General features: G+C 40.0%; 54 protein-coding genes, 1 tRNA gene and 2 pseudogenes (2 of these 57 cut by a window edge). 22 read left to right on the forward strand and 35 right to left on the reverse strand.

Translation table 11 applies throughout. The features are described 5' to 3' along the window. The 7 genes from L4F91_RS06050 to L4F91_RS06080 all read right to left on the reverse strand — a co-directional run. Positions 1-300, reverse strand: the 5' portion of a protein-coding gene (locus tag L4F91_RS06050) for an amino acid permease (protein ID WP_250350071.1). The gene continues 972 nt to the left of window position 1, outside the view; the window shows 300 of its 1272 coding nt (coding positions 1-300); its start codon is at positions 298-300; the stop codon falls past the left edge of the window. 28 nt (positions 301-328) lie between these two features. After that, positions 329-985: a transcriptional regulator gene (locus tag L4F91_RS06055; RefSeq protein ID WP_395895387.1), complete on the reverse strand. Its 657-nt coding sequence runs from the start codon at positions 983-985 to the stop codon at positions 329-331. 192 nt (positions 986-1177) lie between these two features. Continuing rightward, positions 1178-2824, reverse strand: coding sequence for a glucose-6-phosphate isomerase (pgi, locus tag L4F91_RS06060; RefSeq protein WP_250364419.1), 1647 nt, complete (start codon positions 2822-2824; stop codon positions 1178-1180). Between the two features lie 33 nt (positions 2825-2857). Then, the gene (gene alr / locus L4F91_RS06065; RefSeq protein WP_395895389.1) at positions 2858-3943 is read right to left on the reverse strand and encodes an alanine racemase; all 1086 of its coding nucleotides are present in this window, start codon (positions 3941-3943) and stop codon (positions 2858-2860) included. Between the two features lie 5 nt (positions 3944-3948). Then, on the reverse strand, positions 3949-5352 hold the full coding sequence (locus L4F91_RS06070) for a replicative DNA helicase (RefSeq protein ID WP_250350067.1): 1404 nt from the start codon (positions 5350-5352) through the stop codon (positions 3949-3951). 184 nt (positions 5353-5536) lie between these two features. Then, the gene (locus L4F91_RS06075; protein WP_250350066.1) at positions 5537-5998 is read right to left on the reverse strand and encodes a glycine zipper 2TM domain-containing protein; all 462 of its coding nucleotides are present in this window, start codon (positions 5996-5998) and stop codon (positions 5537-5539) included. 42 nt (positions 5999-6040) lie between these two features. Beyond that, a complete protein-coding gene (locus tag L4F91_RS06080) occupies positions 6041-6616 on the reverse strand; it encodes a VOC family protein (protein ID WP_395895392.1) in 576 nt (191 codons plus the stop codon). 89 nt (positions 6617-6705) lie between these two features. Between L4F91_RS06080 and argS the strand changes: the two genes are divergently transcribed. Beyond that, complete coding sequence (gene argS / locus L4F91_RS06085) at positions 6706-8439, forward strand: arginine--tRNA ligase (RefSeq protein ID WP_395895395.1); 1734 nt, start codon at positions 6706-6708, stop codon at positions 8437-8439. A gap of 192 nt (positions 8440-8631) precedes the next feature. Here argS and L4F91_RS06090 read toward each other — a convergent pair whose 3' ends face one another. From L4F91_RS06090 to L4F91_RS06110, 5 genes and pseudogenes are all read right to left on the reverse strand, one after another. Then, positions 8632-8901: a DnaB-like helicase C-terminal domain-containing protein gene (locus L4F91_RS06090; RefSeq protein WP_395895397.1), complete on the reverse strand. Its 270-nt coding sequence runs from the start codon at positions 8899-8901 to the stop codon at positions 8632-8634. A 283-nt stretch (positions 8902-9184) separates the two neighbouring features. Beyond that, a complete protein-coding gene (locus tag L4F91_RS06095) occupies positions 9185-9436 on the reverse strand; it encodes a DnaB helicase C-terminal domain-containing protein (RefSeq protein ID WP_254714685.1) in 252 nt (83 codons plus the stop codon). Between the two features lie 54 nt (positions 9437-9490). After that, complete coding sequence (locus L4F91_RS06100) at positions 9491-9895, reverse strand: DnaB-like helicase N-terminal domain-containing protein (RefSeq protein WP_395895399.1); 405 nt, start codon at positions 9893-9895, stop codon at positions 9491-9493. A gap of 61 nt (positions 9896-9956) precedes the next feature. Then, positions 9957-10631: pseudogene (locus tag L4F91_RS06105) on the reverse strand (ParA family protein). Positions 10632-10696: 65 nt separating this feature from the next. Beyond that, positions 10697-10783, reverse strand: a tRNA-Leu gene (locus L4F91_RS06110). A gap of 477 nt (positions 10784-11260) precedes the next feature. On the opposite strand from L4F91_RS06110, the gene L4F91_RS06115 reads away from it, so the two are divergent. Beyond that, positions 11261-11365, forward strand: coding sequence for an IS3 family transposase (locus tag L4F91_RS06115; RefSeq protein WP_395895401.1), 105 nt, complete (start codon positions 11261-11263; stop codon positions 11363-11365). A 118-nt stretch (positions 11366-11483) separates the two neighbouring features. On the opposite strand, the gene L4F91_RS06120 is transcribed toward L4F91_RS06115, so the two are convergent. The 3 genes from L4F91_RS06120 to lptF form a co-directional block, all read right to left on the reverse strand. Then, entirely contained in the window at positions 11484-12401 is a 918-nt protein-coding gene (locus L4F91_RS06120; RefSeq protein ID WP_395895403.1) for a mechanosensitive ion channel family protein, read from the reverse strand. A 69-nt stretch (positions 12402-12470) separates the two neighbouring features. Further along, a complete protein-coding gene (gene lptG, locus L4F91_RS06125; RefSeq protein ID WP_265778295.1) occupies positions 12471-13538 on the reverse strand; it encodes an LPS export ABC transporter permease LptG in 1068 nt (355 codons plus the stop codon). A 12-nt stretch (positions 13539-13550) separates the two neighbouring features. Continuing rightward, a complete protein-coding gene (gene lptF / locus L4F91_RS06130; protein WP_395895405.1) occupies positions 13551-14648 on the reverse strand; it encodes an LPS export ABC transporter permease LptF in 1098 nt (365 codons plus the stop codon). 108 nt (positions 14649-14756) lie between these two features. On the opposite strand from lptF, the gene L4F91_RS06135 reads away from it, so the two are divergent. Further along, on the forward strand, positions 14757-16241 hold the full coding sequence (locus L4F91_RS06135; RefSeq protein WP_395895407.1) for a leucyl aminopeptidase: 1485 nt from the start codon (positions 14757-14759) through the stop codon (positions 16239-16241). Between the two features lie 47 nt (positions 16242-16288). Here the strand turns inward: L4F91_RS06135 and selD are convergent, their stop codons facing one another. Continuing rightward, positions 16289-17326, reverse strand: a complete 1038-nt coding sequence (selD, locus tag L4F91_RS06140; protein WP_395897839.1) for a selenide, water dikinase SelD — start codon at positions 17324-17326, stop codon at positions 16289-16291. A gap of 204 nt (positions 17327-17530) precedes the next feature. On the opposite strand from selD, the gene gntR reads away from it, so the two are divergent. Then, on the forward strand, positions 17531-18532 hold the full coding sequence (gntR, locus tag L4F91_RS06145; RefSeq protein ID WP_395895409.1) for a gluconate operon transcriptional repressor GntR: 1002 nt from the start codon (positions 17531-17533) through the stop codon (positions 18530-18532). A gap of 65 nt (positions 18533-18597) precedes the next feature. Here the strand turns inward: gntR and mdh are convergent, their stop codons facing one another. Continuing rightward, positions 18598-19533 carry a malate dehydrogenase gene (gene mdh / locus L4F91_RS06150; RefSeq protein ID WP_395895411.1) on the reverse strand — a complete coding sequence of 312 codons (936 nt, stop codon included), beginning with the start codon at positions 19531-19533 and terminating at the stop codon, positions 18598-18600. A 233-nt stretch (positions 19534-19766) separates the two neighbouring features. Here mdh and argR point away from each other — a divergent pair, with 233 nt between their 5' ends. The 10 genes from argR to L4F91_RS06200 all read left to right on the forward strand — a co-directional run bounded on the left by argR (position 19767) and on the right by L4F91_RS06200 (position 29622). Further along, entirely contained in the window at positions 19767-20234 is a 468-nt protein-coding gene (gene argR, locus L4F91_RS06155; protein WP_395895413.1) for a transcriptional regulator ArgR, read from the forward strand. After that, a complete protein-coding gene (locus tag L4F91_RS06160) occupies positions 20235-21113 on the forward strand; it encodes a TIGR01777 family oxidoreductase (protein ID WP_395895415.1) in 879 nt (292 codons plus the stop codon). It begins immediately after the preceding gene. Positions 21114-21408: 295 nt separating this feature from the next. After that, positions 21409-21990 carry an electron transport complex subunit RsxA gene (gene rsxA / locus L4F91_RS06165; protein ID WP_250350054.1) on the forward strand — a complete coding sequence of 194 codons (582 nt, stop codon included), beginning with the start codon at positions 21409-21411 and terminating at the stop codon, positions 21988-21990. Position 21991: 1 nt separating this feature from the next. After that, positions 21992-22591 (forward strand): electron transport complex subunit RsxB, encoded by a 600-nt coding sequence (rsxB, locus tag L4F91_RS06170; protein ID WP_395895417.1) that lies wholly within the window; start codon positions 21992-21994, stop codon positions 22589-22591. Further along, positions 22591-25161 carry an electron transport complex subunit RsxC gene (rsxC, locus tag L4F91_RS06175; protein ID WP_395895419.1) on the forward strand — a complete coding sequence of 857 codons (2571 nt, stop codon included), beginning with the start codon at positions 22591-22593 and terminating at the stop codon, positions 25159-25161. The genes rsxB and rsxC overlap by 1 nt, the downstream gene beginning before the upstream one ends. A gap of 66 nt (positions 25162-25227) precedes the next feature. Continuing rightward, on the forward strand, positions 25228-26244 hold the full coding sequence (gene rsxD, locus L4F91_RS06180; protein WP_395897840.1) for an electron transport complex subunit RsxD: 1017 nt from the start codon (positions 25228-25230) through the stop codon (positions 26242-26244). Positions 26245-26247: 3 nt separating this feature from the next. After that, positions 26248-26874, forward strand: a complete 627-nt coding sequence (rsxG, locus tag L4F91_RS06185) for an electron transport complex subunit RsxG (RefSeq protein ID WP_395895421.1) — start codon at positions 26248-26250, stop codon at positions 26872-26874. Positions 26875-26918: 44 nt separating this feature from the next. After that, entirely contained in the window at positions 26919-27605 is a 687-nt protein-coding gene (locus L4F91_RS06190; RefSeq protein ID WP_395897842.1) for an electron transport complex subunit E, read from the forward strand. Between the two features lie 5 nt (positions 27606-27610). Then, positions 27611-28246, forward strand: coding sequence for an endonuclease III (nth, locus tag L4F91_RS06195; protein ID WP_250350049.1), 636 nt, complete (start codon positions 27611-27613; stop codon positions 28244-28246). A gap of 8 nt (positions 28247-28254) precedes the next feature. After that, positions 28255-29622: a sodium-dependent transporter gene (locus tag L4F91_RS06200; RefSeq protein ID WP_250350048.1), complete on the forward strand. Its 1368-nt coding sequence runs from the start codon at positions 28255-28257 to the stop codon at positions 29620-29622. Between the two features lie 65 nt (positions 29623-29687). Here L4F91_RS06200 and L4F91_RS06205 read toward each other — a convergent pair whose 3' ends face one another. After that, positions 29688-30767: a homoserine O-acetyltransferase gene (locus L4F91_RS06205; RefSeq protein WP_250350047.1), complete on the reverse strand. Its 1080-nt coding sequence runs from the start codon at positions 30765-30767 to the stop codon at positions 29688-29690. Positions 30768-30953: 186 nt separating this feature from the next. On the opposite strand from L4F91_RS06205, the gene L4F91_RS06210 reads away from it, so the two are divergent. Continuing rightward, positions 30954-31652 (forward strand): vancomycin high temperature exclusion protein, encoded by a 699-nt coding sequence (locus L4F91_RS06210; protein WP_395895424.1) that lies wholly within the window; start codon positions 30954-30956, stop codon positions 31650-31652. On the opposite strand, the gene cra is transcribed toward L4F91_RS06210, so the two are convergent. The 10 genes from cra to rsmI all read right to left on the reverse strand — a co-directional run bounded on the left by cra (position 31649) and on the right by rsmI (position 41970). After that, positions 31649-32641, reverse strand: coding sequence for a catabolite repressor/activator (cra, locus tag L4F91_RS06215; RefSeq protein WP_250350045.1), 993 nt, complete (start codon positions 32639-32641; stop codon positions 31649-31651). The two genes, L4F91_RS06210 and cra, sit on opposite strands and share 4 nt — an antisense overlap. A gap of 182 nt (positions 32642-32823) precedes the next feature. Further along, a complete protein-coding gene (gene aroG, locus L4F91_RS06220) occupies positions 32824-33909 on the reverse strand; it encodes a 3-deoxy-7-phosphoheptulonate synthase AroG (RefSeq protein WP_268739388.1) in 1086 nt (361 codons plus the stop codon). 133 nt (positions 33910-34042) lie between these two features. After that, on the reverse strand, positions 34043-35296 hold the full coding sequence (lolE, locus tag L4F91_RS06225) for a lipoprotein-releasing ABC transporter permease subunit LolE (RefSeq protein WP_395895426.1): 1254 nt from the start codon (positions 35294-35296) through the stop codon (positions 34043-34045). Beyond that, positions 35297-35986, reverse strand: coding sequence for a lipoprotein-releasing ABC transporter ATP-binding protein LolD (gene lolD / locus L4F91_RS06230; protein WP_250363142.1), 690 nt, complete (start codon positions 35984-35986; stop codon positions 35297-35299). 67 nt (positions 35987-36053) lie between these two features. Beyond that, the gene (locus L4F91_RS06235) at positions 36054-37244 is read right to left on the reverse strand and encodes a lipoprotein-releasing ABC transporter permease subunit (protein WP_395897844.1); all 1191 of its coding nucleotides are present in this window, start codon (positions 37242-37244) and stop codon (positions 36054-36056) included. A 59-nt stretch (positions 37245-37303) separates the two neighbouring features. After that, positions 37304-38245, reverse strand: a complete 942-nt coding sequence (locus tag L4F91_RS06240) for a 2-hydroxyacid dehydrogenase (protein ID WP_395895428.1) — start codon at positions 38243-38245, stop codon at positions 37304-37306. Between the two features lie 84 nt (positions 38246-38329). Continuing rightward, positions 38330-39301, reverse strand: coding sequence for an HTH-type transcriptional regulator CysB (cysB, locus tag L4F91_RS06245; RefSeq protein ID WP_250351673.1), 972 nt, complete (start codon positions 39299-39301; stop codon positions 38330-38332). 42 nt (positions 39302-39343) lie between these two features. Next, the gene (gene rluB / locus L4F91_RS06250; RefSeq protein ID WP_395897846.1) at positions 39344-40324 is read right to left on the reverse strand and encodes a 23S rRNA pseudouridine(2605) synthase RluB; all 981 of its coding nucleotides are present in this window, start codon (positions 40322-40324) and stop codon (positions 39344-39346) included. 86 nt (positions 40325-40410) lie between these two features. Next, positions 40411-41034: an L-threonylcarbamoyladenylate synthase gene (locus L4F91_RS06255; RefSeq protein WP_395895431.1), complete on the reverse strand. Its 624-nt coding sequence runs from the start codon at positions 41032-41034 to the stop codon at positions 40411-40413. Between the two features lie 93 nt (positions 41035-41127). After that, positions 41128-41970, reverse strand: a complete 843-nt coding sequence (gene rsmI, locus L4F91_RS06260) for a 16S rRNA (cytidine(1402)-2'-O)-methyltransferase (protein ID WP_395895433.1) — start codon at positions 41968-41970, stop codon at positions 41128-41130. Positions 41971-42045: 75 nt separating this feature from the next. On the opposite strand from rsmI, the gene L4F91_RS06265 reads away from it, so the two are divergent. Genes L4F91_RS06265 through dolP form a run of 4 tightly spaced genes read left to right on the forward strand, consistent with a single transcriptional unit; the run spans position 42046 to position 45364 of the window. Then, on the forward strand, positions 42046-43770 hold the full coding sequence (locus tag L4F91_RS06265; RefSeq protein ID WP_395895435.1) for a penicillin-binding protein activator: 1725 nt from the start codon (positions 42046-42048) through the stop codon (positions 43768-43770). A 2-nt stretch (positions 43771-43772) separates the two neighbouring features. Further along, entirely contained in the window at positions 43773-44135 is a 363-nt protein-coding gene (locus L4F91_RS06270) for a YraN family protein (RefSeq protein ID WP_395895436.1), read from the forward strand. A 15-nt stretch (positions 44136-44150) separates the two neighbouring features. Next, positions 44151-44735: an SIS domain-containing protein gene (locus L4F91_RS06275; protein WP_250350037.1), complete on the forward strand. Its 585-nt coding sequence runs from the start codon at positions 44151-44153 to the stop codon at positions 44733-44735. Positions 44736-44770: 35 nt separating this feature from the next. After that, positions 44771-45364, forward strand: coding sequence for a division/outer membrane stress-associated lipid-binding lipoprotein (dolP, locus tag L4F91_RS06280; protein ID WP_395895438.1), 594 nt, complete (start codon positions 44771-44773; stop codon positions 45362-45364). Positions 45365-45453: 89 nt separating this feature from the next. Here dolP and oppF read toward each other — a convergent pair whose 3' ends face one another. The 6 genes from oppF to L4F91_RS06310 form a co-directional block, all read right to left on the reverse strand. Beyond that, a complete protein-coding gene (gene oppF / locus L4F91_RS06285) occupies positions 45454-46431 on the reverse strand; it encodes a murein tripeptide/oligopeptide ABC transporter ATP binding protein OppF (protein ID WP_265761828.1) in 978 nt (325 codons plus the stop codon). 1 nt (position 46432) lies between these two features. Next, positions 46433-47422, reverse strand: coding sequence for an ABC transporter ATP-binding protein (locus L4F91_RS06290; protein WP_250350034.1), 990 nt, complete (start codon positions 47420-47422; stop codon positions 46433-46435). A 9-nt stretch (positions 47423-47431) separates the two neighbouring features. Beyond that, complete coding sequence (oppC, locus tag L4F91_RS06295; RefSeq protein ID WP_250363149.1) at positions 47432-48343, reverse strand: oligopeptide ABC transporter permease OppC; 912 nt, start codon at positions 48341-48343, stop codon at positions 47432-47434. Between the two features lie 15 nt (positions 48344-48358). Next, positions 48359-49279 (reverse strand): oligopeptide ABC transporter permease OppB, encoded by a 921-nt coding sequence (oppB, locus tag L4F91_RS06300; RefSeq protein ID WP_250350032.1) that lies wholly within the window; start codon positions 49277-49279, stop codon positions 48359-48361. 78 nt (positions 49280-49357) lie between these two features. Continuing rightward, complete coding sequence (locus L4F91_RS06305) at positions 49358-50998, reverse strand: ABC transporter substrate-binding protein (protein WP_395895441.1); 1641 nt, start codon at positions 50996-50998, stop codon at positions 49358-49360. 274 nt (positions 50999-51272) lie between these two features. Continuing rightward, positions 51273-52910: an ABC transporter substrate-binding protein gene (locus L4F91_RS06310; protein ID WP_395895443.1), complete on the reverse strand. Its 1638-nt coding sequence runs from the start codon at positions 52908-52910 to the stop codon at positions 51273-51275. Between the two features lie 253 nt (positions 52911-53163). Between L4F91_RS06310 and L4F91_RS06315 the strand changes: the two genes are divergently transcribed. Together L4F91_RS06315 and L4F91_RS06320 are read left to right on the forward strand one after the other, a co-directional pair. Further along, positions 53164-53817, forward strand: a complete 654-nt coding sequence (locus L4F91_RS06315; protein ID WP_395895445.1) for an IS1595 family transposase — start codon at positions 53164-53166, stop codon at positions 53815-53817. Positions 53818-54012: 195 nt separating this feature from the next. Beyond that, positions 54013-54988, forward strand: a pseudogene (locus L4F91_RS06320) (IS30 family transposase). A 56-nt stretch (positions 54989-55044) separates the two neighbouring features. Here the strand turns inward: L4F91_RS06320 and metF are convergent. Next, a complete protein-coding gene (gene metF / locus L4F91_RS06325) occupies positions 55045-55926 on the reverse strand; it encodes a methylenetetrahydrofolate reductase (protein WP_250363204.1) in 882 nt (293 codons plus the stop codon). Between the two features lie 185 nt (positions 55927-56111). On the opposite strand from metF, the gene L4F91_RS06330 reads away from it, so the two are divergent. After that, positions 56112-57671, forward strand: the 5' portion of a protein-coding gene (locus L4F91_RS06330) for a hypothetical protein (RefSeq protein ID WP_395895448.1). 471 nt of this gene lie beyond the right edge of the window; the window shows 1560 of its 2031 coding nt (coding positions 1-1560); its start codon is at positions 56112-56114; its stop codon lies off the right edge, out of view.

Consider the following 57671-nt stretch of genomic DNA (forward strand, 5'->3'; position numbering starts at 1 on the left):
TAAGCCTAATAGAATCCCCCAATTTTTACCTAAATAGCCAGAAATAACACTGGGGTAGTCTTGGCATTTTGGTGATTCTGCCAATGTATTAATAAATAACCTTTGAAATAAATACATTGCCGGATAACCAATAATAGACGAAAGTAAAAATACCCACATTCCCATTAAGCCAACCTGTACAGGAAGAAACACGATTCCCGCACCAATTGCCATACCAATACTCATAATGACCCAACCAAAATCCGTAGAGTCAAATTTCATTGCTTGTTTTATTTCTTGTTTAGAGAGTTGAGTTTCCATAACGGACTCCTTTATGTAATAAGTATAATTAACAAGATTTCAACTCGCGCAAATGCTTATATACAGCGTGTTTCGTAATCCCCAATTTTTCAGCGACTAAATTAATCGCCTCTTTTAACTCAAAAATCCCACTATCATTCAATAATGAAATTAATAACTTCGTTTTATTCTTCGCAGTAACATTAGCCTGATTACTAATCTGTAGTGCTGCTTTTTGTAAAGCTAATTCAACTAAATGCCCCACATCAGCACCAAAAGCTTCATTATTTAAATGAGGCTCAGAAGGTATTTGAAAGGTTTGCAAGATAGAATGGAAAGAAGAAGATAAATTTAAGTTAATACAAAATAAACCAATTGGCTGACCTTTTTCACCTAAAATAATATGTGTAGTGGATTTCATCACTTTCCCATTTGCCATGGTAGAAAAATAACTTTTTTCTAGATATGAAAAATTATCTTGGTATTCCTTTAAAATTTTTAAAGCCTTATCCGTGATAGGAGATCCAACTTTTCTCTCCGTATGGAAGCCGTTAACAATTTTTACCACAGAGCAACTCAGTTCACTCAATTCATGAATAACAACTTCAGCAAAGTCCCCAAGTAAGCTCGCTAAAAGATCAGCTAGCGGGAAATAAGAAGATAAAATTTTTTTATCCGCCTCTGATAGCGCTTTTGCTAATTTCATTGATACACTCCCTTTATTGAATAAACATATTGTACGTTACAGAATTATAAAAGTTAAAATAATTTAACTAAATTTGTGATCTTGGTATCATTTTTTTGACTATAAAAATAGTTCAAAACCTTCATGCCATAAATCAATAAAAAAATAAGCGGGTATTCCCCCGCTTATTCATTCACTAGACTCGTTTGTATCTTAACGCCACGCTTTATATTGGTTGATTAAACCATTAGTTGAGCTGTCGTGGCTGGTGATTTCGCTGTTGTTTTCAAGCTCTGGTAAAATACGGTTAGCAAGCTGTTTGCCAAGTTCTACTCCCCATTGGTCAAAGCTGAAAATGTTGAAGATCACACCTTGAGTGAAGATTTTGTGTTCATACATTGCAATTAATGCCCCTAAGCTAAATGGCGTGATTTTTTGCAATAAAATTGAGTTGGTTGGTTTGTTACCAGTGAACACTTTAAATGGTACAATCTCTTTCACTTCATCAAGGGATTTACCCGCTTTCACAAATTCTGCTTCTACCTCTTCTTTTGTTTTACCAAATGCCAGTGCTTCCGTTTGTGCAAAGAAATTAGACAATAATTTCAGATGGTGATCTGAAAGTGGATTATGAGTTTGTGCAGGGGCAATAAAATCACAAGGAATTAAAATTTTACCTTGGTGAATTAATTGATAGAACGCGTGTTGTCCGTTTGTACCCGGTTCTCCCCAGATAATTGGACCTGTTTGGTAATCCACCACTTTACCATCACGCCCTACATATTTTCCGTTTGATTCCATATTACCTTGTTGGAAATAAGCGGCAAAGCGGTGTAAATATTGGTCATAAGGCAAAATAGCTTCTGTTTGCGCGCCAAGGAAATTGGTGTTCCATAAGCCCACTAAAGCTAATGTTGCAGGAATATTTTCTGCAAGCGGCGCATTGCGGAAATGTTTATCCATTTCGTGCGCCCCCGATAACAAGGCTTCAAAGTTTTCAAAGCCGATAGAAAGGGCGATAGATAAGCCAATCGCTGACCATAATGAATAGCGTCCGCCAACCCAATCCCAAAATTCAAACATATTTGCCGTATCAATGCCGAATTTTTCTACTTCTTTTGCGTTAGTTGAAAGTGCGGCGAAATGTTTTGCAATATGCGCTTCATCTTTCGCACTGGCTAAGAACCAATCACGTGCAGAATTTGCGTTGGTCATTGTTTCTTGCGTAGTGAAGGTTTTTGATGCGACTAGCACCAGCGTGGTTTCTGGATTCACTTTTTTCAATGTTTCAGCGATATGTGTGCCATCTACATTAGAGACAAAGTGCATTGTAAGATGATTTTTGTAAGGGCGTAAGGCTTCGGTAACCATATAAGGTCCTAAATCTGAACCGCCGATACCAATATTAATCACATCGGTAATGGCTTTGCCTGTATAGCCTTTCCATTCCCCTGAAATAACACGATCGCAGAACGATTTCATTTTAGCAAGTACCGCATTCACCTCTGGCATCACATCTTTACCATCCACCAAAACAGGGGTATTTGAGCGATTACGCAATGCGGTGTGTAGCACAGCACGGTTTTCAGTGCGGTTAATTTTTTCCCCGCTGAACATCGCTTCCGTTGCGGCTTGCAAGCCACATTCTTCCGCTAATTGACGCAATAGTCCTAAGGTTTCTTGAGTAAGATTATTTTTTGAATAATCCACTAAAATATCCTGATTAAAGGTTAAAGAATAATCTTTAAAACGGTTAGGCTCTTGCGCAAATAATTGTTGAATAGTGGTTTCGCCCAGATTGTTTTTATGTTGTTCTAAGGCTTTCCACGCTTGCGTGCTGGTTGGGTTGATGTTTTTCATTTGAGTTTCCTTTTATTAAGTTTAATTAAAAAATTAATCAATATATTCCGTCAAAACTCGTGGGGTGAGTTTTGTTATTAATTCATAACTTAAAATGCCACTTATTGCTGCGATTTCTTCAATAGGTAATTCCTTACCCCATAAGATTACTTCGTCCCCCACTTGATCTTGGCTGTCTTGACCAAGATCCACAGTGAGCATATCCATTGATACCCTGCCCACAATTGGCACACGACGTCCATTAAGATAAACCGGAGTTCCTTGTGGCATATCTCTTGGATAGCCATCTCCATAGCCAATGGCAACAACACCAATTTTGGTATCTTGTTCGCTCACCCATTTTCCACCATATCCTACGGGTTCGCCTTTTTTATGATTACGCACTGCAATCAGCGATGAAGTGAGTGTCATCACAGGCATTAAGCCGTATTCTTGACTTGGTACGTTATTCGGTGAAATGCCATATAAAATAATGCCGGGACGAATCCAATCCAAATGCGCTTCAGGCCAAAATAAAATGCCTCCAGAGGCGGCAATACTACGCTCCCCTACTCTATTTTTCGTCGCTTGAAGAAATGCGTTAAGTTGCTTTTGGGTGTAATCTGATTCTAATTCATCGGCACAGCTAAAATGACTCACAAAACCAAAGTGCGGTTCAATATTTGGACATTTTTCAAGCGCTTGGCAAAATGTCTCTACTTCCTCTAACGCGACACCAAGGCGGTGCATTCCCGTGTCTATTTTGAGCCAAACGTTAATTGGGTTGGGTAAATTGGCTTGCTGTAAGGAATTTAACTGCTCTTCGTTATGCACGATAGTTTGGATATTATTGACGGCAATAATCGGTAGATCTTTCGCGCGGAAAAAGCCTTCTAATAATAAAATGGGCTTTGTAATCCCATTTGAGCGTAATGTGAGAGCTTCTTCTAAGCGTGCAACGCCAAAACAATCGACAAATTCTTCCAACACGGAGGCGACAAACGCCACACCGTGTCCATAAGCATTGGCTTTTACGACAGCAATCACTTTGCTATGTGGCGCTTTTTGTTTAATCACCCCAATATTATGTTTGAATGCCTGTGAGCTAATTTTTGCCGTAGCGGGTTTTACATCAATCATAATGCCTACTCGTAAGAATAATCAGGTTGATCTTTAAGGTTGTCAAAACGAGAAAATTGTCCGTTAAATTTTAACCGCACTTTACCAATCGGGCCATTACGTTGCTTACCGATAATAATTTCTGCAATGCCTTTCTCTTCCGAATTATCGTTATATACTTCATCGCGGTAAATAAACATAATCAAATCCGCATCTTGCTCAATAGATCCTGACTCACGTAAATCTGAGTTTACAGGACGTTTATCCGCACGGTTTTCCAAGGTACGGTTAAGCTGTGAAAGAGCAATCACAGGCACTTCCAACTCTTTTGCTAAGGCTTTCAAAGAACGCGAAATTTCTGCAATTTCCAAGGTACGGTTATCGGAAAACGCGGGCGCACGCATTAACTGCAAATAATCCACCATAATCAGGCTCAGCCCGCTGTGTTCGCGATACACGCGTCTCGCACGCGAACGCAATTCAGTTGGCGTTAGCCCTGAAGAATCATCAATATACAAATTGGGTTTTTTCCTAAATATCCCTAAGGTGCTGGCAATTTTCGCCCAATCCCCTTCATCTAAACCTTGTCCAGTCCGAATTTTCGTTTGATCCACCCGGGAAAGAGAAGCTAAAGAACGCATCATAATTTGCTCTGAAGGCATCTCTAAACTAAAGACCAACACAGGTTTATCACTGGCTAATGCGGCATTTTCACATAAATTCATCGCAAAGGTGGTTTTCCCCATAGAAGGGCGTGCGGCAACAATAATTAAATCCGAAGGCTGTAAGCCTGCGGTTTTGCGGTCTAAATCAATAAAGCCCGTCGTTACCCCTGTTACCCCATTATGGGTTTCGCTCATACTTAGCACTTCAATTTTATCAATGGTTTTATCCAAAATATCAATGATATTTTGCGGCCCTTCACTCGCCGTGGTACGCTTTTCTGCAATGCTGAACACTTCACGTTCGGCATCATCAAGAATTTCTTTTACATCTCGCCCTTTAGTTTGATAGCTCATTTCAGCAATTTTATTACTGGACGCGATAAGTTCACGCAAAATTGCTTTCTCTCGTACAATCTCGGCATAAGTCAGCACGTTCGCGGCACTTGGTGTATTTTTTGACAGTTCTGCTAAATAGGCAAAACCGCCCACTTCTTCGCTCACCCCTGCCGCTTTTAATGTTTCATCTAAGGTAAGAAGATCCACGGGTTTATTATTGCGGATCAAATTCATAATATGTTGAAAAATCAAACGATGCTCAAAGGTATAAAAATCCTCAGCAATAATGCGTTCAGAAACCGCATCCCAATGGGTATCGGTCAGCAACATACTGCCGATCACGGCTTGTTCTGCTTCAATGGAATGAGGGGGGATATTAATCTGCTCAACTTTTTTATCTTTTGAGTTTGAAGGGTATTGTTTCGCCATAAATCCGTTTTTGATTATGATAAAAATTTATGCCTATCATATACCAAATTGAGGTGAGAATTAAGAAAAAGAACGGTGAAATAGCGAAAATACCTCAATTAACATAAAAGGGAGAAATACATACGCTTAGGCGCAATAACAAAAAAGTGCGGTAAAAATTACCGCACTTTTTATGACAATCAAATTAGATGACCGACACATTAAGCTTTGAATCACCTACGATTTGAACTTTTGCTCCCGGAACAAATTTTTCATTGTATTTTTGTACAACCACAATTTGTTTACCATCATTTTTTCTGATCACCAATTCTTGCGCATTCACTTGGCTTGCTTTTTCTTCTACTTTGCTACCAATCACGGCACCCGCAATTGCACCAACTGCCGTTGCAATCGCTTGACCTGTACCGCCACCAATGCCAGAACCCGCAATACCGCCAAGTACACCGCCACCAACAGTACCGATTACCCCTTCATTTTCTGCTTGAATTTTCACCGCTCTTACAGAAACAATCGTACCATAGCTGATTGAGCGCGCTTCTTTTGCTTGTCCACCAGAATACACATCACCGCTGTAAATATCCTGATTTGCACAACCTGCTAAGCCAATGCTCATTAAAATTGCTAATGCTAAACTCATTTTTTTCATAAGAAATACACCTTTATTTAACTTGTTATCTTTATTCCCTTATCAAGACACCACAATCGTCTTAATATGATAAGGATGCACCTTAATGCAAGTGGAATGATCACAACTCACTGCAATTGAAGGGTTGGGGAGCCTTTCACCCTCTACCTTAGGTTCACTCACTTTGACGCTCACATCTGTCATTTTGTTCCATAAAAAATGCGAATTTATACGCTCAACCCACGCATTTGCCGTTTCTTTAGGCAAAAAAGGAATGACCGCTTCAATATGTTCCCACCCTTCTTGTGGATAATGTTTATTTTTCGGGAAAGGTAATTCAATGATCTGTACTTGCTGATTGGCAAAGGTTAATGGCGTATCTAATTGAATAAGATAGATTTTTCGCCCATTGACGATATTATCACTTAAAATTTCACCGCACATTAATAACGCACTGAGCCAACGTTGTGCTGATTGCTCGCTGTTCACGCGCACCGCAAGGTGATCAATCACATAATCTTGCAACGGCAATGCCATTTTTTCCGCCAATTGTAAAATCTGCTGCTCAAATTTGGCAAATTCATCGTAGGAAAAGAAAGGGTTGTCAAAAAATGAAAAATTTTGTTCGCGACTTATCATTTTTTCCTGCTTTATCTTTGTCTTAATCCAGAAAGAACGGTATCATAGCGGATTATTTTATTTTCACAATTTAAAATTAAGGATAAACCGTGAATATTCAATCCATTTTATCTGACAAAATTAAGCACGCAATGATCCAAGCTGGGGCAGATGAACAATGCGAAGCCCTTGTACGCCAATCCAACAAACCACAATTTGGCGATTATCAAGCAAACGGCATTATGGCTGCTGCAAAAAAATTGGGGCAAAATCCCCGTGAATTTGCACAAAACGTGCTAGAACATCTTAACCTCGAGCCTATTGCAAACAACATTGAAATTGCAGGCCCCGGCTTTATTAACATTTTTCTCTCCCCAACTTGGCTTGCGGATAATGTGCAAGTTGCCTTGAAAGACGCTCATCTAGGCATTCACACCGATAAGAAAGAAACGATTGTTGCCGACTATTCTTCACCAAATGTAGCAAAAGAAATGCACGTCGGGCATTTGCGTTCGACCATTATTGGCGATTCAGTGGTGCGTACCCTTGAATTTTTAGGGCATAAGGTGATTCGTGCTAATCACGTTGGCGACTGGGGAACGCAGTTCGGTATGCTTATCGCCTATTTAGAAAAAATGGAAAATGAACACGCCAGCGAAATGGAATTGAGCGATTTAGAGGCCTTTTACCGTGCAGCAAAAGAACATTACGACAACGATGAAGCCTTTGCTGAAAAAGCGCGTAATTATGTAGTGAAATTACAAAGTGGCGATGAATACTGCCGCACAATGTGGAAAAAGTTGGTTGATATTACCATGCAACAAAACCAACGCAATTACGATCGCCTAAACGTTACCCTCACAGAAAAAGATGTGATGGGCGAAAGCCTATATAACCCAATGCTACCTGCTATTGTAGAAGATCTGAAAGCACAAGGGCTTGCTGTGGAAGATGACGGCGCATTAGTGGTTTATCTTGATGAATTTAAAAACAAAGATGGCGATCCAATGGGCGTGATCGTGCAGAAAAAAGATGGTGGATTTTTATACACTACCACAGACATTGCCGCCGCCAAATATCGCTATGAAACCTTAAAAGCGGATCGTGCACTTGTATTTTCAGATACACGCCAAAGCCAACATATGCAACAAGCGTGGCTGATTACACGCAAGGCTGGTTATGTACCAGATAGCTTCCAATTAGAACATAAAAATTTCGGTATGATGCTAGGTAAAGATGGCAAGCCATTTAAAACACGTACTGGCGGAACAGTAAAATTAGCTGACCTCCTAGATGAAGCCATTGAGCGTGCCGATAAATTAATTAGCGAAAAAAGCACCGCACTTTCTGCAGAAGAAAAAGCGGCCGTGGTTGAAGCGGTGGGAATTGGTTCAGTGAAATATGCCGATCTGTCCAAAAACCGCACAACAGATTACGTATTTGATTGGGATAATATGCTCAGCTTTGAAGGCAACACCGCCCCTTATATGCAATATGCTTACACGCGTATCCGTTCTATTTTCAATAAAGCAGGCATTAGCAGCGAACAACTTGCCGATGCGCCAATTAACATCATTGATGAAAAAGAACGTACCTTAGCCCTCAAATTACTTCAATTTGAAGAAGCAATCCAACAAGTGGCAAAAGAAGGTTCACCGCATATTCTTTGTGCCTATCTTTATGAATTAGCCGGCGTCTTCTCAAGTTTCTACGAACATTGCCCAATACTTAATAACGAAGACGAAGGAGTAAAACTCAGCCGTTTGAAACTGGCATTACTCACAGAGAAAACCTTAAAGCAAGGATTAGATTTGTTGGGAATTAAAACTGTTGAGAAGATGTGATTTTACACTTCAAAATAATAATCCGCACGTGAAACTTGAGGTTTTGAGGCTACCCTATAAGGGCCTTTACTTCACACATCCCTTAAGGGATGTGTGAAAGACCGAAAACCGTGTTTAGAGATTACTTTGGTTACCCTTTAAAGGGGGCTTGGTGTTGTGTAATTTGTTCAAGACTATGAACAACATGATTTTCTATCTCATGTTGTTTCGTGACAATTTTTTTGAATTTTCGCTCATCAAGATCAATTTCAAGATAAAGAGATTCATAGGATGTTCAGTTTGTTCGTTATAGAACTCATCTCTGTAAATGAACAGAATGAGATCTGCATCTTGCTCTAAAGAGCCCGATTCTCGTAAATCGGCATTCATTAGACGTTTATTTGCACGCTGCTCCAAGCTTCGGTTAAGTTGTGAGAGAGCGTAAACAGGACAATCCACTTCTTTCGCTAAACTTTTTAACACTTGAGAATGAGAAATTGCGGTAATTTCTAAATGACGATTTTCGTAACAACGAGAACCTTACATTAATTGCAAGTAATCAATAAAAATTGCCACCAGTTTGCCATATTTGCGAATTTTATAATGAACTTTCGAACGTAATTTTTTTGGGGGAGCCCGCCTTCATCATCAATGAGCAAGCGGTTTTTCCATTCATTTAAAACATGCCCATTGTAAGTGAGATTTTTGCCCATTCATCTTCATCTAACTGCCCTGCTTTGCAGATAGCTTGTAAACTTATTCAAGCTCACATAGCTAGAAAACGTTGCAGAATTTGTTCTGCCGGCATTTCCAGGCTATAGAACTGAATAGGTAAACCTTTGAATTTTTCTAAGGTGTGGTAAGCAGTCGTCTGGCAAAATTCAGTTTTTCCCATGGAAGGTCTTGCTCCGATTACAATAAAATCGCCAGCTTGTCCTCCTATAGTAACTTCATCTAATTCTTGAACTCCTATAGGAGTGCCAGTAACGGGATCAGTATTTTTAGCAGAAGACTCCATTCGAAGTGCTATCTTTTCTAACGTTTCATTTAAATCTGTAATACCATTTGTCTGCTAAGATAGTGTTAAATCAGTAAATTGTTTTTCTATATTTTCAAGTAATTCATCTAATTTTTCGGCTGATTTAGCAACTTGTATTTCAGAAATAATATTCTGACCCAGTCTTAAAAGTTTACGGTGCTTGCTGTATAGCACAACAATATCAATGTAAGCCTTAAAGTTAGCTGTAGTTGGAGTAATCTTCACTAACTGAGCGATATAGGCTAATCCTTCTAGCTGCTCCAAAATACCTTGTTCTTTAAAATATTGTTCAAGCGTTAATATATCGACGGATTTAGCATTACTTAATAATGAAAGAATCCCTTTGAAAATAATCTGATGTGCGTGCAGGTAAAAGTCATTTGAAGTGATTACATCAACTATCTCATCTAAAGAGAGTATTATCAATAATAAGTCCACCAAGAACCGAGCTTTCCGCATCTATAGAATAACGTTCTATTGGTTGCTTCGTATTCATACCTTACTCCTTATCCATAAAATGGCTTTGAGCAAATTGAGGCATCAGTAATGAACAGAGTTTTTGGATTGTTTTATATTCCGCTCGGTTTTATTGATAAACAGGGACTGGAGAATGTCGTAGCTTCGCGATAATCCACTTTATCTGGTACAGTAAAATCCAGTAATATTTTTGAGTCATCAAATTCTGTTGCAAATAAAATATGTGGAAAAATAGAGCAGAAAAGGACATCCGCAACTAATACAGACATATCAACAGTAATGTCACGATTACCGCGAGTATCGACAATAACCGCATCATAGCCTTTGATTTTACTTAAAAATAAGCTAAAACGAAGCGCATCATCTGGCGAATCTCGTAGCATTGGACTAATTTTATTTAATGGGTCGTTTGACTGAATCAAGTCAAGGTTAGGAGTTTGCGTTTTGGGAATAATATGTGATGGTTCTACATCTCTAAAATGTAAAAATTCATAAGTGCCATCGAGAGCCTGATAATCCAAAGCATAATAAGAACTTAATGTCAGTTGGGTATCAGTATCAATGAGAAGAGTTCTTAAGCGATATTCAGCGCAGAATGCACCAATATTTGCTGCATTTATACTTTTTGCCGTCCACCTTTGGTTGAAGCTACAGTAATAACAAAGGGCTTATTTAAAGCGTTTTGTAATAAATTCATATTACACACTTAACAAAGAAATTAACGTTAATGCGTATTGGCTTTAAAAGGAGTAGTTTTAAATATGGTGCCAGTGGTCGGACTCGAACCGACACGCTTTTAAGGGCGGCGGATTTTGAATCCGCTACGTCTACCAATTTCGTCACACTGGCTAAAGAAATATTTAGGTAAAAGCATTTATTATGCTTTAGATGTGGTGAATTATACGGTGTTGATTTTTGCTTGCAAGTAAAATTTGTCAATTTAATGATGAGTGAAGTAATTTTAGTCAATTTTAAAGTGCGGTGATAAATTTCTCCATTTTTCACCGCACTTGTGATCTGCACCCCAAAAACCGGATACCCAATTAGAGGTATGGGTTATATCCTATACTTATCAATTCCATTTAGAAATTATCAAACAAGTCACCGAACAGGATGTCGGTATCCGAGAATGCGAGGCATCCCAACTTTCCTTTGGTAAAAAAGATGCTGGAACAAGGGTTAACCCAATTAAGTGCGACGGATTGCCCCATTATTCACAGTGACCAAGGCGTCCTTTATAGTACAAACCCTTGGCGAAAAATGCTGGAGGGGCGCGCGATACCGAGTATGAGCCTTTATACTCGTAGCTATACGTGAATAGCGGAATTGCAAGCTGAACTTGAGGAATATGTGGTGTATGACAACCAAAAGCGTATTAAAATGGCGTTAAAAGGGCTGAGTCCTGTTCAATACAGAACTCAGTATTTATAGTTTAACAACCTGTCCAACTTTTGGGGAGTAGATCACTTTATAGAAAGAAATAAAGTAAATTTTTTACTCAGGATAAAAAAGCCTATCGTTGAAAGATAGGCTCACATTTGTTTTTTCGTTATTGTACTTTTGTGGTTGCGCGATTGTCATTGAGTTGAAGAGTTTTATCGAACAAGTTCACACCACCTTTTACGCCAAAATCAAGCGTAGTTACGTTGTAGGCAATGCTGATATTTTCTTGCTCAAAGCGTTTTTTCAACGCCATAATTGCTTGGCTTTTGGATTCTAAATAATCTTCATAGGTTACAAAATTTACCCAGAAACGAATAACGAAATCAAAGGTTGAACTACCAATATCAGTAAAGTAGAAATTGATATCATTTTTATCGATTACAAAATCCCACTCTTGTATTAATGCTAAGGTAACTTGGCGAACTTTATCCAGATCATCACCATAAGACACGCCCGTAGATAAAATCACGCGGCGTTTTTTCAATTTAGAATAATTAAAAAATTCGCCACTATAAATCATCTGATTTGGAATTAAGGCGGTTTCCCCTTCAATGGTCATTAATTCTACGGTAACTAAACCAATGTTCATTACTTTACCAATTGAATTGTTGATATTTACCCAATCTCCAATATCAAAAGGTTGTTCTGATTTAATTAATAAGCCTGAAAACGCATTAGATGCAATATCTTTAAAGGCAAATCCGGCGATAATGCCCACAATTCCTGCACCAGCCAGTAAGTGAGTTAGAAATGAAGCAAGATGTAATACTTCTAACGCCAGAATAATGCCTAAAAACCAAATCAGTATTTTCACACCAATGGCAATGCCTTTCGCCGCACGCAAGTTTTTGGCAAATAAACGGCTATAGATGCGCAGTGCGACTTTGCTCAGAATGTTGGCTAAAAAATAGAAAAGTGTAAGTAAAATAATGGCTGAAACAATATTAGGAATAAAACCAATCAGCCAATCTTTCCATTGAGAAAGCGTGTGTGTTACCAAGGTGAGTGAATTGTTTTCTGTCATAAAATTTCCTGTCATAAATAATCAAAAAGCCATTATAAAAATGGCTCTTTTTTATACCGCACTTTAGTATTAACGTTTATGTGCTAATAACCACCAAGTAATAAGAATAAATAGCCCGCTAGGCATTAATGCCCCTGCAATTGGCGGCACATTATAAACTAAACTGAGTGGGCCGAAAATCTCATTAACGACATAAAATAAAAAGCCAAAGCAAATTCCGGTGATCATTCTTGCACCCATTGTAACACTACGTAATGGACCAAAAATGAAAGAAAGCGCAAGTAACATCATTACCCCGACGGAAATTGGTTGGAAGAGTTTACGCCAATAAGTGAGTTCAAAACGTTTTGCGTCTTGCCCAGTTTCTTTCATAAAAGCAATATAATCTGCCAGCCCTGAAATAGAAAGTGAGGTTGGACGTAAGGAGACAATGCCCAATTTATCAGGCGTTAAGGTGGTTTGCCACGCTTCGTTAAGATAATTTGTTGTTGTAATTTTGTCCGCAGCAATTTGTGATTTATTCACTTGCATTAATTGCCAGTTGCCCTCTTTAAATTCTGCTTGATTCGCGTGGCTGACTTGTTCTAACTGGCGTTTATCATTGAAATGATAAATATAAATATCATTGAGTTTTACGTTGTCGGTAATTCGTCTCACATAGATAAAATCATTGCCATCTTTTGCCCACACACCATTTTTAACGGAAAGCATTTCTCCGCCAGAAATCGCTTTGGCACGCATATCTCGTGCAAATTGTTCCGTTTGAGGAATCCCCCATTCACCAATGATCATTGTAATGATCACCAAAGGGATGGCGGTTTTCATTACGGCAAAACCAATTTTTAAGCGCGAAAATCCTGACGCTTGCATGACCACTAATTCACTACGACTAGCTAGATTTCCCAAGGCAATTAATGCACCAAGTAGTGCTGCCATTGGAAAGAAGGTTTCAATATCTTTTGGAATTGTTAATACCGTGAAAAGTCCCGCGTGTAATACATCGTAAGTTCCTCGCCCTACGCTACGAAATTGCTCAACAAATTTGATAATTGCTGAGAGTCCAACTAAGGTAAGCAAGGTGGCAAAAATCGCCCCTAAAATGGATTTTCCAATATAACGGTCTAATGTATTCATCATTATTTTTATTCCTTAGGCACGTTTTTTGAATAATTGATAGCGAATTTTGTACATAAAGGCACTGTTCCAGCCATTCAATAATATACCTAACGCCAAAAAGCTAAAATTTACCACTGGCATAAGCACACTTGCATCGACTTTCCCTGCTGCCCCCGCTGATTTAAAAGAACTCTGCAATAAAAAATAAATGAGATAAAGTAAAAGTGCGGGTAAAATTTTGGCAAATCGTCCTTGGCGTGGATTAACACGGCTCAGTGGTACTGCGATTAATGCCATAATAGGAACCGCTAAAATAAGTGTAATGCGCCAATGAAGCTCTGTTTTACCCGCTGGCGTCGTGCTATTTAATAGTTGGCTTAAGGGCAAAGTTTCGGCATCATCAGTCTCATTTTCTGTGGCTTTATAACCTAAGTAGGCTTGATACTGCTCAAAATCGGTAATACGGAAATCAGGTAATACAGCACTCCCTTCAATGCGTTGGCTATGGGTGAGGTTTAACACCTGATCACCATTTGGTAACGCGGTGAGTTCACCACGAACAGCCATAATGACAGAGGGTTTTTCATTTTTTTTATTTTGCATTTGAAAAACATAAACCCCTTCAATGGTATTATTTTGAACTTTATCAATAAATAAAACCAAATCACTACTATTCGCTGAAATAAACTGCCCTGCTGCTAACGCCCCCATTGTTGGGTTCGCTTTTGCATCTTTGACGATTTGGCTTTGCTTTTGTAATGCCCAAGGCGAAAGAACCAATGCATTGTAAGCCGCTAATCCCGCAGTGGCTAAAGATAAAATTAATGCGACTTTTACTAATAAACGTTGCCCTACACCGCAAGCGCGCATTACCGTAATTTCACTTTCTGCATAAAGGCGACCAAAGGTAAGTAATAAAGCAATGAATAAACACAAAGGCAACATTAATTGTGCCATTGTCGGCATCCCCAATCCTAATAAGGAAAATACCAAATCTGCTGGCACTTTTCCGTTTGCAGCCGAACCAAGTACACGCACAAGTTGTTGGCAGAAAAAAATGAGAAGTAAAATGAACAGGATCGCCATTTGGCTTTTTAATACTTCTTTCGTTAAATATCTTGTTAAAATCACCGTATTGCCTATGTTATTTTGCTTGCAATTTTTATAGAAGTCGTTTCAAATTGAATGGCGTATAATAACGTATTTTTCAACAGAAGGCAGTAAATTAGTGAGGAACAAATGAAATATACTGTAAAAAACACCGCACTTTCTGCGGTAACAGGTAATGTTATCGTTGCTGTGTTTGAAGAAGGAAAACTTTCTCCCGCAGCACAAACACTTGATCAATTAAGCCAAGGCGCTATTAGCCAACTTATTCGTGTAGGTGATATGAAAGGCAAACTCGGTGAAGTGGTTACCTTGCGTTTATCTAATGCAAATCTCGAACGCATTTTTGTAGTGGGTTGTGGCAAACAAGAAGAACTTAGCGTTCGCCAATATAAACAAGTCATCAAAAGTGCTATTCAAGCAGTAAAGGCTACCAATGCGGAACAAGTGTATAACTTTTTAACGGAAGTGCAAATCAACGAACGTGATCTTTATTGGAATGTGAGATTTGCAGTGGAAGGCATTGCTGAAAGTTTTTATCAATTTGAGCAATTTAAAAGCCAAAAATCTGATAAACATTCCGTCTTACAGGAAGTTGTGTTTGCGGTTGAGCCCGTACAGCTTACAGAGGCTGAAAAAGCCATTCAGCAAGGTCAAGCCATTGCATTAGGTGTTGCCTTAGCAAAAGATGTGGCAAATTGCCCACCTAATGTGTGTAATCCAGCCTATTTAGCCGAGCAAGCCAAAAAACTCAGCGAAAAATCACCGCACATTCGCACCACCGTACTGGGTGAAAAAGAAATGGCAGAGCTGGGAATGAATGCCTATCTTGCGGTATCTCAAGGCAGTAAGAATGAGGCTCAACTTTCCATTATTGAGTATCGCAATCACCCTAATCCACAAGCCAAACCAATCGTTTTAGTGGGTAAAGGTTTAACCTTTGATGCAGGTGGTATTTCCTTAAAACCTGCCGACAGTATGGATGAAATGAAATACGATATGGGAGGCGCTGCCTCTGTTTATGGCGTGATGAACGCATTAGCAGAATTAGCATTGCCATTAAATGTGATTGGTGTCTTAGCTGGCTGTGAAAATTTACCCGACGGCAATGCTTATCGCCCCGGCGATATTTTAACCACAATGAGTGGTTTAACCGTTGAAGTGCTGAATACCGATGCAGAAGGACGTTTAGTGCTGTGCGATACGCTCACTTATGTAGAACGTTTTGAGCCTGAGTTAGTGATTGATGTTGCTACCCTCACAGGGGCTTGTGTGGTGGCACTTGGTCAGCACAACAGCGGTTTAATGTCGCCAAATGATCATCTCGCAGAACAGCTATTAAATGCCGCACAACAAAGTGCCGATAAAGCTTGGCGTTTACCCTTAAGCGAAGAATATCAAGAACAACTTAAATCTCCATTTGCTGATCTTGCCAACATTGGTGGGCGTTGGGGCGGTGCGATTACCGCAGGTGAATTTTTATCTAATTTCACAAAAAAATATACGTGGGCGCACTTAGATATTGCAGGTACCGCGTGGCTACAAGGCGCAAACAAAGGGGCGACAGGTCGTCCTGTAAACTTGCTGACCCAATTTTTACTGGATCAAGTAAAATAAACATAAAAAAACTCCCTCAATTATTTGAGGGAGTTTTCTTTTAGGCACTACACAACTTCAATCAAAAACTGCTGTTCTTGATCAGTGAGTTCTCCCACTTCAAATAATTCAATCCCCTCTTGCTGCGCCAATGCCATTACTTGCGCCACTGCATCTGGCTTCACAGCAATCAACAACCCACCTGAAGTTTGCGGATCACACAACACCGCTTTTTGTTGCTCATTCATTGGTGAAATTTTATGTCCGTAACTCTCAAAATTTCGCCCTGTTCCACCCGGCACACAACCTTTTTCAATATAACGAATCACGCCATCTAAGGTATGAATTTTATCAAAATACACTTTAGCCTTGAGCTGTGAACCTTCACAAATCTCACTTAAATGCCCAAGCAAACCAAAACCGGTTACATCCGTCATCGCGGTGATTGCCTCCAATTCGGCAAATTGACTACCGATTTTATTCATTTGGCACATTGTTGCACTGGCAAGCCCTTTATGTTCTGGCTTGAGCTTACCTTTTTTCTCTGCTGTGGTTAAAACCCCAATGCCTAATGGTTTAGTCAAATAAAGTTTACAGCCTGCTTGTGCGGAAGCATTCTTTTTCACTTTGTCCGTAGAAATCACTCCCGTTACAGCTAAGCCGAAAATCGGTTCTGGTGAATCAATAGAATGCCCACCAGCCAGCGCGATACCAGCTTGTTGGCAAGCAAAGCGTCCACCTTCAACAATTCGTTTTGCCACACTCGGTGGTAACAATTTAATTGGGAAACCCAAAATAGCAATTGCCATTATTGGTTTGCCTCCCATCGCATAAATATCACTAATGGCATTAGTCGCCGCAATACGTCCAAAATCAAAAGGATCATCGACTATCGGCATAAAGAAATCCGTTGTACTAATAATGCCTAATCCATTACCAATGTCATAAACAGCAGCATCATCTTTGGTTTCATTGCCAACCAATAAATTTGGATCAACAAACTTTTCCAGTTCCGAATGTAAAATGGTTTCTAAGACTTTTGGTGAAATTTTACAACCGCACCCTGCGCCGTGACTGTATTGTGTTAAACGAATGGTTTCTGCCACCGTTTGATCTAGCGCATTTTGTACATCGGTAAGATCTGTTTCTTTTTGCTTAGTTTCTTTTTGCATAGCATCCTCGCGTTACCATCAACTGATGAGTGAATGAGGTTATTATACGCTGATTTATTAAGTGCGGTGATTTTTTGTGAAATTTTTGTCTTAAATCAGTTAAAATGTGCCTTATTATTTTGCTGATAAATATCACTAATGAATAGACGAAAACGCCCTACATTACAAATGATTGCCGATCATCTTGGTTTAACGAAAATGACGATTAGCCGTTATTTACGTCAGCCCGATTCTGTTGCACCAGAAACCCAGCAAAAAATTGCTGCAGCGATTGAGCAATTTGGCTATATCCCTAATCGTGCGCCAGATATTTTATCTAATGCGAAAAGCCTTGCCATTGGTGTATTACTCCCCTCGCTCACAAACCAAGTATTTGCTGAAGTGCTAAAAGGCATTGAGCTAATTACAGACAAAGCGGGCTATCAAACAATGGTCGCACACTACGGATATAGCGAAAAAAAAGAAGAACAACGTATTGAAAGCCTACTTTCTTATAATGTGGATGGCTTGATTTTATCGGAAAATCATCATAGCCCCCGAACCCTAAAAATGTTGGAAGTCGCCAATATTCCTGTGATTGAAATTATGGATAGCAGCGAAATGGGTATTCAACAAGTAGTAGGCTTTGATAATGTGGCGGCGGCACAATCTATGGTAGAAACGATGATCCATTATGGTCATAACAAGATCGTATATTTTACCGCTCGAATGGATAAACGCACCCAATTAAAAATGCAAGGCTATGAAAATGCAATGAAAAAGCACGGTCTCACGCCACATAGTTTAATTACCTCTGCCCCCTCTTCTTTCACCTTAGGCGCACATTTACTTCGCCAAGCCTTGAGTGAATATCCTGACACTAACGGGATTTTTTGTACCAATGATGACTTAGCCATAGGGGCTATCTTTGAATGCCAACGATTAGGGATTAAAATCCCACAGGAAATGGCGATTGCTGGCTTTCACGGCCACGATGTCGGACAATCAATGACACCCCAGCTCGCAACCGTGATTACGCCAAGGTTAGAAATTGGCAAGATCGCCGCACAAGAATTACTAAACCGTTTAAAAGGACTCCCTGTGCAAAGCCATATTATTAATTTGGGTTATGAAATTCATTTGGGGCAAAGTGTGAAGTAATGCCCATCACCGCCATTAAAAAAGGGCATCACAAAAAATGCCCCTTTTTACTTTCTAGCTAAAAATTAGCCATTAACAAATTTCTCGCCTAATTCAATATCAGCACGTAATGTTGGTAGCATATCTTCTAATGCTTTTTGCTCAAAAGCACTTAATTCACCAATTGGCAGAATTTCTTCAACCCCTTCTTTACCTAAACGAACTGGCTGAGCGAAGAAACGGGCGTATTTACCATCGCCCTCTACATAACTACATTCCACCACAGTTTGACCGCTCAGACCTTTTACTAAAGAACGGGCAAAACGTGCAGCGGCTTGTGCCATAGAAAGGGTTGCAGAACCGCCGCCCGCTTTTGCTTCCACCACTTCTGTTCCAGCATTTTGGATACGTTTTGTCAGTGGCGCAATTTCTTCCTCTTTCCATTGTGCATACGGCACTTGAGATAATAACGGCAAAATGGTTACCCCTGAATGTCCACCAATCACTGGTACAGCTGTGCGAGAAACATCAAGTTCTTTTAACGCTGCCACAAAAGTTTCAGAACGAAGAACATCAAGTGTCGTAACACCAAATAATTTACGTTTGTCATAAACACCTGCTTTTTTCAACACTTCTGCCGCAATAGCTACTGTTGTATTGACTGGATTTGTAATGATCCCAATGCAGGCTTTCGGGCAAGCTTGCGCAACTTTTTCAACCAGATTACGCACAATTCCCGCATTAATATTAAATAAATCTGAACGATCCATACCCGGTTTGCGCGCAACCCCCGCAGAAATTAACACCACATCTGCGCCTTGTAACGCAGGTGTAGGATCTTCACCTGAGAACCCCTGCACTTTTACCGCGGTTGGGATATGGCTAACGTCCACGGCAACACCGGGCGTAACAGGGGCAATATCATAAAGCGATAATTCTGAACCAGCTGGTAGCTGTAACTTTAACAATAATGCTAAGGCTTGACCAATTCCGCCTGCGGCACCTAAAACTGCAACTTTCATCTAATACTCCTCTTTTTGGTTATAAATCAAATTAGTTGAATTTTAGACTTATCCCCTAGCAAATTCAAACAGAGAAATTCAATAGTGAGATCTAATTCAAAGTTTTAAAAAATTTATTTTAACCTTGTTGAATTTCCTTTCTGTTATGGTGTTTTCAACTTGCTAAAAATTGAATTTTTATGCAAAATTCCTGCCCATATTTGCAATACAACCTTATTATGAAGCCTAAAACGATGACAACAGACAAAAATGATAATTTAATCGCTACATTTAAAACCTTGCTCGAACAAGAACGTTTCGGTTCACAAGGGGAAATTGTAAACGCCCTACAACAGCTCGGTTTTAATAATATTAATCAATCTAAAGTTTCTCGAATGCTCACCAAATTTGGTGCAGTGCGCACGCGCAACAGCCGAATGGAAATGGTGTACTGTTTACCCGCTGAATTAAGCGTGCCAACGTCAAGTAGCCCATTAAAAAACTTGGTGTTAGACATCGATCATAACGATTTTTTGATCGTGGTGAAAACCAGCCCCGGCGCAGCACAGCTTATCGCTCGCTTATTAGATTCAGTGGGCAAAGCCGATGGCATTCTTGGCACGATTGCTGGAGACGATACTATTTTTATCACACCGACCTCAAGCACGGCGATTTTAGCGTTAATGCAACGAGTGCAAGAATTATTTGAAACGAGCCTATAAATGAACATTTTGCTCACAGGCGGCACAGGGCTGATTGGTTCAGCCTTGATCCCGCAACTTCTCGCCAAACGACATAAAATTTGCCTTTTAACACGCAACATTCAGCCAGAACGGTTTCCAAATGAAGTGCAACAAATTGATCATCTTGCATTATTAAAAAATCTCAATGAATTTGATGCTGTCATTAATTTAGCCGGTGAACCTATTTTCAATCACCGCTGGACAGCCAAACAAAAAGCCAAACTTTTTGCAAGCCGAGTAAATTTAACGCAAAATTTAACCGCACTTATCAATCAAAGCGATTGTCCGCCTCACACCTTGATTTCAGGATCGGCGACGGGGTTCTATGGTGATCACCAAGATCATTGGATTGATGAAACAACGCCTGCTGGCACACAATTTCCCGCCCAGCTATGCCAACAATGGGAAGCCGCGGCAAGGCAAGCCAACACTCGCGTTTGTTTATTACGCACGGCAATGGTATTAAGTCCAAACGGCGGTGCATTAAGCAAAATATTACCGTTATATCGCCTAGGTTTAGGCGGAAAACTCGGTAGTGGCAAACAATATTGGGCTTGGATTAGCTTACAAGATATGATCGCGGGAATTTTATTTTTATTAGAAAATAGACAATATGAAGGCGTCTTCAACTTCGCTTCCCCAGAACCGATCACCAATCAGGATTTCAACCAACAGCTCGGAAATTTCCTTAACCGCCCTCATTGCGCTAACGTGCCAGCGTTTGTATTACGTTGGTTTTTAGGTGATCGCTCACAATTATTATTACACAGCCAACGCATTCGCCCCACTCGCCTGATTGATGCGGGTTTTGAATTTAAAGTGGAGAATTTTGCGGCGTTTTTGGATTATTTATCATAATAATTTAGAAAGAAACAGCTCACTTAGTCCCACCACATCGTTTCATCTTTTCACAAGGTTTTTCCTAGCAAAAACTAAAGTGCGGTCTAAATTTACATTATTTTTCTAGCTTTATTGGAAGATCTATGTCTCCACCTATACATTATCCAGATCTGATGAAACAAAACTACCTAAAATTTTCTATTGTTATCCCAGCAAGAAACTAGGATAATAGCGAGCGAGATTTTTTCTGACAACTTGGCTTTCAACTATATAAAAATCATAACAATGCAATGAAAGCAAGGATAATGAACCGATGACTGACTATATTTTATTAATTATTAGCACCGCACTTATTAATAACTTTGTCCTAGTGAAATTCCTAGGGCTTTGTCCTTTTATGGGGGTATCGAAAAAAATCGAAACTGCCATTGGAATGGGGCTTGCTACAATGTTTGTACTCACCGTTGCCTCCCTTTGCTCTTATTTAATTGATCGCTACTTACTGACGCCATTTAATGGCAATTTTTTACGCACCTTAGTGTTTATTTTAGTGATTGCCGTGGTGGTGCAATTTACTGAAATGGTCATTCACAAAACAAGCCCAACCCTTTATCGCCTACTCGGTGTATTTTTGCCCCTTATCACCACTAACTGTGCGGTGTTAGGCGTGGCATTACTCAATGTCAATTTAGCCCATAATTTAACCCAATCCGTGGTTTACGGTTTTGGCGCTTCACTCGGTTTTTCCCTTGTGCTGGTGCTATTTGCCGCCTTGCGTGAACGCCTTGCCGCTGCAGATGTGCCAATGCCATTTCGCGGTGCATCTATCGCCTTGATTACAGCAGGGCTAATGTCCCTTGCCTTTATGGGCTTTGCTGGCATAGTGAGAATGTAAAATGACAACCTTATATTATGTCCTTCTCGCTATCAGCGTGCTTGCTTTAATTTTTGGTGCTATTTTAGGTTTAGCCTCAATCAAACTGAAAGTGCAAGCGGATCCTATCGTAGAAAAAATCGATGCACTGCTCCCACAAAGCCAATGCGGGCAATGTGGCTATCCCGGCTGTAAACCTTACGCTGAAGCAATTGCACAAGGTGATGTGATTACCAAATGTATTCCGGGTGGGCAGCCATTAGTGGTTAAAATTGCCGATTTATTAGGCGTGGACGTACCAGCAACAGAATTTGATGAAGAAGATAACGCCGCAAAAGTCGCACTGATTCACGAAGCGATGTGTATTGGCTGTACCAAATGTATTCAGGCCTGCCCCGTTGATGCCATTATTGGCACCAATAAAGCGATGCACACCGTAATTCCAGATCTTTGTACAGGTTGTGAACTCTGTGTTGCACCTTGCCCGACAGATTGCATTTCAATGATAAAAGTAGAACAAGACATTGATCATTGGGATTGGAAATTCGATCCCAGCTTAACCATTCCGGTGTTAGATATTACCGCAAACCGCAACTCAAAGAATCAGGGAGCGGAAAAATAATGGCTGATGTATTAACCCATTTTAATTCTGGAAAATTATGGGATTTCGCAGGAGGAATTCATCCGCCTGAAATGAAATCACAATCTAATCACGTCCCAATTCGCCCAGCGGCGTTGGTAGAAACCTACTATGTACCAGTTAAACAGCACGCAGGCAATGCGGGAAATCTGTTGGTAAAAGAAGGGGATAAGGTGCTAAAAGGCCAGCCATTAACCTTAGGTGAAGGCTTGCGTAATCTGCCCGTACACGCCCCAACTTCAGGCATTGTTACGGCCATTACCCCTTATATTGCCGCTCACCCTTCTGGCTTACCTGAGCTAACCATTCAAATTCAGGCAGACGGTAAAGACCAATGGCGTACACAACACCCGATTGAGGATTTTCTCACCCAAACGCCAGAACAGCTTATCGAAAAAATTTATCACGCCGGCATTGCGGGGTTAGGCGGTGCCGTGTTCCCTACTGCGGCTAAAATTCAATCGGCAGAAAATAAAGTAAAACTGCTGATTATCAATGGTGCAGAATGTGAACCTTATATCACCTGTGATGATCGGCTAATGCAAGATTATCCTAACGAGATCATCGAAGGAATACGGATCTTACGCTATATTTTAAGCCCCGAAAAAGTGGTCATCGCCATTGAGGACAATAAACCCAACGCCGTTAAAGCCCTTAAACACGCCTTAAAAGGGGCAAATGATATTGAAATTCGTGTTATTCCCACAAAATATCCTTCTGGTGCGGCAAAACAGCTTATTCAAGTGCTAACCGGCATTGAAGTACCAAGCGGACAGCGTTCTTCCAGCATTGGCGTACTAATGCACAATGTTGGCACCGCTTTTGCGATCAAAAGAGCGGTGATAAATGACGAACCTTTAATTGAACGGGTGGTAACGCTAACAGGTGATAAAATCCCCCACAAAGGTAATTTATGGGTACGCTTGGGAACACCTATTTCTGCACTATTGCAACAAGTCGGCTACCAATATGATGGGCGTTTTCCCGTGTTTATGGGCGGACCTATGATGGGCTTTATTTTGCCAAATCTCAGCGCGCCAGTTACAAAAATCACCAACTGCTTACTTGCGCCTGATCATTTTGAGTATGCCGAACCCGAACCTGAACAAGCTTGTATTCGCTGTTCTGCCTGCTCTGATGCTTGTCCTGTGCATTTAATGCCACAGCAACTCTATTGGTTTGCACGCAGTGAAGATCATCAAAAATCAGAACAATATGCCCTGCAAGATTGTATCGAATGTGGCTTGTGTGCCTATGTTTGCCCAAGCCACATTCCGCTTATCCAATATTTCCGTCAAGAAAAAGCAAAAATTTGGGAAATCAAAGAACAAGCACAAAAATCCCACGAAGCCAAACTACGCTTTGAAGCACGCCAAGCACGTTTAGAGAAAGAAGAACAAGCCCGCAAAGCGCGTACCCAACGTGCTGCCGAAGCACGTCGCGAAGAAATCGCAAAACAAAACGGCATAGATCCTGTTCAAGCGGCATTAGCGCGCCTAAAAGCTAAAAAACAAACGGACAACGAAAGTCCAAATGTAAAAACCTTTGTGGATGAAAAAGGTCAGCTTCAACCAGATAATTCCGATATTATGGCGCAACGCAAAGCTCGTCGCTTAGCTCGCCAACAAGCAGAACAAGAACGTGCTGCATCAGAAAATCAAATGCAAGAAAATCCACAGAACACAAATTCTGCGGAAAATCTCACAGTTGATCCCAAAAAAGCCGCTATTGCTGCCGCACTCGCACGAGCCAAAGCAAGAAAACAAGCCTCAAGCCATAATGCACAACCTGAAAACGCAAAAGCCAACACCACAGAAAATTCAACTCAAACAAATAGTGAAAGTGCGATAGAAAACCGCAAAAGCTCAACGTCAGCACAAGGAGTGATTGAAAACCGCGAAAACGCAACGGCAATACAAAGTGCGGTTGAAAAAACGCAAGAAAATCCCACCGCACTTGATCCGAAAAAAGCGGCTATTGCGGCGGCTATTGCACGAGCAAAAGCGAAGAAACAGGCACAGAATGGCACGGCACAATCTGCCCACGCAACGTCGCAACTTGTTGAAGAGCAAGAGGCTGTGAAAAGTGAACACCGTGAAAGTGCGATAGAAAACAGCGAAAGCGCAACGTCAGCACAAGGTGTGATTGAAAACCGCGAAAACGCAACGGCAATACAAAGTGCGGTTGAAAAAACGCAAGAAAATCCTACCGTACTTGACCCGAAAAAAGCCGCTATTGCGGCGGCTATTGCGCGGGCAAAAGCGAAGAAACAGGTACAGAATGGCACGGCACAATCTGCCTACGCAATGCAGCAACCTGTTGAAAGACAAGGGGATGTGGAAAGTGAACGCCACGAAAGTGCGATAGAAACAACGTCAGCACAAGGTGCGATTGAAAACCGCGCAAACTCAACGACAATACAAAGTGCGGTTGAAAAAACGCAAGAAAATCCCACCGCACTTGATCCGAAAAAAGCCGCTATTGCGGCGGCAATTGCACGAGCAAAAGCGAAGAAACGAGCAAAAGAAAATCAATCCAAGGAAAAAGAATAAGGTTTATCAATGTTTAAAATGATGAGTTCGCCACATACCCACTCGGGCAAATTAACTGCTCGCATTATGCTGTGGGTTGCACTGGCTATGTTGCCTGCTTTCGCGGCACAAGTTTATTATTTTGGTTTTGGTGTGTTGATTCAAAGCCTACTCGCTATTTCCTTTGCGTTAGTGTTGGAATTTATCGTTACTCGCTTACGCAAAAAACCAACCCTGTTTTATATTAGTGATTTCAGCGTCGTGCTAACGGCATTAATGCTCGCGATGGCAATTCCGCCTTATGCGCCTTATTGGGTGATTTTAATTGGCACATTCTGCGCCGTAATACTCGGCAAACACGTTTATGGCGGCTTGGGGCAAAATTTGTTTAACCCTGCAATGGTCGGTTATGTGGTATTGCTCATTTCCTTTCCGGTGCAAATGACTGCTTGGCTTCCCCCTGTAACCCTATTAAATGAACCGCCTAGCCTGCAAGATGCTTATCAGTTGATTTTCCACGGCATCACCACAGATGGTTTCAACCTACATCAATTAACCAATTCCATTGATGGTATTACTCAAGCCACGCCGTTAGATTCCGTCAAAACGGCAAGCAAAATCAATATGGCGATAAGTGAAGTCAATCAATCACCGATTTTTGCACAAGTATTGCCGTTAAAAGGGGAACTCAACCTTGGTTTAGGTTGGGCGCAAGTGAATTTTTTCTTCTTACTCGGTGGGCTCTTTTTAATTTGGAAAAAAATTATTCATTGGCAAATTCCAACGGCTTTTTTATCCACAATGTTACTGGTAAGTGGACTACATTGGCTGCTTTCTTCTTATGTGCCAAGCCCTTTATGGCAGTGGTTTAGTGGTGCAACGATGTTCGGGGCATTTTTCATTGCAACCGATCCTGTTACCTCTTCCATTACCCCAAAAGGTAAACTGGTTTTTGGTACGATTATTGGCTTGCTGGTGTGCCTGATCCGATTCAATGGTAACTACCCTGATGGTGTGGCATTTGCTGTGTTATTGGCAAATATTTGTGTGCCACTCATTGATCACTACACGCGCCCGCGCGTGGCTGGACATAGAAGGAAATAAGCAATGCAAACGGTAAAAATTAGCCTCCGATATGGCATGATCTTAGGTGTTATTGCGTTAATTTGTACCGCACTTTCTGCCGCGGTGTATTTCTTAACAACAGCCCCTATTGCACAAGCAATCGCCAACCAACAAGCGGAATTGCTCGCACAAATTATTCCACCGCAAAGCTATGATAACGATTTACTCGCCAGTTGCGATGAGCCTCATTTTGCTCAAGCAAAAACCTTGCGTATTGAGAAAATTTGTGTCGCAGAGAAAAATCATCAGCCGGTGGCTTATGCCTATGAAACCATTGCGCCAGACGGCTATTCAGGCAATATTCGTTTTCTTGTTGGCATTACGCCACAAGGTGAAGTATTAGGCTTGCGTGTACTTGAACATAAAGAAACACCGGGCTTAGGCGATAAAATTGAATTGCGTATTTCTGATTGGGTGCTGAGCTTTAATCACAAAAAAATCAGCAGCGATAATCTCAATGATTGGGCAGTAAAAAAAGACGGTGGGCAATTTGATCAATTTACTGGAGCAACCATTACGCCACGCGCGATTGTCAATCAAATCAAGCGTTCTGCCTTACCTTTGTTACAACAAATGAAGGTGAATGCGGTGAAAGAGGAGCAAAACTGATGAATGAAAATCGTGAAAAAAACCACCGCACTTTAGAAAATGAGATGGATTTCACTGCGGAAACACCACCATCTCAACTGCCAATAAGCGAAGTAAAAAGCCAATGGGGTGAATTATTTAAGCAAGGATTTTGGCATAATAACCCCGCACTTGTGCAACTTTTAGGGCTTTGCCCATTGCTTGCGGTATCTAGCTCGGCAACAAATGCCCTTGGTTTAGGCATTGCGACCATTGTAGTGCTAATGTGTACCAATGTGGTGGTTTCGCTATTCCGCAAGCATATTCCACACGCTATTCGTATTCCTATTTATGTGATGATTATTGCTACTACGGTAACCATTGTGCAGTTAATGATGAATGCTTACACGTACACGCTTTATCAATCTTTAGGGATTTTTATTCCTTTAATTGTCACCAACTGTATTGTCATTGGTCGTGCAGAAGCCTTTGCGTCAAAAAATGGTGTATGGCTTTCACTTTTTGATGGCTTTGCAATGGGCGTGGGAATGGCGTTTAGCTTGTTAATACTGGGGGCAATTCGTGAAGTGTTAGGCACAGGCAAACTGTTTATGGGAATGGAAAATCTGCTCGGTAACTGGGCTGTCGCATTACATTTAAATCTTTTTGAGCTAAACAGTAGCTTTTTACTCGCTATTTTACCTCCCGGGGCATTCCTTGGTTTAGGGTTGATTTTGGCGATGAAAAACTTGATTGATGATAAAAAACAATAAACACAATGAATAAACAAAAACGTATTGAAATTTTAACGCGATTGCGGGATCAAAATCCTCATCCCACGACAGAATTGAATTATCATTCACCTTTTGAGTTATTGATCGCGGTAATTTTGTCTGCACAGGCAACAGATAAAGGGGTGAATAAAGCCACCGCAAAACTCTTCCCTGTGGCAAATACACCACAAGCGATTTTAGATCTTGGATTAGATGGCTTAAAAAGCTATATTAAAACCATTGGTCTATTTAATAGTAAAGCTGAGAATATTATTAAAACCTGTCGTGATCTGATCGAAAAACACAATGGGGAAATTCCGCAAACGCGTGAGGAACTTGAAGCCTTAGCAGGCGTTGGGCGAAAAACCGCGAATGTGGTGTTAAATACGGCATTTGGCCAGCCTACCATTGCGGTAGATACCCATATTTTCCGTGTCTGTAATCGGACAAACTTTGCCCCCGGCAAAACCGTATTACAGGTAGAAGAAAAATTACTCAAGGTTGTGCCAGCTGAATTTAAAGTTGATGTGCATCATTGGCTTATTTTGCACGGGCGTTATACCTGCATTGCACGCAAGCCTCGCTGCGGTTCTTGTATTATTGAAGATCTTTGTGAATACAAAGACAAAACTGAAAATTAAGGTAATTTATGACAACAAAAAAATCTGAACGACAAACTTGGTCAAGCCGCTTAACCTATATTATGACTGTGGCTGGTGCAACCGTAGGATTTGGCGCGACTTGGCGTTTCCCTTATTTAGTTGGTGAAAACGGCGGCGGTGCATACGTTTTATTATTCTGCGTAGCAATGATCGTGATTGGTATCCCGATGATCTTAGTGGAAAACGTCATTGGTCGCCGTTTGCGTGTCAATTCCATTGATGCCTTTGAAGATAAACTGACCGCAAAACCCCATTCAAAATATTGGAAAATTATTGGCTATATGGGCTTGCTCGGAGCATTCGGCATTATGGCTTATTATATGGTACTTGGCGGTTGGGTGATGAATTATATCATTAGCTTGATTTCTGGTAGCCTTGATATTTCTAGCACCATTAGCAAAGAGTATGCCAAAACCTTCTATGAACAGAGCATTAGCAATAGCCCGCTACAAATTGCCCTTTATACCTTTATTTTTGTCGCCATTAACTATGTTATTTTAGCGAAAGGGATTATCGGTGGGATTGAACGTTCGGTAAAATATTTAATGCCATTATTGTTTATCTTCCTTATTGGAATGGTTATCCGCAACATCACCTTACCCGGCGCGGCAGAAGGCATTATTTATTATCTCAAACCTGATTTTTCTAAAATTACACCGCAGTTATTTATTATGGTGTTAGGTCAAGTTTTCTTTGCACTTAGCTTAGGTTTTGGCGTGCTAATTACCCTTTCAAGCTATCTCAGTAAAGAAGAAAATTTAGTACAAACTGCTGTGATCACCGGCTTTACCAATACCATCATTGCGGTCTTAGCAGGATTTATGATTTTTCCATCGTTATTCAGCTTTGGCATTGAACCCAATGCTGGTCCAACGCTTGTGTTCCAAAGTTTACCCATTGTGTTCTCACATATGTGGGCTGGGCGTATTTTTGCCATTATCTTCTTTAGTTTATTGCTCATTGCGGCACTGACCACTTCCATCACCATTTATGAAGTGATTATCACCGCACTACAAGAAAAACTCAGAATGCGCCGTGGCAAAGCAATTATGCTCACCCTTGGAGGAATTTTCTTACTTGGTAATATTCCATCTATTTTGAGTGATAACTTACTGAAAGACGTCACCTTCTTTGGAAAAAGTATTTTTGATGCTTTTGATTATGTGAGTGGAAATATTCTCTTTTTACTCACCGCACTTGGCTGTGCGATTTTCGTCGGCTTTGTGTTGAAAGAGGAAGCAAAAAAAGAGCTTTCTGATAAACCAAATTCTACTTTCACCAACATTTGGTTCAACTATGTAAAATATGTCGTTCCATTGATTATTTTAGTTATTTTTGTGAGTAATTTAATTTAATCTCTGCTCAGATAAAAATCAGGGCTGATATTTCTCAGCCCTTAATTTTTTCGCGATTTTAAGCATTACTCGCTTTCTAATCCCTGACGAATAAGTCCTTCAAAAGCATCGTAAGCCACCAAAAACGCATCGTGTCCATAATCAGAAGGAAACTCGTGATATGTTAAATTTACTCCTGCGTCTTCAAGCATTGCTCTACTTTTTCTCACGTCCACCGCTTTAAAAAGCTGATCATTGCTCACCGCAATTAAGCTATAACGCGCGGTAATACGTGATAACGCTTGATATGTGTTTTCATAACCTAAGGCGGGATCATATAAATCCAAGGCACGCAACAAATGCAAATAGCTATTCGCATCAAAACGATCGAGAAATTTCTGCCCTTGATAACTGAGATAAGATTCCACTTGGAAATAGTCTCCCCAGTACTGCCCTTCTACTTTCGTGGCACGCCCAAAGGCTTTGGCAAGCTGAATATCAGTACGATAGGTAAGCATTCCTAACATTCGCGCAATAGATAACCCCTGCACAGGTGGCTCACCCTCATAATAATCGCCATTATTAAAATTAGGATCAGTTATAATAGCTTGACGCATAACGTGATTAAAGCCGATAGCTTCTGCACTAAAATACAGGGAAGAGCAAAGATTTACGATGTTATCCATAAAATCCGGATAATCTATTGCCCATTGAGTGGCTTGCATTCCGCCAAATGACCCTCCAACAATGCCTTTTAAATGTGGGATTTGAAGATAATCAAGCAGCGCCCTTTGTACTTTTACAATATCTTGCACAAGAATATGCGGAAACTGGCTGCCATAAGGCTTTTGTGTTTTTGGATTTACCGAAGAAGGCCCTGTTGTCCCTTTGCAACCACCTAGCACGTTAGAACAAATGAAAAAATATTTTGATGTATCTAGTGCCAAACCTTCGCCCATAAAATTCTGCCACCAACCTGTTTGGTTGGGATCAGGGTGATAGGGTTCTGCATCTCCGGTTAATGCGTGGCAAATCAACACGGCATTACTTTTATCCGCATTTAACTTGCCATAGGTTTGGTAGGCAACATCAATATGCTCAAGCTGTCCAGCTAAAGTGAGTTTGAGTGGTGTTTGAGTAAAAAGTGTTGCTGTTTGTACTGCCATTACCTAGTCCATTATTCCATTGATGCCATCTTGCAAAGGTTAGGCAACATAGACTACCGTTAGCCTTATACCTCGCCAAGATTTTTAGACGTCTAAACCTCTAGACGTATTTTAGAATAAATTTGCTTGAATTTACTAGTCTTTTTTATTATTTTGATACGCAAAAGATAAAAAAATACGAATTTTATGCTGAAATCCTTTTTCCGTTACCTTTTTTCTTTTCGATGGGTTAGCTACCTGCCTAGAAAAGTTCTACGGTATAGCCTGTTCCTCATTTTTCTCTGCGGCTTATTGCTTGTGCTTATCGATCAAGCTATTGGCTTTTATGTTCGTCAAGGTATTTATACCGATATAGCAAAACTGCCCTATCGCCCTTATGGATTGGTGTTAGGTACATCAAAATATTTCAGTAAAAATACGCCAAATTTATTCTATTCCTATCGGTTATTAGCGGCAAATAACCTGTTTAAGGAACGAAAAGTAGATTATTTGCTACTAAGTGGGGATAACCGCACAATGGAATATAATGAGCCACGAACAATGTTTAAAGACCTCATAAAAATGGGGATACCAGAGGAATTTATGTATTTAGATTATGCGGGATTTCGTACCTTAGATTCCGTCATCCGTGCTGATCAGGTTTTTAAAGCCCATTCGATCACCATCATTACACAGCGCTTTCATTGTGAGCGGGCTTTGTTTATTGCCAAATACCATAATATTGATGCGATCTGTTTTGCGGCAGACTATCCGAGCGGCTATATGTTTGTCCGCTTCCGTGAGTTTTTTGCTCGTTTGCAAGCCGTATTAGATCTTCTTGTTGAAAAAGAACCGCACTTTTTAGGCAAGCCAGAACCGCTCCCCCCACCGCCTTTCTCTGATTAGCAATGATAAACTAAATCTCGCAAGATCTTACTCGGTGCAGGTAAGCTTTCTTGGGCTGATTTATGCTTAAGGCGTTCTAACACTAAATCTAACAATTTATCCGCAATTTTCTTATGATCCTGCACAGCACAGAGGGTTTTATTGGCTAATAGTTCTAACATTTCGTGATCGCCAAAAGTGGCAATGGCTAATTGTTGTGGAATGCCTTTATTCTGCCTTAATAGCACTTGGAATATCCCCTGTAACAAGGTTAAAGAGGTAACAAATAAGGCATCTGGCAAGGGATTTGTGACAAGCCATTGCTCAAAGGTTTGTGCCGCAGAATCTCGGTGGAATTGCTCGCTATAAAGAAATTCTGCTGAATTTTCCGACCGCTCTTTTAATGCCTGACAAAATCCTACTTCACGTTCCTTACTGGTTGGAAGTTCGGGCAGCGCCCCAAAAAAGAGAACATTTTTAAACGATTGCTGTTTAAATAAATCTTGCGCTAGACGATAAGCATCATTCCTATCATCAGATAGCACATTAACCGCATTATCCGCGCTGATTTTTCGGTCAAAACCAAATACAGGCACCTTACTTTGCTGATAAAACCCATTCTCTGTAGGTAATGAGGTTGAAACAATTAACGCATCAATTTTGCGCTGAAAAAGGTGTTTGGCACAAGCCATTTCATTATTTGGATTATCATTAGAACAAGCGATCAAGAGTTGATAACCTTTTTCACGAAATTTTTGCTCAAGCTGATGAGCAATTCTGGCATAGCTCATATTTTCAAAATCAGGAATAATCAAGCCAATGGTATTGGTTTTCCCAGCTCGCAACCCAGCAGCCATTGCATTAGGTTTAAAATCATATTCCTTTATTAAGGATTGCACTTTTTCAATGGTTTTATCACTCACTCTATATTGCTTTGCTTTACCATTGACAACATAACTTACCGTTGTTCTGGAAACCCCAGCAAGTTTAGCTAACTCATCTAATTTCACATTAACTCCTTTTAATATGTCCTTTCAATTTCAAAGTGCGGTGAATTATAGCACCAAATTTTTAGTCATTTTTATGCGAAAATTCTCGAAATTTGATCTGCCTCGCAAAAAATAACCTCACCTGAAAAATATAAAAAAGACTGAATTTTCTCAATTCAGCCTTTCTCTCTACAAAAATCCAATTAGCGATTTACACGACGACGAGCGATTACAGCGTTTGAAAGTTGCTCCAATACCAATTCTGAATCTTCCCAGCCAATGCAAGCATCGGTGATACTTTGTCCGTAAACCAATTCTTTACCATCAACAAGATCTTGTCTGCCTTCTACCAAATGGCTTTCAATCATCACACCAAAAATTTGATTTGAACCCTGTGCAATTTGCTGACACACATCAGCGCAAACCTCTAATTGTTTTTTAAATTGCTTACTGCTGTTTGCGTGACTGAAATCCACCATAACGTGTGGAATACGACCGCTCTTCTCAATACTTTCACAGACCTCATTGACATCTTTTGCACTGTAATTTGGTCCTTTATCGCCACCACGTAAAATAATGTGGCAATCTGCATTTCCTTTAGTGGAAACAATGGCAGAATGACCAAATTTTGTTACCGAAAGGAAATAATGCGGGGCTTCTGCTGCACCAATTGCATCAAGGGCAATGCGTACACCACCATTGGTTGCATTTTTAAAACCCACTGCACAAGATAAGCCCGAAGCTAATTCACGATGAACTTGCGATTCCGTCGTTCTTGCCCCGATTGCCCCCCAGCTCATAAAATCAGCAACATATTGTGGTGTGATCATATCCAAAAATTCGCCTGCTGCTGGCACTTCTAAATTATTAATATCCAACAATAATTTACGCGCAATACGTAAGCCATCATTTAACGCATAACTGTTGTTGAGATAAGGATCGTTAATCAGTCCTTTCCAACCTACGGTTGTACGCGGTTTTTCAAAATAGACACGCATAATAATTTCTAAACTATCTTGATATTTCTCACGCATTGCTTTGATTCGTTGTGCATATTCCAATGCAGATTTCGGATCGTGAATAGAACAAGGCCCAATAACCACAAGCAAACGATCATCTTTGCGATGAATAATATTGTGTGCTTGTTGGCGAGCTTTTTTTACGGTGTTAATTGCCACGTCGCTTGCTGGATATTTTTCAATTAACGCAATAGGCGGTAACACCTGCTCTACGTTGCCAATTCGGGTATCGTCGTTAGCAATATAAATATCATTTTTGCTTTTTGTCATACATCACTCTCTTACATCTTGATTTGTCTTTGATCATCACTTGCTTATTCGTATTGCGAATACTGAATTGCGTGTCAATGTAACACGCATTTTTGTACTAGTAAACTAGTTTAAAGATATTATTAATAAATTTTTAATGACTGCTTAAAACTTGTGCAGGTTGTAATTTCGCAGCTCGACTTGCGGGATACAAACTGGCGATTAAACTTAACACTAATGCCACCAAAAAAACCACGGCAATATCTTGCCAATGTAGTTCGCTCGGTAAAAAATCCACGAAATACACACCATCAGAAAGTAGCTTTCTGCCAATTAAAAATTCAATGCCTTTAATTAATTGCGTGAGATTTAATGCCGTTATGCAACCTAGCACTAACCCAATTACACAGCCTTTCATTCCAGCCAGTAAACCATACCAGATAAAAATTCGTTTAATAAAGCGATCATTTGCACCAAGCGTGCGCATAATCGCAATATCGCCTTGCTTATCTTTCACCGCCATAATCAAGGTTGAGATAATATTAAAACAGGCCACGCCAATCACTAGCACCATCGCTAAATACATTACGGTGCGAATAAGCTGAATATCGCGATACATATAGCCAAATTGGCTAATCCAATTTTGCGCAGATAAAAACTGTGGATACTGTTGCAAGGTAGGATAATTCAACTGTTGCACGGCAAAAGGGTGTTGCACCTTAAGTTCTATCCCGCTGACTTCATCCGCCGAATAATCCAAAAATTGCTGTGCGGTGGCAAGGGGAATTAACGCATAGCTGTGATCGAGCTGTCCATCAAGGCGTAAAATTCCTGTAATCTGAATACGCTCACGCATTGGCTGGGTAAAATTATTGGTGCCGTCTGATTGCGAAATTAACAACGTTACCCAATCCCCTTCTTTCACCGCTAATTCACGCGCAATGCCAGATCCTAATACCAATCCGCCTTCACGAGAAAAACGCTGCCAGCCATCACCTAATACAAATTGCCCTAAGGCGCTCACCTGATCTTGCTTGTCGGCTTCAACCCCTTTGACTTGCACCACTTTTAGCTTGGTGCCATTTTCTACTAATGCGGTAAAGCTCACAAAAGGGGAACTTGCCACCACGTTAGGATCTTGTTTTAAAAGTGCGGTTAAATTTTGCCAATTTTTTATTGCTGTGCTATCGCCCTGTTCAGAATAGGCTGAAATCTCAACGTGTGGCACAACAGCTAAAATTCGCTTATTCAGCTCACGTTCAAAGCCGTTCATTGCACTTAACCCCACAATCAATACCATTACGCCCAATGCAATACCAAGGGTAGAAAACATTGAAATCAGCGAAACCAAACGGTTTTTTTGCTTCCCTCGCTGATAACGCCAGCTAATAAAAAAAGGTGCGCTCATCTAGCTTTCTCCACGCAATACACCGTCTTGCATCACCATTCGACGAGACAATTTCGCCGCCAACTGCAAATCGTGAGTCACCAATAAAAAGGCAATTTTTTGCTCTTGGTTTAATTTCAAAATAAGTTCAAAAATGCTTTCCGTGGTTTTACGATCCAAATTCCCTGTGGGTTCATCGGCTAACACTAAAGCGGGCTGATTCACTAAAGCACGGGCAATGGCAACCCGCTGACGCTCACCACCAGATAAGGCAGAAGGACGATGTTTAATGCGATGAGATAAGCCAACCGCTTGTAGCATTTGTTCTGCACGATCTTGTGCCTCACTACGCGATTGTTTACCAATTAACATTGGCATCATCACGTTTTCTAACGCACTAAAATCCGCCATTAAATGATGAAATTGATAAACAAAGCCCATATAGTGATTGCGTAATTTTGCTAATTCGTCGGCGCTGGTTTGCTGTAAAGATTGTCCTTTAATGAACACTTCCCCACTGGTTGGCTGATCTAAGCCACCTAGCGTATGTAATAACGTACTTTTGCCTGAACCTGAACTGCCCACAATCGCCACTAACTCGCCTTCTTCCATTGAAAAAGTGACCTCTTTTAGCACTGACGTTCGGTTTTCCCCTTCTTGGTAAACCTTGCTTAACTGTTGGCAGCTGAGTAAAATTTGCTTCTCTGTCATTCTTTTCTCGTTTTTTTCTGTTTTATCATTAAAATCGCGTAAAAAAGCACCGCACTATGGGATCGCACTACTCATAGCGCAATGCTTCTGCTGGCTCAATTCGTGCTGCGCGGTAAGCTGGATAAATGGTTGAACATAAAGAAAATAATAAGGATAGCGCAACAATAATCACAATCTGTGAATAATTGAGTTCTGTTGGCAAACGAATATTTTCTGGATTAAACCACGCCATAAGGAAATCTAAATTTAACGTGGTTAGCACACCAAGCAGCGTGCCAATCAGCGTTCCAGTAATCCCGACCAATAGCCCTTGCCAAATAAACAGGCTACGTACTTGAGATTTATTTAACCCTTGCGTTTGCAAAATCGCGATTTCCCCTTGTTTATCCACCACCATTAAGCTAAGCGAAGTAACAATATTTGAGATGGCAACCACAATAATCAGGCTAATCAGCAAGCCCATCATATTTTTTTCCATTTTTACTGCTTGGAAAAATTCCCCTTTCTGGCTACGCCAATCGACTATCTGCCATTTCTCTGGGCTGAAATATTGAGGAAGTTTGGTAATATCAAAAGGATCAGCCAAAAATAAGCGATAACCTTGCATTTGCTGTGGCGGAATACGCATCAATCGACCAATATCTGAAAGATTGGCAAACACGGCGTTTGTGTCATTTTGCCCTGAAGCAAAATAAATATCACTAATGGTAAATAAACGCTGTACTGGCACGCGCCCAAAGGGCGTGTATTGGCTATTTTCGGTGATCATTAAACGCACTTTATCCCCAATCTGTAAATGCAATTTTTGTGCTAATTGCGCGCCAATCAGCAATTTAAATTCACCTGCTGGCAATAATTGTTCAAAAGCCTGCGCCTGAAAATGTGCTAATAAGGGATCATCAGAAAAGTGTTGAATACCTATCACTTGTCCTGCACTCACGCCCTGTGGCGCTTGCAAAATGACATTCGTGGTATTAATAGGAATCGCTCGCTGTACGAAAGCTGGTATTGTGGGAATAGGCGCAGCAAGGGATAAATTCCCCGATTTTGGCGTCATTATGGCGTGGGGAATCGTGGAAAGCACTTGTTTTTTTTGCTGATTTTCCAAGCCATTCATTACCGAAAGCACAATGATTAATGCCATAATGCCTAGCACAATGCCCATCATCGCAAGATTGGTGACTAATCGCCCAAAGCGATCTGCACTTTTCGCACGCCAATAGCGTAGGGCAATAAATAAAGAAATCGGTAAATTCATCATAAATATTTATCAAAATTTCCCCTGCTGAACAGGGGAAATGTCGTCCTGCAATAAAATTATTTGCCTGTTGCGACAAATTCTTCCATATTTTGTGTCACTTTTTTCACCAAAATTTCCACCGCACCATCCGATGCCCAAGCAATGTGCGGGGTAATAATTAAATTTGGTAAACGCGTTGCCGCTTGAATAAGTGGGTTATCTTTCTCAGGTGGCTCTTTCACTAATACATCTAACGCTGCGGCGGCAATTGTGCCATTTTCCAATGCGTCAGCTAAGGCTTTTTCATCCACTAAAGGCCCACGCCCTGTATTGATTAAATACGCCGTCGGCTTCATTAATTTTAAGGTTTCCGCATTGATCAAATTCGTGGTGTCTGGCGTTAAAGGGCAATGTAAGGTAACAATATCCGCCTCTTGTAACACTTGCTCAAAAGGTAAGTATCCCTCACGCACTGTTGTAGCCCCTTTGCGTTCTGCATAAATCACTTTCATTCCTAAGGCTTCAGCTAAACGGCCGATTTCTTTACCGAGATTGCCTTTGCCCACAACGCCTAAGGTAGATCCTTTTACATCGGTGATGAGGTAATCAAAATAACAAAACTGTTTGCTATTTGCCCACTTTGCACTGAGTTGATCTTTATACCAATTCATTAAACTGTGTTTTAAGGCAAAAATTAAACCCAAAACGTGTTCAGGCACGGTAACAGAAGAATAACCTGTAACATTTTTCACGACAATCCCAAGTGCTTTGGCTGCCTCTAAGTCCACATTATTTGTACCCGTAGCTGTGATCGCAATTAATTTCAATTTAGGGAGCTGTTTCATTGTTTCGCGATCAAACACTACCTTACTGGTAATGACAATATCAGCCTCTTTCGCCCGTTCAATGGTTTGCTCTGGTGAAGTATGCGCATATTCCACCCATTGATGTTCAAAACTTGGGCGTGGAATGGGAATGTGTTTTGGAATGGCTGTGCTATCAAGAAAAACAATTTTCATAAAATGCTCCTTATCTCTATTTAGGGATATCCTTTACCTTCAAAATTTACCTGCATCGTATTGCTAAATAGTGGCGGTAACAAACTAGCGAACTTCTAGCATCACGTCATCAAATAATTTTTTTACCGCATTGTTATCGTGTAAACGCTCCGCTTGCTCCACCATTGGGCGGGTTAAGTGCGGTGAAAACATATTGATAAAATCGTACATATAATTACGTAAGAAAATGCTATGTTTGAACGCAATCTGCGTCATACTCGAACGGAAAATATGGCTGGCATCAATGGCAACCAGATCGTTATCTTCTGGCGTGTGTGCCATTGAAGCCATAATGCCAACCCCTAAGCCTAATCGGACATAAGTTTTAATCACATCCGCATCGGTCGCGGTAAACACAATATTCGGCAACAATCCTGCGCTGTTAAAAGCATAATCTAAATCAGAAACGCCCGTAAAACCAAAGGTATAGGTTACCAGTGGGTAGTTGCCCAATTCTTCAATAGTGAGATGTTTACATTTTGCCAAAGGGTGATCTGGTTTTACAACCACCGAACGATTCCATAAATAACACGGCAATAGAACCAAATCATCAAATAAATATTGCGCTTCCGTGGTGATCGCTAAATCCACTTCTCCCGAAAGCAGGGCATCATAAATTTGCGTGGGTGAACCTTGATGAATATGCAGGCTCACATCAGGATATTTCTTGGAAAACCGCTCTACCACAGAAGGCAACATATAACGCGCTTGGGTGTTGGTGGTAGCGATGCGTAACACGCCGTGATTAGGCTGCGTATATTCATCTGCGACGGCTTTAATGCTTTGGGTTTTCACCAATAATTCTCGCGCAATCGCGACAATTTTTTTGCCCGCTGGGGTAAGTGCTTTGATATGTTTGCCGTTACGCTCAAAAATCTCTAAGCCTAATTCATCTTCCAACAACCGCACTTGTTTGCTAATCCCTGGTTGCGAGGTAAACAAGGTATTTGCTGCTTCCGTTACATTCAAATTTTGATTTACGATTTCAACGATATAGCGTAATTGCTGAATTTTCATCATCACTCCTTGATTAAAGTGCGGTGCTTTTTTGTTACATTTTTAGGCTTTTTTATAACGTTTATTGATGTCCGCATAACGTTTCACTGCACGGCGGATTTGCCCCGTTTTGGCACGTCTGCGTTGTTTAGTCACATCTAATTTGCTTTGCGTCTCTGGTTCAAGCCCAACTAATTCACGCAAATAATTGACATTGGTGAGATCCATTTCTTCCCACCCGCCACGCGGTAAGGTTTTCATTAATTTAATATTGCCGTAACGAATACGGATCAAACGGCTCACTTGGATGCCTTGCGATTCCCATAAACGGCGAACCTCACGATTACGCCCTTCCATTAGGGTAACATCAAACCATTGATTCATCCCCTGCCCGCCCATTGGCTTAATGGCTTTGAAATTAGCTGGTCCATCTTCTAACTGAACCCCTTTGCGTAAACGGGCGATCATCGCTTCATCGACCTGCCCAAATACACGCACGGAATATTCACGTTCCACTTCTCGACTTGGGTGCATTAAGCGATTCGCCAATTCGCCATCCGTGGTAAATAATAATAAACCTGAGGTATTAATATCTAAACGCCCAACGGCAATCCAACGTGAACCTGTCAAACGTGGTAAGCGATCAAACACGGTGGCACGGCCTTCAGGATCGTGGCGTGTGCAGAGTTCGCCTTCGGGTTTGTAATACATCAACACACGACACACTTCTTTTTGCGCTTGCTGTAAATTCACCAGATGTCCATCAATACGAATTTTTAAATTCGCATTTACCACAACGCGATCACCGAGTGTTGCCATTTTGCCGTTTACGCTGACCCGATTGGCGGCGATCATCGCTTCAATTTCACGGCGAGAACCTTGTCCTGCGCGCGCCAATACTTTTTGTAATTTTTCCCCTTCGACTTTATGCGCCGCAGAAAGTGCGGTCTTTTTTACCGCACTTTTTTCTTTACTTTCTACGTTTGATACGAAAGGCTTGTCTGTACGTTTTCTTTCAGTGTTATTTTTTTCAGCAAAACGCATTCCTTTGGTGGCATTGCGTTGCGAATAAGATGTTGATTTCATATTTCCTCTTGTCGCTTTCCCAAGCGTCTAACAATTTGAAAAGATTAAATAAATGGCGTAATTGAACCACTACCTTCACGCAAGATTACTGGCGTGTTGTCAGTTAAATCCACCACGGTTGTCGGCGCTTGTCCTAAATAGCCACCGTTAATAATTAAATCCACTTGATGTTCTAAACGATCGTGAATTTCTTCAGGATCAGATTGGGTAATACCTTCTTCCCCGGGCAACATTAAAGAACAAGATAAAATCGGCTCGCCCAAGGCATTCAATAAGGCTAACGCGATTTGATTATCTGGCACGCGTAAGCCAATGGTTTTGCGTTTTGATGTCATTAAGCGGCGTGGCACTTCTTTCGTGGCGGTGAGAATAAAGGTATAACGCCCCGGTGTGTTATTTTTAATCAGTCGATACGCCACATTGTTCACCGTGGCATAAGTTGAAAGCTCTGATAAATCGCTACACACCAAAGTGAAATTATGATTTTCTGGCAGTTGGCGAATTTGCACAATGCGATCCATTGCGTGCTTATCACCGAGCATACAACCTAAGGCATAGCCTGAATCCGTCGGGTAAACAATCACCCCGCCTTGTTTCAACATATCCACCGCTTGATTAATTAAACGCGGCTGCGGATTTTCTGGGTGTATATAAAAAAACTGGCTCATAACCTTTATCCTGTAATAATAAACTTGGGCATTATACCGAAATTCCCCGTTGATTATAGGGTTGAGGGAAAATAAATTTGTACGAAAATCACGTTACAAATTCTCCAACCCAAACTGATACAACGCATTTTTCTTATAACCATAAAGTTCGGCAACAATCGCCGCGGCTTTTTTGAGTGGAAGTTCTTTTGCGATAAGTGCTAAGGCTTTGATGGCTTGTGGTGAAAAACTTTCCTCCTCGCACTTCACATTGCCTTCTACAATCAGCACCATTTCACCTTTGCTGCGATTTGGATCGTCACTGACCCATTGACGTAATGCCCCTATCTCATCACCGTAAATCGTTTCCCACGTTTTAGTCAGCTCTCGTGCTAGCACTACATAACGTTCTGCACCGAACACCTTTTCTATATCCGCAAGACAATCTAAAATGCGGTGGGTGGATTCATAGAAAATCAAAGTGCGGTCTTCTTTTGCAAGATTTTCTAATTTATCGCAACGTGCTTTGGATTTGGCAGGCAGAAAGCCTTCAAAGCAAAAACGATCAGACGCAATGCCTGAGGCACAAAGCCCCGCAATCGCCGCACACGCGCCGGGAATTGGGACGATTTTAATCCCCGCTTGGCGACACTTTCTCACTAAATGAAAGCCCGGATCGCTAATCAGTGGCGTACCTGCATCAGAAATTAATGCAATGCTTGTCCCTTGCAACAGTTTTTCGCATAAAATATCGGCTTTTTGTTGTTCATTATGATCGTGCAGTGCAAAAAAAGGCTTTTTAATGCCGTAATGACTCAGCAATAAACCACTATGACGCGTATCTTCTGCGGCGACCAAATCCACTTGTTCCAACACTTGTAATGCGCGTTGGCTGATGTCTTGCAAATTGCCAATGGGTGTTGCTACGATATATAAAATTCCAGTTAAATTGTCCATTTTTACTTCTTTTATTTGATTTTAATTATTGAGATAAGTAAGATCCCCGAGATTGTTTTCAACAACGGAGTAATTATGACTATTCTATTACAACGCATTAATTTAAAAAATCGATTAATGCCTTTTTTATTTGCATTGCTCTTAGCAGGCTGTACCAATTTATTCGGAAACAGTTTCACAAATATGCTGAAAAACGATGCAAATGCCAGTTCTGAATATTACATCAATCAAATTCAACGCACGCAAAATCTTGAAGATCAACAAACCTATAAATTACTTGCCGCACGTGTGTTAGTGCGTGAGAATAAAATCCCTCAAGCTCAAGCGATGTTAGCAGAATTAAACGATCTCAATGAAGAACAGCTACTTGATAAAGCGATCATTGAAGCGCATATTGCGGCAGTGAAAGGAAATAATAAAGCGGCGGATAGCCGTTTAAAAGCGATTGATCTTGCTTTATTAAGCCCTTCGCAAAAAGCACGTTACTATGAAGTGGTTGCACGCGTGGCAAAAAATCGTAATCAAATTATGAATGCCGTGAAAGCGCGTATTCAAATTGATTCCCTATTAACGGACAGCCAAAGAAAACAAGAAAATAATGACCGCACTTGGGCATTATTACGCAATGCAAACCGTGGCTTAATTAACAACACATCGGCAGAAGGCAGTGCCGCATTAGGTGGCTGGTTAGCATTAGCTAAAGCATATAATGATAACTTAAATCACCCAGCACAATTAAGCCAAGCCTTACAAAGCTGGAAAGCGGCTTATCCAAGACATAGCGCAACTTATCTCTTCCCAACAGAATTGCAAGGGTTATTTAATTTCCAACAAACACAATTAAACCAAATTGCCCTACTGCTTCCATTAAGTGGCGATGCGCAGATCATTGGTAGCACCATTAAACGCGGATTTGATGATGCAAGAGGGAATTCGGATATTCAGGTTAAAGTTTTTGATACCCTTGCTACGCCAGTGGAAAATATCATTGAACAAGTCAAACTAGAGGGAATTAATACCATTGTCGGTCCGTTGTTAAAACAAAATGTAGATAAATTAACCAACCGCCCTGACTTATTGCAAGGGCTAAACGTGCTTACCTTAAATTCTACTGAAAATTCTCGAGCAATTGGTCAGCTCTGCTATTATGGCTTAGCGCCTGAAGACGAAGCTGAATCTGCCGCAAATCGCATTTGGGATCAAGGTATTCAAAACCCATTTATCATTGTGCCACAAAGCGATCTTGGTCGCCGTACGGCCTCTGCATTTAACACCCGCTGGCAACAACTTTCAGGTACAGATGCCAATATCAAATTTTATAATAATGCCGATGACATCACTTATACGCTCCAATCAGGCTTAAGCCAACCTATTCAAGCGTTATATATTGTGGCAACGAACAATCAGCTTAGTGATATTAAACTGGCAATTGATAATAGCAATATTAACCTGAAGTTATTCGCAAGTTCACGCAGTAATTCCTCAAACAACACGCCTGAATATCGCTTATTAATGGATGGGTTAGAATTTAGTGATATTCCTTTCTTTAAAGATGTGGATTCTGCACAATATAAAAAAGTAGCAAGCGTTACCAATGGTGATTACTCCTTAATGCGTTTATATGCTATGGGTGCTGATGCGTGGTTGTTAATCAATCAATTTAATGAATTACGTCAAGTTCCGGGATTCAATATCAACGGTTTAACCGGTAAATTAAGTGCGGGTCCGAACTGTAATATCGAACGAGAAATGACGTGGTATCAATACCAAAATGCCTCCGTGGTGGTATTAAGCAATTAATTATGTTTAAATCTAAACGTCATCAAGGGGCGAGCTTTGAGCAACAAGCTCGCCTTTTTTTACAATCCAAAGGGCTAAAATTTATTGCCGCCAACCAACACTTTAAATGTGGTGAACTTGATTTGATTATGCAAGATGGCGATACCATTGTGTTTGTCGAAGTGCGGCAAAGAAAAAATGATTTTTTTGGCTCTGCGGTGGAAAGCGTAGATTGGCAAAAACAGCAAAAATGGTTAGATGCCGCCAATATGTGGCTGGCTAAACAAAATTGTAGCCTCGAAGATACCGATTGCCGTTTTGATTTAGTGGCATTTGGTAATACAATACAAGACCTACAATGGATTCCCAATTTTCTTGATGAATAAGCCTGATAAATCACAATGTTAGATAAAATAAAAGATCTTTATAGCGAAAGCATACAAACCCAGATTTCAGCCTCAAGCTTATTGCCCAATGCAATTTTTCAAGCCGTGCAAAACATCGTCGCCTGCTTATTGCGTGGTAATAAAATTATTGTCTGCGGGCAAGGGCGATCTTACGCCAATGCACAATTTCTGGTGGCGAATTTACTCAATCGCTATGAATTAGAACGCCCGAGCTTTCCCTCTGTACTATTGAGTTTAGATAATGCGATTGGCTCCGCCATTATCGCCGATCGCCCTAAACAGCAATTTTATCAACGCCAATTTAATGCCGTCGCACAACAAGGGGATCTGTTGGTGGTATTTTCCCCTTTTGGTAATGAAGAAATGGTGCTAGATACCATTAATTCCGCACTAAATAAAGAAATCAGTGTCATCGCATTAACGGGCGCGAATAACGATCATATTCAAGGCTTTCTGACAGAACAGGATTTGGAAATCACCGCACCAACAGTAAAAGAAAGCCGTATTTTGGAGCATCATCTCTTTATTATTAATACGATTTGTGAGTTAATTGACCACACGCTTTTTTCTCATTCCTAGCACTCAACCGCTTACAACCCAAAAGGAGTACAACAATGAAAACAAGGAATTTAAAAAAACTAGCCCTAATTCTCGGCAGCGCATTCTTACTACAAGGCTGCGTTAGCGCCACGGTTGCCGGTATTGTTGGGGCAACAGCCGTAGCAACAAAAGTCGCCACTGATCCAAGAACAGTGGGAACACAGGTTGATGATGAAACCCTTGAAGAAAAAGTTCTACACGCCATTAATAAAGATCAACAACTTGATAGCGAAGCTCGAATCAATGTGGTTTCATATGGCGGAAGGATTCTACTTATCGGGCAAGTGCCAAATGAAAATCTAAAAGAAATTGCCACAGGGCTTGCCAAAGGTGTTGATAATGTTTCTGAAGTTTATAATGAACTGCGAGTAGGCTCTCCGATCTCGCTTGGACAAATCAGTCAAGATAGCTGGATCACCACCCAAATTAAATCCAAACTCTTTGTCAATTCAGGGGTAAAAGCCACTGATGTAAAAGTCATCACTGAAAACGGTGAAGTGTTCTTAATGGGAAACCTCACTCAACAACAAGCCGATACCGCAACAGAGGTTGCTCGCAATGTGGCTGGGGTTGTAAAGGTTATCAAGGTATTTAAATATTTAAACTAATCCGATTATTAAGTGCGGTGCTTTTTCTTTGATTTTTACAATAAAAAATCTATTGAAAAAATACCGCACTTTAATTTCAACTGTCACAGTTATACTTTAAAGCAAGCAACCAAATGCTGATTATTCCCCGTTAAACGCGGTTTGCTTAATGTACATTCTGTATCCGCTAATGGGCAGCGAGTACGAAACACGCAACCAGAAGGGGGATTGATCGGGGAAGGGAGATCACCTTCGAGTAGCTGAATTTTTTTACCTCGTTCCAAATCCGGATCTGGGATTGGCACAGCAGACATCAACGCTTTGGTGTAAGGATGCTTGGTTTCGTGATAGACCTTGTCATAAGTCCCCAACTCCACCGCATTACCTAAATACATCACCAGAACACGATCAGAAATATGTTTTACCACCGCTAAATCGTGTGCAATAAAAATCAGTGATAACCCCATTTCTTTTTGCAACGATTTAAGTAAATTGACCACCTGTGCTTGAATGGAAACATCAAGAGCAGAAACAGGTTCATCACAGATAATCAGTTTAGGCTCAATAATCAATGCACGAGCAATGCCAATACGCTGACACTGACCGCCCGAAAATTCGTGTGGATAGCGGTTAATTAAATTTGGCAATAAGCCTACTTTTAACATCATTGCTTGCACACGCTCTTTGACTTCTTGTGCAGATAAATGCGGGAAGTAAATCTTCAGTGGCTCAGCAATAATATTTCCAATCGTCATTCTTGGATTGAGTGATGCCAAGGGATCTTGGAAAATCATTTGAATATCTTTGCGCGTGCTGTGCCACTGTTTTTCGCTTTGTTGGCTGAGATCGTTACCTAGCCACAAAATATTGCCACCTGCGGATTTCACCAAACCAATAATCGAACGAGCAAGGGTGGATTTTCCACAGCCAGACTCGCCTACCACGCCTAAGGTTTCTCCTTCATATAATTTAAACGAGACGTGGTTTACCGCGTGCAAGGTTTGCTTTTTCTTAAATAAAAAGCCTTCGTTGCTTTGCACGTTGAAATGTACGCTAAGATCTTCGACTTCAAGTAATAATTTTTTCATCTTAATTTCCTCTTAGCAGCTGAGTAGGGGCAATAAAACACGCGCGTAAACGATTTGGTGCAAATTCCTCTAATAATGGGCTATCTTTACATTGTTCCGTGGCAAATTGGCAACGTGGGCTAAACGGGCAGCCCGTTGGCAAATGTAATAAATTCGGCGGATTGCCCGGAATCGTTAAGAGTTTATCTTCTTCGGAATCTAAGCGTGGCACTGCATTGATTAAACCAATGGAGTAAGGATGCGTTGGCTGATAGAAAATTTCTTTCGCTGAGCCATATTCCATTGTTCTTCCCGCATACATCACCAGCACTTGATCACAGCTCCCTGCCACTACGCCGAGATCGTGAGTAATCATAATAATTGCTGTATTAAACTCGTGTTTTAACTCATTTAATAAGGTCATAATCTGTGCTTGTACTGTTACATCTAAGGCGGTGGTTGGTTCATCAGCAATCAATAATTTTGGACGGCATAATAATGCCATTGCGATCATAACACGCTGACGCATACCACCAGAAAATTCGTGCGGATACATTGCCATTCGTTTACGTGCTTCTGGCATTTTCACCGCATCTAACATTTTTACGGATTCTTCAAAGGCTTGCTTATAGCTGTACCCTTTATGTAAAACCAGCACTTCTGTTAGCTGCTCGCCAATTTTCATATAAGGATTTAACGAGGTCATTGGATCTTGGAAAATCATCGCAATTTGCTCCGCTCTTAAGCGATTTAATTGTGATGAGGATAAACCTAAAATTTCTTCTCCATTAAAACGAGCAGAACCAGAGGTTTTACCGTTATCCGCCAATAATCCCATTAACGCAAAGGCAGTTTGTGATTTGCCCGAGCCTGACTCCCCAACAATACCGAGGGTTTCCCCTGCATTGAGGGTAAAGGTTAAATTATTCACGGCGGTAACCTCACCATCTGGTGTTTTGAAGGTGACTCTTAAATCTTGTACATCAAGGAGAGGGTGTTTTTCGTTTTTCATTTTCTCACCTTATCGATCTTTTGGATCAAGCGCATCACGCAAGCCATCACCAATAAAATTAAAACAAAATAATGTAATTACTAAAAAAACCGCTGGAAAAATCAGTAGCCAAGGGGTGGCTTCCATTGATTTTGCGCCATCATTTAATAATGCGCCCCAGCTACTAAGTGGTTCTTGCGTACCTAGCCCTAAGAAACTTAAAAAGGATTCAAATAAGATCATTCCCGGCACGAGTAAAGAGGCATAAACCACGACAACGCCTAACACATTTGGAACGATGTGTCGCCATACAATTTGCCGAGGCGAAACGCCACATACAATCGCTGCTTCGATAAATTCTTTGCGTTTGAGACTGAGCGTTTGTCCACGCACGATACGCGCCATATCTAACCAAGAGACCATTCCTATTGCCACGAAAATAAGCAAAATATTTTGCCCAAAGAAGGTCACCAATAGGATCACAAAGAACATAAAGGGGAAAGAATATAAGATCTCTAAAATACGCATTAAAATGGCATCGGTTTTGCCGCCCACATAACCCGCTGTTGCCCCATAAAGCGTACCAACTAAAACGGCGATAAATGCGCCGGCAATCCCTACTAATAAGGAAATTCGTCCACCAATGGCAAGGCGAACTAGAAGATCTCGCCCTAATCCGTCTGTGCCTAAATAATGCATTGATTCAACATCTGGCGGTGAAGCCATCATTGCCCAATCCGTGTCATCATAACTAAAAGGCATTAACATTGGCGCAAAGGTGACAAAAAGTAAAATTAAAAATAGCACAAACAAGCTCATCACCGCCGCTTTATTACGGAAAAAACGGCGTCTTGCATCTTGCCATAAACTGCGTCCTTCAACCTGTTCTAATTGCTCGCCCAATTTTTCCATCAGTGCTTGATTTTCTTTTGTTTTTATCATTTTTTTGGCACTCCATTAATAACGAATTTTCGGATCAATCACCGCATATAAAATATCGACGATGGCATTAAAAACGATGGTTAATGTTCCCACTAAAATGGTTAAACTGAGTACTAAAGAATAATCTCGGTTTAACGCGCCATTAACAAAAAGCTGACCAATTCCGGGCAAAACAAAAATGCTTTCAATCACCATTGATCCGGTAATAATCCCAACGAATGCCGGCCCCATATAAGAGATCACAGGTAATAACGCGGGACGTAACGCGTGTTTTAAAATAATACGCGACATCGGTAATCCTTTCGCTTTTGCCGTACGGATAAAATTTGAATGCAATACTTCAATCATTGAACTACGCATAATTCGAGCAATGCTGGCAATATAGGATAAAGAAAGCGCGATCATTGGTAAGATAATATTACTTAGCTGTCCCCCTTCCCAGCCGCCAGAGGGAAGCCATTTCAGCGTAATCGAAAAAATTAATATTAACAACGGCGCAACAACAAAACTCGGTACAACAACCCCCGTCATTGCAAAGGTCATTATTAAATAATCTAGCCACTTGTTTTGCTTTAATGCTGCAATCACGCCAGCAGAAATGCCACATATTAGTGCGATTAAAAAGGCAGAAAAACCTAACTTTAAGGAAACAGGGAAAGATTGTGCAACAAGCTGATTAACCGTGTAATCCTTATATTTAAAGGAAGGACCAAAATCACCGTGTGCTAAATCTTTCAAATAAATCCCATATTGCACCATAAGTGGCTCATTTAAGTGATATTTTGCTTCGATATTTGCAATCACTTCTGGGGGGTAATTTTTTTCACTGGAAAATGGACTACCGGGGGCAAGTCGCATCATAAAAAAAGAAACCGTGATTAAAATAAATAGGGTTGGGATCGCCTCTAAGATACGGCGAAAAATTAATTTAAGCATAATGTTATCCCACAAAGATAAAAATAACGAAAAAACACCCGCACTTAATAATGTAAACCATGTACGGGTGTAAAAAGATTAATGTTTAATAATATAAACGTCTTTTAAATAATAGTTTTGTGCAGGATGTGCATAAGCAAAACCTTTCACCCAAGGCTTAATCAGGCGAGGCTGCACATAATGATAAACGGGGATCAGTGCAGTATCATTGTCTAATGTTTGTTCTGCTTGTGCATAAATTTCAGCACGTTGTTCATCATTTTGTGCGTTAAATGCAGAAGCAATCAAGGCATCATAAGCAGCGTTTTTATAGAATGCTGTATTATTTGCACTGTTAGATAAATAATAATTTAAGAACGTACTCGCTTCATTATAATCGGCACACCACCCCGCACGCGCTACATCAAAATTGCCTTGATGACGCGTATCTAGATAGGTTTTCCATTCCTGATTTTCTAAGGTTACATTGACAACCCCTTGTAAATTTTTCTTCCAAATAGATTGTGCTGCACTCGCCAATTTCTTATGGTTGTCTGAGGTGTTATACAATAAGTTAAAATTTAATGGGTGTGATTTATCGAATCCCGCTTCTTTCAATAGGTTAAGCGCAGCTTGATTACGCTGATCTTGTGTCCAATTCGCCCATTCAGGATTTGCCATTTTTTCCGCGCCATTGATAAATGGTGGGGTAAAAATATAAGCAGGTTTTTGACCTTGTTGTAAGATTTTATCCGTTAAAATTTCACGCTCTAACGCTAAAGACAAAGCTTTACGCACTTTAGGGTTATCAAATGGCGCTTTGGCGGTGTTAATTTCATAAAGATAAGTACAAAGTTGCGGGGCGTGTGTTAATTCATCGCCCAACTCTTTTTTGACTTTGGCATAAAGCTCAATTGGAATTTCTTTTCCTGTCATATCTTCATCACCAGCACGGTAACGAGAGACATCTATTGAAGCGGATTCAATCGGCAATAATACGATTTTTTCTAATACGGTATGTGCATTATCCCAATAATATGGATTACGTTCTAATTCCGCTTTTTCATTAACCACCGCGGATTTTAATACAAACGCCCCATTACCAACTAAATTCCCGGGTTTTGTCCAATTATCACCAAACTGTTCTACGACGTGTTTATTCACTGGCGCTAATACATAATGTTCAACCAATTTATCCACATAAGGAACGGATTCCGTTAAATGCAACACCAATGTATGGTCGTCTTTCGCCTCCACACCTAACTCAGCGGGTGAAAGTTTGCCAGCAATCACTTGATCGGCATTTTTTAATTTGACGAACTCAAGGAAACTTGAATAAGGTGAGGCAGTTTTAGGATCGGCTAAACGTTGCCAAGCATAGACAAAATCACCAGCCACCACAGGCTCGCCATTAGACCATTTCGCTTCAGGGCGTAAATGGAATGTCCACGTTTTAAAGTCGTCACTGTGTTCCCAAGAACTCGCCGCACCGGGTATAATATGCCCTTTCGCATCAGAAATCACTAATGTTTCATATAGTTGACGTGCATAAGCCCCCTCAACATCGCCTTCCATTTTCTGAGGATCAAGGGTGGCAGGGTTTGAACTCACATTCCAGATTAATTCTTGCTTATCCGCTAATTGCGTGCCTTCTGGCACATTCGCCGCCATTGCAGTCCCTACTGATAAAGACAATCCTAATAAAGCAGACAGTAATGATTTTTTAAATAAAGTGTGCATATTTACTCCTGATTTTTTATAAAATGGTCTTAATTAATAAAGGAATTTTTTAAACTTGTAAATAAGAAATTGCGAAATCATTGGGAATTATCTTATTTGAGATTCATTGACACATTTCATTTATGAAAATAACGAAAAAAATGTGTATTATCTAAAGTGATGTAGGTTTAATGCTTCAAAAAAACGTATGCTGAAAATAATGTAAACAATACAACGAGACAATGTCTCGCTGTATTAGTTTAAAATGCTACTGTAATAGGTTCTGAGCTACCGCTTAATGTTTAATAATATAAACATCTTTTAGATAATAATTTTGCCCCGGATGTTGTACCGCAAAACCTTTTACCCAAGGTTTGATCAGACGAGGAGACACATAATTATATACAGGAATAAGTGCGGTATCTTTTTCTAACACTTTTTCTGCCTGCGCATAAATTTCTGCTCTTTTTTCTTCCATAGGCTCATTAAATGATGAAGAAACCAATCTATCATATTCTGCACTTTTATAAGAAGAGATATTATTTGTGCTATTGGATAGATAGTAATTCAGAAACGTCGTCGCTTCATTATAATCTGCACACCATCTAACTCGCGCAACCTCAAAATCACCTTGATGTAAAGAATCGAGATAAGTTTTCCACTCCTGATTCTCTAAGGTAACATTTACGATACCTTGTAAATTTTTCTTCCAAATGGCTTGTGTTGCACTGGCTAATTTTTTGTAGTTATCTGAAGTGTTGTACAACAACTTAAAATTCAGAGGATGGTTGCTATCAAATCCAGCTTCTTTTAATAATTTCATTGCCTCTTGATTACGCTGTGTTTGTGACCAATTAGCCCATTCTGGTTTTGTAATCTTTTCCCCTCCATTAATAAACGTTGGAGTAAAGCTATAAGTAACATTCTGCCCTTGTTGTAATACTTTATCCGTTAAGAGGCTACGTTCTAACGCCAAAGATAATGCCTTACGTACCTTAACATCATTAAATGGTGATTTTTGCATATTGACTTCATACATATAAGTACAAAGTAATGGCGTATGATAAAGTTCATCAGGCAAATCATTTTTAATTTTTATATAAGATTCAATTGGCATTTCACCATGAGTCACATCTTCATCACCAGCACGATAACGAGCCACATCAGTTGAAGAAGACACAATAGGTAATAAAGTTACCCTGTCTAATCGCGTATGTTTATTATCCCAATAATATGGATTACGTTCTAATTCCGTTTTTTCATTCACCACAGCTGATTTTAAAATAAATGCCCCGTTTCCAACTAAATTACCCGGTTTAGTCCATTCACTGCCAAACTGCTCTATCACTTTTTTATTTACTGGTGCAAGTACGATATACTCAACTAATTTATCAACATAGGGAACAGGTTCTATCAAATGAAGGACTAAAGTATGCTCATCTTTTGCTTCAACGCCCAATTCGCTTACAGGTAGCTTACCTGATACAACTTGAGCTGCATTTTTTAATTGCACAAATTCTAAAAAGGTTGCATAAGGTGCAGCGGTATTTGGATCAGCTAAACGCTGCCAAGCATACACAAAATCCCCTGCAACAACAGGATCACCATTAGACCATTTTGCATTTGGACGTAAATGAAAGGTCCACGTTTTAAAATCATTGCTATGTTCCCAAGAAATTGCCGCACCGGGTTTTATCCTTCCTTTTTCATCAGAAATAACTAAAGTTTCAAATAATTGCTGAGCATAATTTGTTTCAACAACGCCCTCTATTTTTTGTGGATCTAAAGTTGCTGGATTAGCCCCCACATTCCATACTAATTCTTGTTTTTCCGCTAAAAGCGTTCCTTCTGGCACTTCGGCAGCATAAAGCTGACCAGCAGCTAAAGTCCCTAACATTACAGCAAGTACTGATTTTTTAAACATCATTGGCATATTGACCTTCCATAATTACTACCAAATAAATATTTAATCACATATAGTGAAATTTTATTCAAAAATTAAAGCATAACTTTCATTGTTATGCAAAAGAAATTTTGCCAATCAAACTTTAAATTAGATAATAAAATTAATGCTCCTCTATGGGGTATTTTGGCTAAATGCTGACAAGTCAGCAATAAATGTTAGTTATGCTTAAGATAATGATTTAGGGGCTCTATTAGATTAACAGTTATATTAGTCTATAAAAATGAAGATAACTCATTGTAAACTCAAGAAATCTATACCGAAAAAACTGCTAGAATTTTTTGTACTTGAAGTGACAGCTCGTTCAGCAGCAAATTTACTGGAAATTAACCCTAATTCAGCCGCCCTCTTTTATCGCAAAATCAGGGAGGCGATTAGCGACCATTTAGCCCAAGATGCCAACGAAATTTTTGCTGGTGAAATTGAGCTTGATGAAAGCTATTTTGGTGGAAAAAGAAAAGGAAAAAGGGGACGAGGTGCTAAGGGTAAAACAGCAGTTTTTGGTATGCTGAAACGAGAAGGAAAAGCCTATACAGTTATTGTTGAAAAGACTAAAACTAACACCTTACCCCCTGTAATTAAAAGGAAAATTATGCCTGATAGCGTTGTTTATACCGATTACTATAACAGCTACGATGTGCTAGATATAAGCGAATTTAAGCACGTCAGAATTAATCATTCAACTCATTTCGCAGAAACAAAAAATCACATTAATGAGATTGAAAATTTCTGGAATCAGGCTAAACGAGTACTAAGAAAATATAACGAAATTGACAAGAAATCTTTTCCGTTATTCTTGAAAGAATGCGAATTTCGGTTTAACTTTGGGACACCAAAAGAACAGCTAAAAACACTGCGACTTTGGTGTGGAATTTAGGGCTAATCTAATACAGCCCCCAAAATTTTATCGCCATTCGGGCGGTTTGGACGGGGAATGTGGTTGGCTTAAATTTAAAATGTGGTAGGCATTTTTTGGTCTTGAATTTAAAATCGAACTGCAGCAAATAAAAAAATGTTCATAAGGAAATCGACGATAATTTGTTTAGCCCAACAAAATTACTAATGAGAACTTATGAACACCTACAAACATCTTACCCTTTGTAAACGCGAAAAGATAATGGTCTTTCACGCATTAAGCAAAACAATAACCCAGATTGCTCAGCGATTACAGCGACATAAATCGACCATTTCACAAGAATTGAAGCGCTGTCAGGGGGAATATACGGCATTATCGGCTCAAGAACACTATCAACAACGGGTAGAATGTAAACCCAAGCGAAAGAGCCGACCCGAAATTGTTTGATTTTGTTAAGCAAAAGTTCTTACAAGAGAATTGGTCGCCAGAGCAAATTGCCGCTCGTTTGAAATACGAACAAAGCACATTTTCTATTAGCTTTGCCAGTATTTACCGAGGGATTTATACAGGGTGGTTTGATGGGAAAGGGTTATCGCACGGGGCAAGAGGGGCGATTCGGAAACTCCGTCATAGCGGGAAAAGGCGGCATACCAATGACTATGTGGAAAAACGCGGGAAAATCCCTATTAGTCATCATTTAACCGAACGACCAAGCGAAGCCGAGGCGCGAAGCCGTTTAGACGATTGGGAAGCGGATACGGTGTTGCGCGTAACAGGCAAAGCCTGTTTATTGACCTTGACTGATAGAAAAAGCCGTTTTTCCCTCGTCAGAAAATTGCCCGCAAAGCGAGCAGAAAGCGTTGCCAAGGTAATGGCTGAACCCTTGCAAAATCAGCCTTTAGAGAGCATTATCCCAGATAGAGAGAAGGAGTTTGCAAAACATCAGCAGGTAACGGAACGACTTCAGGTTGAATTTTACTTTCCATTGCCTCACCAACCTTGGCAAAGAGGAACAAATGAAAACACGAACGGTTTACTGAGGGAATATTTTCCGAAAGGTCGAGACATTACGCTCTTTTCAGAAGCACAAATACAAACCGTGGTCGATAAATTAAATCACCGACCACGCAAATGTTTAAACTGGAAAACACCTTATGAAGTTTATTTTGATAAAGTGTTGCAGTTAGTTTGACAATTTAAGCCATAAAAAAGCAAAAATGAGGTTTTCCCCATTTCTGCTTAATACGTTTACTCTGGACGCACACCAAGGGTATGACAGATAGCGTAAGTAAGTTCACTGCGGTTAAGGGTATAGAAATGGAAATCTTTCACGCCTTCTCGAGATAATACGCGTACCATATCAATAGCTACACTGGCTGCCACTAAATTTCTTGTTGTAGGATCATTATCTAATCCCTCATACATTTTAGCCAACCAAGCCGGTATTTTCACATTGGTGATCGCTGCCATTTTTTGTAGCTGTTTAAAATTCGTTACTGGCAAGATTCCGGGAACAATTTCGGCATCAATCCCGATAGAAGCACAGCGATCACGGAAACGTAAATAGCTGTCAATATCAAAGAAAAATTGGGTAATAACGTGGTTCGCTCCCGCATCAATTTTACGTTTTAAATTGATTAAATCCGCTTGTGCAGATTTTGCTTCAGGATGCACTTCAGGATAGGCTGCCACAGAAATATCAAAATCTGCTACAGAACGTAATAATTCCACTAAATCAGAAGCATAAAAAGGTTTTTTATCGTATCCTGCCGGTTCATCACCGCGTAATGCGACAATACGACGAATGCCGTTATCCCAATAATCTTGGGCAATTTGTTTCAATTCTTCTGGGGTGGCATCAATTCCAGTGAGATGCGGTGCGGCTTCTAAGCCCGTTTCTTGTTTAATATGCTTCACGACACTATGAGTACGATCACGTTCGCCTGAATTTGCCCCATAAGTTACCGAAACAAACTTAGGTTTTAAGACTTTCAAACGATGAATGGAATCCCATAAAATTTTTTCCATATTCTCATTTTTTGGCGGAAAAAATTCAAATGATACGTTGATGTTGCCGTTAATGCCTGATAAATGGTTGTTTAATGTATCAATTTCTTTTGCATAGCTCATACATTCTTCCTTTTCATTTTTATACGTTTAGACTGCTTTACGGCTATAAGATAATGGGAAAGCACTGTAGTGTCAATTTTAAAAATTTCATTATTTTATGAAACAAATTCATAGCAAAGCTCTTATCGCTCGCCGATAAATCGGCTATACTTTTGGAAAATCAATCCCTAAAGTTAGGAAAGTCTATGAATAAAAAAGTAAAAATTGTTGGTTCATTATCCTTAATTGCTGCCACGTTAGCTTTAGGCGCACAAATTTACACCAATCATAAAATTGATTACATTCTGCAAAAATTCCCTTATTCATTGCAAAATAAATTTCAATTAGACGTGGTTGAAAAAAAGAAAAATTTCTTCAGTCGCGAACTTATTTTCAAACTCTCTGGTGATAGTACCAACACATCGAGTGAAATGATTCAAACAAAACTTACCGCACTGCCTTTTGCTGTGTTTGCAGATTCAGCCCTTGTCCCAAGCTTTGTAAAAGAATTAAATAAAAATTTTAAAGTTACTATTGATAAAAATAATATCACAAGTAAATTTTCCGTGATTGGTGATTATTTCCAATCAAATATTTATACACAATTTCGCGATCTTGCCAATAAATCACAAACACTTGTTATTGATCTGAATTTTGAACCTAAAAGCCATCTAATGGACGTGCAAAGTCATTTGTCTGGCTTTAATTATGATGCTAATTCAAAGATTCACGATCTTATTGCTGAAGCAACACTTATTCCTATTGATGATAATCAATATGATATTGAAAATATTTCCATTAAGCTTAAAGATGGGGATGTCTATTTATTAAATGGGGATAACACAAATATCAAATTAAAAAAATTAGATTTTAATTTAGATAAATCTGATGCTGGTAGTAATTACAACTTAAGCGCTAAAATAAATGCTGATGAGCTGACTATTACAGATAAAAACCCTAAACATTCTACGATTCAATTCAAAAATGTTGCGCTTAATGCTTCACAAAAAGAGATTCCCAATCAACTTAGCTATGTAAAATTATTGCATTTACTCAACAATAAAAATGAACTCAATACAGTAGAAATTATCGACCAAGCTTTAGATTTACTCTTTCAAAATAAAGAAAGTGAACTCAGTTTTAATTTTGAAAACTTAACCTTTGCACATAAAGAAAAAGATCAGAGCGTTTCTTTTGATAATTTCTCATCTTTCTTAAAAGGGAATTTTTCTGACTTATCTCAAACACAAAGTAACTATGCGCTTGCATTAAAATCTTGTCAAAACAAAGGTGAAAATGAACATTTTCAAATCAAAGGAATACAATTTGAGGGTAACAATAAAAATGTAAATCTTGCCACGCAGCTAGCATTGTTAAAATCAACTATTCAACTCTTTTCCAAAGCCAAATCACCAGAAACGAAACAAGACGCTAAGCAAGTAGAAAAAGAGAAAAGTACCTTTATTCCTGCCTTAAACACCTTAGCACAAGATTACAACCAATCACAACAAGCGTTATTTAAAATAGATGAATTTACTTTAGATGATAATATCGAACTTAAAGAAATAACGATCGGAGCAAGCGGTGCTATATCTGAAGAAAAACAAGATAATGAAAATATTGAACTCACACTAGGAAGCTACATTAATAAAAAAGAGCAATTTCAATTAAAAAATGGAAAATTTAGCCTTCCATTTAGCGTAACAAATGTTGGAACACTGATTCCGCTTAATATTTGTAGCAATCTTATTTATCAAGCTGCCTGT

The sequence above is a fragment of the Avibacterium sp. 20-126 genome (assembly GCF_044358625.1).
GTDB lineage: Bacteria > Pseudomonadota > Gammaproteobacteria > Enterobacterales > Pasteurellaceae > Avibacterium.

Excerpts from the sequence above, each read along its gene's own strand:
- L4F91_RS06135 (WP_395895407.1), top strand. The coding sequence starts at position 14,757 with ATGAAATATACTGTAAAAAACACCGCACTTTCTGCGGTAACAGGTAAT.
- lptG (WP_265778295.1), bottom strand. The coding sequence starts at position 13,538 with ATGATGAATACATTAGACCGTTATATTGGAAAATCCATTTTAGGGGCG.
- alr (WP_395895389.1), bottom strand. The coding sequence starts at position 3,943 with ATGATTGATGTAAAACCCGCTACGGCAAAAATTAGCTCACAGGCATTC.
- metF (WP_250363204.1), bottom strand. The coding sequence starts at position 55,926 with ATGAGCTATGCAAAAGAAATTGATACATTAAACAACCATTTATCAGGC.
- dolP (WP_395895438.1), top strand. The coding sequence starts at position 44,771 with ATGAAAACAAGGAATTTAAAAAAACTAGCCCTAATTCTCGGCAGCGCA.
- oppF (WP_265761828.1), bottom strand. The coding sequence starts at position 46,431 with ATGAAAAAATTATTACTTGAAGTCGAAGATCTTAGCGTACATTTCAAC.
- rsxB (WP_395895417.1), top strand. The coding sequence starts at position 21,992 with ATGACAACCTTATATTATGTCCTTCTCGCTATCAGCGTGCTTGCTTTA.
- L4F91_RS06205 (WP_250350047.1), bottom strand. The coding sequence starts at position 30,767 with ATGGCAGTACAAACAGCAACACTTTTTACTCAAACACCACTCAAACTC.
- oppB (WP_250350032.1), bottom strand. The coding sequence starts at position 49,279 with ATGCTTAAATTAATTTTTCGCCGTATCTTAGAGGCGATCCCAACCCTA.
- L4F91_RS06095 (WP_254714685.1), bottom strand. The coding sequence starts at position 9,436 with ATGGAGTCTTCTGCTAAAAATACTGATCCCGTTACTGGCACTCCTATA.
- L4F91_RS06200 (WP_250350048.1), top strand. The coding sequence starts at position 28,255 with ATGACAACAAAAAAATCTGAACGACAAACTTGGTCAAGCCGCTTAACC.
- L4F91_RS06240 (WP_395895428.1), bottom strand. The coding sequence starts at position 38,245 with ATGAAAATTGTTTTTCTTGATAGCACAGCCATTCCAAAACACATTCCC.
- L4F91_RS06290 (WP_250350034.1), bottom strand. The coding sequence starts at position 47,422 with ATGAAAAACGAAAAACACCCTCTCCTTGATGTACAAGATTTAAGAGTC.
- L4F91_RS06310 (WP_395895443.1), bottom strand. The coding sequence starts at position 52,910 with ATGCCAATGATGTTTAAAAAATCAGTACTTGCTGTAATGTTAGGGACT.
- L4F91_RS06055 (WP_395895387.1), bottom strand. The coding sequence starts at position 985 with ATGAAATTAGCAAAAGCGCTATCAGAGGCGGATAAAAAAATTTTATCT.
- L4F91_RS06075 (WP_250350066.1), bottom strand. The coding sequence starts at position 5,998 with ATGAAAAAAATGAGTTTAGCATTAGCAATTTTAATGAGCATTGGCTTA.
- L4F91_RS06190 (WP_395897842.1), top strand. The coding sequence starts at position 26,919 with ATGGATTTCACTGCGGAAACACCACCATCTCAACTGCCAATAAGCGAA.
- pgi (WP_250364419.1), bottom strand. The coding sequence starts at position 2,824 with ATGAAAAACATCAACCCAACCAGCACGCAAGCGTGGAAAGCCTTAGAA.
- rsxA (WP_250350054.1), top strand. The coding sequence starts at position 21,409 with ATGACTGACTATATTTTATTAATTATTAGCACCGCACTTATTAATAAC.
- rsxC (WP_395895419.1), top strand. The coding sequence starts at position 22,591 with ATGGCTGATGTATTAACCCATTTTAATTCTGGAAAATTATGGGATTTC.
- L4F91_RS06160 (WP_395895415.1), top strand. The coding sequence starts at position 20,235 with ATGAACATTTTGCTCACAGGCGGCACAGGGCTGATTGGTTCAGCCTTG.
- L4F91_RS06070 (WP_250350067.1), bottom strand. The coding sequence starts at position 5,352 with ATGGCGAAACAATACCCTTCAAACTCAAAAGATAAAAAAGTTGAGCAG.
- rsxD (WP_395897840.1), top strand. The coding sequence starts at position 25,228 with ATGCTGTGGGTTGCACTGGCTATGTTGCCTGCTTTCGCGGCACAAGTT.
- L4F91_RS06305 (WP_395895441.1), bottom strand. The coding sequence starts at position 50,998 with ATGCACACTTTATTTAAAAAATCATTACTGTCTGCTTTATTAGGATTG.
- rsmI (WP_395895433.1), bottom strand. The coding sequence starts at position 41,970 with ATGGACAATTTAACTGGAATTTTATATATCGTAGCAACACCCATTGGC.
- L4F91_RS06080 (WP_395895392.1), bottom strand. The coding sequence starts at position 6,616 with ATGATAAGTCGCGAACAAAATTTTTCATTTTTTGACAACCCTTTCTTT.
- rsxG (WP_395895421.1), top strand. The coding sequence starts at position 26,248 with ATGCAAACGGTAAAAATTAGCCTCCGATATGGCATGATCTTAGGTGTT.
- lolD (WP_250363142.1), bottom strand. The coding sequence starts at position 35,986 with ATGACAGAGAAGCAAATTTTACTCAGCTGCCAACAGTTAAGCAAGGTT.
- L4F91_RS06120 (WP_395895403.1), bottom strand. The coding sequence starts at position 12,401 with ATGACAGAAAACAATTCACTCACCTTGGTAACACACACGCTTTCTCAA.
- L4F91_RS06315 (WP_395895445.1), top strand. The coding sequence starts at position 53,164 with ATGAAGATAACTCATTGTAAACTCAAGAAATCTATACCGAAAAAACTG.
- lolE (WP_395895426.1), bottom strand. The coding sequence starts at position 35,296 with ATGAGCGCACCTTTTTTTATTAGCTGGCGTTATCAGCGAGGGAAGCAA.
- gntR (WP_395895409.1), top strand. The coding sequence starts at position 17,531 with ATGAATAGACGAAAACGCCCTACATTACAAATGATTGCCGATCATCTT.
- L4F91_RS06255 (WP_395895431.1), bottom strand. The coding sequence starts at position 41,034 with ATGAGCCAGTTTTTTTATATACACCCAGAAAATCCGCAGCCGCGTTTA.
- cysB (WP_250351673.1), bottom strand. The coding sequence starts at position 39,301 with ATGAAAATTCAGCAATTACGCTATATCGTTGAAATCGTAAATCAAAAT.
- aroG (WP_268739388.1), bottom strand. The coding sequence starts at position 33,909 with ATGACAAAAAGCAAAAATGATATTTATATTGCTAACGACGATACCCGA.
- L4F91_RS06275 (WP_250350037.1), top strand. The coding sequence starts at position 44,151 with ATGTTAGATAAAATAAAAGATCTTTATAGCGAAAGCATACAAACCCAG.
- oppC (WP_250363149.1), bottom strand. The coding sequence starts at position 48,343 with ATGATAAAAACAAAAGAAAATCAAGCACTGATGGAAAAATTGGGCGAG.
- rluB (WP_395897846.1), bottom strand. The coding sequence starts at position 40,324 with ATGCGTTTTGCTGAAAAAAATAACACTGAAAGAAAACGTACAGACAAG.
- L4F91_RS06265 (WP_395895435.1), top strand. The coding sequence starts at position 42,046 with ATGACTATTCTATTACAACGCATTAATTTAAAAAATCGATTAATGCCT.
- argR (WP_395895413.1), top strand. The coding sequence starts at position 19,767 with ATGACAACAGACAAAAATGATAATTTAATCGCTACATTTAAAACCTTG.
- L4F91_RS06235 (WP_395897844.1), bottom strand. The coding sequence starts at position 37,244 with ATGAATTTACCGATTTCTTTATTTATTGCCCTACGCTATTGGCGTGCG.
- mdh (WP_395895411.1), bottom strand. The coding sequence starts at position 19,533 with ATGAAAGTTGCAGTTTTAGGTGCCGCAGGCGGAATTGGTCAAGCCTTA.
- L4F91_RS06210 (WP_395895424.1), top strand. The coding sequence starts at position 30,954 with ATGCTGAAATCCTTTTTCCGTTACCTTTTTTCTTTTCGATGGGTTAGC.
- L4F91_RS06270 (WP_395895436.1), top strand. The coding sequence starts at position 43,773 with ATGTTTAAATCTAAACGTCATCAAGGGGCGAGCTTTGAGCAACAAGCT.
- nth (WP_250350049.1), top strand. The coding sequence starts at position 27,611 with ATGAATAAACAAAAACGTATTGAAATTTTAACGCGATTGCGGGATCAA.